Source organism: Bacteroidota bacterium (genome assembly GCA_016213405.1).
In the GTDB taxonomy this organism is placed as follows: domain Bacteria; phylum Bacteroidota; class Bacteroidia; order Palsa-948; family Palsa-948; genus Palsa-948.
In genome coordinates this window covers 57,672-105,596 of sequence record JACRAM010000068.1, presented here as the reverse complement: position 1 = coordinate 105,596, position 47,925 = coordinate 57,672, and the positions used below count along the sequence as shown (strand labels likewise).

Sequence of the window (47,925 nt, the reverse complement as noted above, 5' to 3'; positions counted from 1 at the left end):
TTTCTTTCATAATTCATTTTATGCCACAAAAACACAAAGACACAAAATTTCACAAAAGAATTTTTAGTGTTTCTTTCGTGTTTTAGTGATTTAGTGGCAGATATTTTTTTCTTATTTGAATTATGAAAGATGTCTAATAAAGTCCCAAGCATCAAGCCCCAAGAAAACAGCCATTGCATTTTCTTCGGCTGTTCCTTGGAATTTAGGACTTGGGACTTTTTTTATGGTGACAGCCGTTCCGTTTTCCACTTCCCGTTTTTTTGTTTTGTGAAAGAAACCCTATCGTGCAAACGGCTTTCTCTGCCATACCAGAATTCGAAATAAGAAGGAACAAACCGGAACCCTCCCCAATGTTTCGGACGGGAAACTTTTTTTTCTTCAAATAGTTTTGTGTATTCATCCACCCATGCTTCCAGCGTTTCGCGATTGGGAATGGGTTTGCTTTGCGGAGATGCCCATGCGCCTATCTGGCTTTCGCGCGGGCGTGCATCAAAGTAGTTGTCCGATTCCTTAGCCGGTAGTTTTTCCACATGCCCCAGCATTTTCACCTGCCGGAGTAACCGTGGCCAGAAAAAAAGCAGGCAGGCATTTTTATTCTTTGCAAGCTCATTTCCTTTCCGGCTGTTATAATTCGTGAAAAACCAGAATCCTTTTTTGTCAGAGCCGCGCAGATAAACCGTTCGGGCGTTCGGTTGTTTTCCTGAAGCGGTGACCAACGTCATTGCGCTGGCATCTTCTCCCGAAATCTTATAAGATTCTCCATACCATTTTTCAAATTGCAGAAACGGGTTCTTTTCAACGGTTGAGATATCCAGAATCGGTTTTGTTGAATCTTCGCTCATCGCTTGCTGTGGAATGTTTTTTGCTTAGGCAAATGTATTACTTTATACTTTTGTCAATCCTTGAAAAACGAAATGATACGAAAAATACGAAATAAGAAATTATGCTGTTTGGTTTTTATTTGTCATTTGTCATTTGTCATTTGTCATTTGTCATTTGCACAGCCCACCGTTTTCAAAGCCGACCCTGATGGCGCCAAAGATTTTTTTGACAAGCATAATTATTCCGCTGCCATAAAAGTGTATACGCTTCTGCTGAAAAAAGAACCGAACAATGTAGAGTACAATCAGAAAATCGCCCAGAGTTATCTTCTCTCCAACTCCATCAAGGCAAAAGCAATTCCGCATCTTGAATTTATCATCAAGCAGGAAAAGTATCCCGATGATGTGTGGCTCGATTTAGGAAATGCCTATCACTCCGCCAACCGTTTTGATGATGCCATAAAAGCGTACAATAAGTTCAAGGAAAAAACAAAAGATAAAACTCAGATTGAAAATGTGAACCGCCTGATTGAACAATGCCATAACGGATCAGAACTGGTGAAACACCCGTTGAATGTTACGTTTGAAAACCTGGGCAAGGCGGTGAACAGCGAGTTTCCTGATTTCTATCCTATCATTACCCCCGATGAATCTCTTTTGTATTTTACTACACGCAGAAAAAGCCCCACCGCTCAAATGCCCGAGTTCGATGGCTTGTATCCTTCCGATATTTTTTCTGTGGAAATAAAAGCAGGCAAAGCGGGAAAGGCGCAGAGCATCGGCAATGTGGTGAACACAAATCTGGACGAGCAAGTGGTGGATGTTTCGGATGATGGAACCATTATGCTTTTTTATATTGACCATATTGATGTGTTTGGCGATATCTGGATTTCGCGCAGACTGAATAATAAAATGCCTTGGCTTAAACCTGAACGGCTTCCCGAAAGCATCAATGCAGGAATGGAAACTTCGGCTTCCATCTGGAAAAATCAACTCACCGAAGAAGAAGTTCTTCTCGTTGCAAGCAGCCGCCCCGGAACATCAGACAATCCCAATTATGGCGAAACCGATATTTATGTTTCCCGAAAACTTCCTAACGGGCAATGGAGCGAACCGAAAAATCTTGGTTCAAACATCAACACAAAATACAAAGAAGAGTTCCCCCAATTTTCTGAAGATGGCAAAACGCTTTACTTCGCTTCGCAGGGGCATTCAAGCATGGGCGGTTTTGATATTTTCAAATCGGTTTGGGATGAAGAAGGGCAGTCATGGTCTCCGCCCAAAAACATGGGCTACCCCATCAATACTTCCGATGATGATTTGAGCATTAGTTTTACTTCCGGTGGAAGAATTGCCTACCTCTCCACCATGCGCGAAGGCGGGCAGGGAGATTTGGATATTTTCAGAGTGATACTTCAGGATGTGGAAGCTAAAGAAACCATTTACAAAGGATACATTACCAGTGCCGATACGCTGAGCAAAATCAGCCGCGCTAAAATTGAAATTGTTGACCGCACAAACAATGAGCTTCACGGAGTTTATATTCCCGATCCGAGCAACTGTTATTACATCATGTCACTCACGCCCGGAAAATGGACCATGAAAGTGGAAGCAGACGGATACACACCTTATACTGAAGACATAAATATCTTTGACGAAGTATTGAAATTCAGCCCCGAAGTAACAAAGAATATAAAACTGAAGAAAAATTGATGAATAATTTCGGAGAAATTATAGACCTTAATCCTGTCAATATAGCTCATCCGACTAACAGTACAACTCGTCCGATTAGTCGGATAACTTGTGCGACTAACAGTACAACTCGTCCGATTAGTCGGATAACTTGTGCGACTAACAATACAACTCGTCCGATTAGTCGGATAACTTGTGCGACTAACAGTACAACTCGTCCGATTAGTCGGATAACTTGTGCGACTAACAGTACAACTCGTCCGACTAACAATATATCTGAAAAATACGCAATAACAGCATATTTTTCTTCCTCTCACCTTCAATCACTAATATTTATATCGAATTAATAACATGAACAGAGTTCTCATCACCGGAGCAGCAGGTTTCCTCGGCTCACACCTTTGCGATAGATATATAAAGGAAGGATTTCACGTTATCGGCATGGATAATTTCATCACGGGCGATAAAAAAAATATTCAACACCTGTTCCGAATCCCCCCTTCGGGGGGTGGGGGGGCTTCTTTCCAATTCATTGAACACGATGTAACCAAACACATTTCCATTGAAGGAGATTTAAAATACATTCTGCATTTCGCTTCGCCCGCTTCACCCATTGATTATCTGAAGATACCGATTCAAACATTGAAAGTAAGTTCGCTCGGAACACATAATCTGCTCGGACTTGCAAAAAATAAAAACGCCCGCATCCTCATCGCCTCCACTTCTGAAGTGTATGGCGACCCGCTCGTGCATCCGCAGGCAGAAGATTATTGGGGCAACGTAAATCCCATCGGTCCCCGCGGATGTTACGATGAAGCAAAACGTTTTGCCGAAGCAATCACAATGGCTTATCACACGTATCACAAATTAGAAACACGCATCGTCAGAATTTTCAACACCTACGGTCCGCGCATGAGGTTGAATGATGGAAGAGTTCTTCCCGCTTTCATCGGGCAGGCATTGCGCGGAGAAGATTTAACCGTGTTTGGAGATGGAAGCCAGACACGATCATTTTGTTATGTAGATGATTTGGTGGAAGGAATTTACCGTTTGCTCCTGTGCGATTATTCTCTTCCTGTGAACATCGGTAACCCGAATGAGATTACCATAAAAGAATTCGGAGAAGAAATAATCAAACTCACCGGCACAAAACAAAAAATGATTTACAAACCGCTTCCGCAGGATGACCCGAAGCAACGGCAGCCCGACATTTCTCTGGCGAAAAAATTATTAGGATGGGAACCGAAAGTTTCTCGAAGCAAAGGATTGAAAATCACTTTTGACTATTTCAAATCGCTTTCGTCAGAAGATTTAAGAAAAGTGGAGCACAAGAGTTTTGAGAGCTATGTAAAGTAAACTGGAATGTTGGAAGGATGAAAGGTTGGAGGGCTGATGGTTTACCCCGTTGGATAATTTTAATCCTACGAGGTTAAGGGTTGATGGCTGTTTCCCATTCTTCTCCCGAAGGGACTCCTTCGGAGCATTCTTCCAATCTTTCATCTTTCCAATTAATAGAGATGAAACATTTTAACATTACCGTTTCAGAATAGCATAGTTCTACCTATTCATGTTGCGACCCCGAAGGGGTCGTATATGAATAGAATAGCATAATTCTATCTATCCATCTTGCGACTCCTAAGGAGTCGAACAATAAGTCGGAAACATTTTTAATGACACATTTTAATATCACCGTTTCAGGAAAAGTGCAAAGGGTTTTTTACCGCCAGTCAACTATTGAAATAGCAATTAAACTCGGCATAAAGGGGTTTGTAAAAAACGAACCTGATGGAAATGTTTATATCGAAGCAGAAGGAACAGAACAGCAACTGAATAAATTAGTTCAGTGGTGCAGGAAAGGTCCGCCACAAGCGGTTGTTGCAGATGTGAAATTTTCCGCAGGAGAAATAAAAAACTTTTCCTCGTTTGAAATTACACAATAGAGTCAAAAATGCACAGTTTTTAAGAATAAGATAATAAGGTTTAAAAATTAGTTGTTCAATATTTCTACTAAGGTTAAATGCCCTTCTTTGAAAACCTTAGTAGAAAAATCAAATTGAACGACAACACAAAACCTTATTACCTTATTTTATTTAGTTCATTTTGTTATACAGCGCACGATAGCATTTGCGTTTTGTTTCTCATGGAAGATATTATCTTTGCCTCTCTTATCAATCATATATATTAATCTGTGCTAATCAGTGTAATCTGTGGCTGAATATTTCTCACATCCTTCTGCCATCATTGACGGTGGCTGCAAAATCGGAAAGGGAACCAAAATCTGGCACTTCTCTCACATCATGCCCAACTGCGTGATTGGCGAGCACTGTAATATAGGGCAGAATGTGGTAGTTTCTCCTGAAGTTATTCTTGGCAATAATGTGAAAGTGCAGAATAATGTTTCCATTTACACAGGCGTTACATGCGATGACGATGTTTTCCTTGGACCATCTATGGTGTTTACGAACATTACCAATCCGCGCAGCGCAGTGGTGAGAAAAAATCAATACGCAAAAACACATGTAGGAAAAGGCGCGAGCATTGGAGCAAACGCCACAATTGTCTGCGGAAATAATATCGGAGAATTTGCTTTCATCGGTGCCGGATCAGTTGTTACAAAAGATATTCCCTCGTATTCATTGTGGGTTGGAAATCCTGCAAAGCAAATCGGGTGGATGAGCGAATACGGGCATCGTTTGAACTTTAAGAAAGGAGTAGCAATTTGTCAAGAGTCGAAAGAAAAATATAGACTAGTAAAAGGATTAGTAAAAAAGTTGTAGAAAGGTTTGTTGTTTGTCGTTTGTTGTTCAAACCACAAGCCACAAACCACAAACCACAAACGGTTATGATAAAATTCGCAGTAATCGGGCAAGGACATATTGGAAAACGACATGCAGAAATGCTTCGGAGAAATCCTGAAACAGAACTCGTGGCAGTGTGTGATATTCTTCCGAAAGAAAAACTCGGGCTGAATGATTTGAAAGAAAAATTTTATTCTTCCATTGACGAATTATTGAAATGTCATCCTGAAGTTGAAGTGATAAATATTTGTACGCCCAGCGGATTGCACGCAGAACATTCTCTGAAAGCGCTTGATGTAAATAAGCATGTAGTTCTTGAAAAACCAATGGCGCTCCACCGGCAGGATTGTGAGCAGATAATTTCAAAAGCATTGCAAAAGCACAAACAGGTTTTCTGCGTGATGCAAAACCGATATTCTCCTCCGAGCATTTGGCTGAAAGAAATTGTGGAGAAGAAAATAATCGGAGATACGTACATGGTGCAGTTAAATTGCTACTGGAACCGCGATGAGCGGTATTACAAAAAAGATTCATGGAAGGGAACGCAGCATCTCGATGGCGGAACTTTGTTCACGCAGTTTTCTCATTGGATAGATTTGCTCTACTGGCTTTTTGGAGACATCACCGACATACAGGCAAAGTTTTCCGATTTCAATCATGCATCGCTCACCGAATTTGAAGACAGCGGCTTTGTGAATTTTCGTTTTATGAATGGAGGATTGGGTTCTATCAACTATTCTACTTCGGTGTGGGATAAAAATTTAGAAAGCAGTATTACAGTTGTCGGCAGTAAAGGAAGCGTGAAAGTTGGCGGACAATACATGGACAAAGTAGAAGTCTGCCACATAAAAGATTACACGCTGCCGAAATTAGAAGAAACTGCTCCGGCAAATGACTATGGCGGTTATAAAGGCTCGGCAAACAATCATCATTTCTTAATTGAGAATGTTGTTGAAACGCTGAAAGGGAAAAATACAATTACGACAAACGCATTGGAAGGAATGAAAGTAGTTGACATGATTGAAAGAATATATTCTTTTCGCAAACCAAACAGGAAAAGTTAAATCGTTTGTAGTTTGTGGTTTGTTGTTGGGGAGTTATTATGGCTACAATTAAACAATTCGAAGATTTGGAATGCTGGAAATTAGCCAGACAGTTATCTGATTTAATTTTTACACTGACTGAAAAGGGAGCATTTGTCAAAGATTTTGGATTTAAGAATCAAATAAAAGATGCAAGTGGTTCCGTAATGGATAATATCGCTGAGGGTTTTGGAAGGGGAGGGAATAGAGAATTTGTAATCTTTTTGGGATATGCAATTGGTTCTGCAAATGAAGTACAGTCACAACTTTACAGAGCATTAGATTGGAAATATATTTCACAAGTTGAGTTTAAAGAAAATTACGAACTTGCTGAAACAATTATTGCTAAGTCTGGCAGTCTTATTAATTACCTTAATAATTCTCAGCATAAAGGTGAAAAATTCAAACGAGAGAAATAACCACAAACAATTAACTACAAACTACAAACGTTTTCATGTATCAGGAATTAAAAAATAAAAAAGCAACGCTTGCAGTTATCGGCCTCGGTTACGTTGGATTGCCGATTGCACTTGCTTTCGCGAAAAAAATAAAAGTCATCGGTTTTGACATCAACCAGAAGCGCGTTGACCTGATGAAGAAGGGAATTGACCCGAGTAATGAACTCACGAAAAAAGATTTTGATGGATGTGATATTGAATTTACTGCGTCACTAGATGTTTTAAAGAAAGCAAGATTTTTCATCGTTGCTGTTCCCACTCCTATTGACGAGCACAACCTTCCGGATTTAAAACCATTGCTTGGCGCATCAACCTCTGTAGGAAAAGTTTTGAAGAATGGAGATTATGTGGTGTACGAATCAACTGTTTATCCCGGCTGCACCGAGGAAGATTGTATTCCGGTTCTGGAACAATATTCAAAATTAAAATTCAAAAAAGATTTTAAAGTTGGCTATTCACCTGAACGAATTAATCCCGGAGATAAAGAGCATACGATTACTAAAATCCTGAAAGTTGTTTCAGGGTGTGATGAAGAATCGTTGGAAAATATTTCTAAAGTTTATGAAATAATTGTAGAACCCGGAACGCATAAAGCCCCATCTATAAAAGTTGCTGAAGCTGCAAAAATAATTGAGAATACCCAGCGCGATGTGAACATTTCTCTGATGAATGAACTTTCTATCATTTTCAACAAAATGGGAATCAATACATTTGATGTATTGGAAGCAGCGGGAACAAAATGGAATTTTCTAAAATTTTCTCCCGGACTTGTTGGCGGGCACTGTATCGGTGTTGACCCGTATTATCTTACGCACAAAGCTGAATCGCTGGGTTATCATGCGCGCGTGATTAATTCAGGAAGATATGTGAATGACTCGATGGGATTTTATGTGGCAAAAAATCTTGTAAAGAAAATAATTGCTGAAGGAATAAATATTTCTAAATCTAAGGTGCTGGTGATGGGTGCAACTTTTAAAGAAGATGTGAGCGACATCCGTAATTCGAAAGTGGCAGATATTGTGAAGGAACTAATTTCCTTCGGTGTAACAGTTGATGTGATTGACCCGCACGCTGATTCAGATGAGTTAAAACACGAATACGGTTTTGGTTTGAGTAAGCTTGGAAAAAATTATGATGGAGTAATCATTGCGGTAAATCACCAGGGCTACAAAAAACTGGATGAAAAATATTTTCAATCCATTCTTTCTCCAAAAGGAGTTCTCGTTGATGTAAAAGGAATGTATAGGGAAAAAATCAAGAACATTAATTACTGGTCGCTTTAAGAAATGGCGAAAACAATTCTCATAACAGGCGGTGCAGGATTTATCGGAAGTCATGTGGTGCGCTTGTTCGTAAACAAATACTCCGATTACAAAATAGTGAATCTTGACAAGCTCACTTACGCTGGCAATCTTGCTAATCTGAAAGACATTGAGAAAAAAATAAATTATGAATTTGTTAAAGGAGATATCTGTGATGCGGATTTGATTCATAAACTTTTCGAGAAGAATAATTTCGATAACGTAATTCATCTTGCTGCAGAAAGTCATGTGGACAGAAGCATTTCCAACCCGATGGAGTTTGTGAAAACAAATGTTATCGGAACGGTTACGCTCCTCAACGCTGCAAAACACAGTTGGAAAGAAACTAAATCAAAACTTTTTTACCATGTTTCTACGGATGAAGTTTATGGTTCGCTTGGTGAAACAGGTTTGTTCACTGAAGAAACAAGTTATGATCCGCACAGTCCTTATTCCGCAAGCAAGGCAAGCTCCGACCATTTTGTGAGAGCGTATCATGACACGTTTGGATTGCCTGTTGTAATTTCCAATTGCTCGAACAATTACGGCTCGTATCATTTCCCAGAAAAATTAATTCCGTTGGCGATATATAATATTAAGAACAACAAACCTGTTCCTGTTTACGGAAAAGGCGAAAACATTCGCGACTGGCTTTTTGTGGAAGACCATGCTCGCGCGATTGATATTATTTTTCATAAAGGAAAACAGGGAGAGACTTACAACATTGGTGGAAACAACGAATGGAAAAATATTGATTTGATAATTCTGCTTTGCAAAATCATGGATAAAAAACTGAATCGCAATTCTGGCGGATCAGCAAAGCTGATAACATTTGTGAAAGACCGTGCTGGTCATGATTTACGCTACGCAATTGATTCATCAAAACTTCAGAAAGAACTCGGATGGAAACCTTCGCTTCAGTTTGAAGAAGGATTGGAAAAAACTGTTGACTGGTATCTTGCCAATGCAGAATGGCTGAAGAATGTAACGAGCGGAGATTATCAGAAATATTATGAGCAGCAATATGTCAAAAGATGACATTTATGTCATTCTGAGTCCCGCAAGTCATGCTGAACTTGTTTCAGCATCTGCGGGATAAACTCTGCGATGAATCTCCTTGAATAATGTACGAACAAAAATTCCATACGACCGATTTATCCAAACATTCTTTCCTTGTTACGGGTGGCGCTGGTTTTATCGGCAGCAATATTGTAGAGTATCTATTAAAATATAATGCGAAGAAGGTTGTAGTGCTCGATAATCTCTCAACAGGTTTTGAAGAAAATCTTAAACCTTGTTTTCGGCATTCTAATTTTAAATTCATCAATGGTGACATTTGTGATTTGAACGTTTGCAAAACTGCTTGTGAGAATATTGATTTTGTTTTTCATCAGGCAGCGCTAGGTTCTGTTCCGCGTTCGATTGAAAATCCGATTGCAACACATAACGCAAACGCCAGTGGATTTCTTTCGGTGCTTGTGGCGGCTAAAAACGCAAGTGTAAAACGTGTGGTGTTTGCCAGTTCGTCTTCAGTGTATGGCGACAACACGGATTCTCCTAAGAAAGAAGAAAAAATCGGGAAACCTTTATCTCCTTATGCCGTGAGCAAACTGGTAAATGAATTTTATGCAGACATATTTGCGCGTACTTATAATATGGAAATAATCGGTCTGCGCTACTTTAATATTTTTGGACCGAAACAAAATCCAAAAGGAGAATACGCGGCTGCAATTCCTCTTTTCATTGATGGCTTACTGAATAACAAATCCGTTTTCATTAATGGCGATGGAAATCAATCGCGTGATTTCACTTTTGTGGAAAATGCCGTGCAAGGAAATATTAGAGCCATGTTTTGTGAAAACAAAGAAGCCATCGGCAAGGTTTTTAACATTGCGTTTGGAGAAAAAATATCAGTAAATGACTTATTTCATTCTTTAAAGAAAATTACAGGAGCTTCTCTTAATCCCATTTATCGCGAGGAAAGAAAAGGAGATGTGAAAAATTCGCTTGCTGATATTTCAAAAGCCCGAAATATTCTTGACTATAAACCCACAACAAGTGTAGATGAGGGATTAACTATAACAGTTGACTGGTTTGACAAATATTTCCGAAAATGAGTTTTCTTTCAAATATGTTTGGCAAAAACTCCAGATCAAACGTGTCTGTGGATTTATCTGTGCTGAAGTGTGATGTCCATTCTCATTTTATTCCTGGTATTGATGATGGTGCACAAACGATGGAAGATTCTATTTCGCTGATTAAATCATTTCATGATTTGGGGTATAAAAAGGTAATCACTACTCCGCATATTCTTGCTGACGGATATCCTAATACATCTGAAATTATTTTAAGAGGATTAGAGAAAGTTAGAGTTGCGTTGAAGACGGAAGGAATTCCTATTCAAATTGAAGCTGCTGCAGAATACTATATTGATTTTGATTTCGGCAGAAAAATAGAGCAGGAAAAACTTCTCACCTTTGGAAAATCTGCTCCGAATAAAACTTCGGGGAATTATTTATTGTTTGAGATTTCATTCCTGAATCCACCGGATAATCTTGAGCAAATAATTTTCAAATTACTGACGAGTGGATACAAGCCGGTGCTTGCGCATCCTGAACGATATAATTTCTGGCACCACAAGTTTGAAAAATACGAGCAATTAAAAGAGAAAGGACTTTTGTTTCAATTGAATATTAATTCGCTCACAGGTTATTATTCCTACGAAACAAAAAAAGTGGCAGAGCATCTGATTGAAAAAAATATGATTGATTTTTTAGGAAGCGATTGTCATCATTCCGGGCACGTCAACCTAATAAAGACAGAAGCAGTTTATCAGAAATCTTTGCATAAGTTGATTGAGAGCGGGAAGCTTTTGAATAGCACACTCTAATTTTGTTTCTTAAAATTAAATGTATATCCAATACTTATTCCAGCCCATGGCAAAACATGACCCAATGAACCAAAAGGTTCGAAAAAATGGAATGACCCTGTTTGATTGAATTGGCTTTCATTTTTAAATTTAGCACTTCCATAGTATGCAACAATATTTATTATCGGAGAGAAAGCTACTTTGAAAAATATTCCTCCTTGTAATCTTTGATAGCGATAGCCAATTTTTGGAGAAGCAAATAAAATATAATCTGTCCCGCGACCTATTGTTGAATTGGAAATATATGGGCTGGTATAGTAAGTGTTTGGATTGACCTTATATCTATTTGAAAATATAGTTAGCCCAATGCCTAATTCTAAGTGACTATTTTTCTTTGCAAACAAAAAATTATATGAAACAGGAGTAAATAAAATAAAATCATATCTAGATGGAAATAATTCTAAACCAAAAGAAACAGAATTTTTTACTTTTTTGTTTACACGAAAAATCCGATCATAATTAAGTGAGTAAATACCAGCTTGCCCACCTAGCTCAGCATAAATAGTATTTCTTTTTGGTATAGTATCAAGCGCCTTTAATGCCTTTAAGGAATCCCGGGTTTTTCTTATTTCTTCATATTCCATTCCGCCACGGATCGTATCAACTAATTTGATCATCGGCTTTATATGTCTTTAGGATGATAAATATATAGAGTTGAAAAATTTGTCTTGGTTGTATTGTTTTCTACACTATCTATTTTCTGCCCGTAAAAAATAATAGAAAAAATAAAGATCAATGAAAAGGCGATAGGCATCTGGATATAATTCTTCATCCAGCAAATTTACTTTGTTTTTTAAAGGCAAATGGAACTTACTTCACATCAAACGCCAAGAGTTTCTCTCCTTCCAGAAATGCTTCCAGTTTATCGCCAATATTAACTGCGCCAACACCAACGGGAGTTCCCGTGAAAATTAAGTCACCAATTTTAAGAGTGATGAATTGAGATATGAAAGAAATTATTTTATCAAAAGGAAAAAGCAAATCGCTTGTATTTCCTTTCTGTACTGTTTTGCCATTTATAGTAAGATGAAAATTCAGATTGTTTAACGGGGAAAGTTTTTCTTTTGAAATAAACCTTCCGACTGGTGCAGAACCATCAAACCCTTTTGCTTTTTCCCAGGGTAGGCCTTTTGTCTTCTGAATTTTTTGTATATCGCGCGCAGTGAAATCAATTCCTACAGTTAATTCATCGTAATATTTATGCGCGAATTCTTTCGCAATGTTTTTTCCCACTTTACTTATCTTCAAAACAATTTCCACTTCGTGATGAATGTTATTTGAGAAATCAGGAATGTAAAAGGGTTTATTGTCGAGGAGAAGAGCAGTATCTGGTTTGAGAAAAAAAACGGGTTCGTCTGGAATAGCAGAATTAAGTTCTTTGATATGCTCCAGATAATTTTGCCCAATGCAGATAATTTTCATAAATCAACGAAAAACGAATTTATACGAAAGTACGAAATGAAAAATGTTAGATGTTAATTGGGTATTTTTATCTATCGACTCGTTGCAATTATTGACTGTTTGTTTTCGTATTTTTCGTACTATTTCGTTTTTCGAAGATTTCCGTGATTACTTTTTTAGTGTGAAGAGAAAATTCTCCGTTCATCATCCATGAATAATAGGAAGGTTCGGTTCTGAAAACATCTTCAGCAGATTTACCGTTATGTTTTCCAAAATTAAAAACAATGGTTCCTTTTTCGTTGTAGACAAATCTTCCTGCAAAATCAACCCTGCGTGAACGCGAAGTAAAATTGTGAAGGAACGCGACATCGTTTTTCAGATCGGAATATTTTTCCAATTGCGCTTCAAGGATTTGTGCGGTGGCATTAATATCGGCTTCCGCGCTGTGAGCGTTCTCCAGTGATTTGCTGCAGTAAAATTTGTAAGCAGCTGAAAGAGTTCTTTCTTCCTTCTTATGAAAAATGCCCTGCACATCCACCATTTTTCTTTCTTTCATGTCAAAATCAATTCCCGCTCTGAGAAATTCTTCCATCAAAAGAGGAATGTCAAAATAATTGCAGTTGTAACCTGCTAAATCAGAATCGCCAAAGAAATCAGAAAGTTCTTTCGCACAATCTTTGAATGTAGGTGCATCTGCCACATCCATATCGCTTATGCCGTGAATCTTTGTCACTTCTTTCGGAATCGGAATAGTTGGATTGATAAGAATAGTTTTACTTTCTTTTTTCCCTCCATCTGGCGGAAATATTTTCAGGATAGAAATTTCTACAATTCTATCTGATGCTATGTTCAACCCGGTAGTTTCAACGTCAAAAAAAGCAAGAGAGCGGGTTAGATTCAGTTTTGCCATAGGAAATTATCTTCCGATGCTCGAATAAATAAATCCAAGTTGTTTCATTTGTTCATTGCTGTAAAGATTTCTTCCGTCAAAAATTATTTTTCCTTGCATCAGCTTTTTCATTTCTTCAAAATCAGGAGTGCGGAAGACAGCCCACTCAGTGCAAATCAGTAACGCATCAGCGCCTTTCAAAACTTCATAATGGTTTTTTCCGAAACTGATTTTATTATCATAAACTTTTTTTACATTATTCATTGCCTCCGGGTCATAGACAGAAATTTTTGCTCCAGCCGAAAGCAATTCTTCAATGAGATAGAGTGCTGGGGCTTCGCGGATATCATCGGTATCGGGTTTAAAGGCAATCCCCCACAGAGCAATCTTTTTTCCTTTTAAGTTGTTCTTAAAATATTTTTTAATTCTTTCCAGAAATAATTCGCGCTGGCTCTTGTTCACTTCCATTACAGATTTCAGAATTTTGAAATCATATTTATTGTCTTCAGCTGATTTCGCCAGTGCTAACACATCTTTTGGAAAGCAACTTCCTCCATAGCCGATGCCTGCAAACAAAAATCGTTTTCCTATTCTATCGTCTGAGCCGATTCCCATTCTCACTTTGTCCACATCTGCGCCTACTTTTTCGCAAAGGTTGGCAATCTCATTCATAAAAGAAATTTTTGTAGCGAGAAATGAGTTGGCGGCATATTTTGTGAGTTCGGAAGATTTTTCGTCCATGAATAAAATCGGATTTCCTTGTCTTACAAATGGCTTATACAAATCTTCCATCACTTTTTTAGCGCGTTCGGAAGAGGTGCCGACAACCACGCGGTCGGGCTTCATAAAATCATCTACTGCAAATCCTTCGCGCAGAAATTCAGGATTACTCACCACATCAAAATCAGTTTTGTCCGAATGGACTCCTTCGGAGCAATTCTTTGCAATTGCTTTGCGGACAAGTTCAGCAGTGCCGACAGGCACAGTGCTTTTATTTACCACAACTTTATACTCTTTAATGAGTTTGCCAAGTTGATTCGCAACATCAAGCACATGCGTTAAATCCGCAGAACCGTTTTCATCAGGCGGGGTAGGAAGTGCAAGAAAAATTACAAGTGATTTCTCTATTGCATCTTTCAGATTTGTAGTGAAAGAAAGGCGGTTTGATTTTATGTTCCGCTGAAATATTCCTTCAAGATGCGGTTCGTAAATGGGAATATTCCCACATTGCAGGCGTTTTACTTTTTCTTTGTCAATGTCAACGCAAATCACATTGTTGCCTGTTTCGGCAAAACAAGTTCCTGTAACAAGCCCAACGTATCCTGTTCCAACTACTGCTATATTCATTTTGTAAATTCTAAAACCGAATCGGTGATATGTTTCAAAGTTTCTTCTTCAAGTTCAGAATGCATTGGCAGAGAAATTACCGAAGCGCAAAGTTTATCTGTAACAGTATATTTTCTTCCATCATTTATTTTATGATAGTAAGCGGGTTGAGAATGGAGAGGAACAGGGTAGTAAATCATGGCAGGAATTTCTTTTGATGCAAGGTGTTCTTTTAATTTATTTCGGTCAACTCCGTTCAATGTCAATGTGTACTGATGAAAAACATGCGAAGAATTTTTTGAGCGGGCAGGAGTTTTTATTTTTGAATTTCCTGCAAATGCTTTATCATAATAAGTTGCTGCTTTGTTTCGCGCTGCAGCATACTTGTCAAGATATTTTAATTTAACTTTCAGAACAGCTGCCTGAATGGAATCCAGGCGGGAATTCACGCCAAGAATTTCATAGTGATATTGAACGCTCTGCCCATGGTTAACAATCATTCTGCATTTCTTCGCGAGTTCATCATCGTTCGTGCAAAGTGCGCCACCATCACCGTATCCGCCCAGATTTTTTGAAGGGAAGAAAGAAGTGGTGCCGATGTTTCCGATGGTGCCTGCTTTCTTTTTCGTTCCGTTAGAAAAAATATAATCTGCGCCAATTGCCTGCGCAGTGTCTTCAATCACATAGAGATTGTGCTTTTTTGCAAGCAATTGAATTGCTTCCATGTCCGCACACTGACCGAAGAGATGCACGGGAATAATTGCTTTTGTTTTTGAAGTGATTGCTTTCTCGATTTCTTTTACATCTATATTAAATGTATCGGCATCTACATCAACAAGAACGGGAACCAGCCCTAGAAAAGCAATCGCTTCAACGGTAGCGGCAAAAGTGAAGTTGGATGTGATAACTTCATCTTCTCGTTTCAATCCGAGCGCCATGAGCGCAATCTGAAGCGCATCTGTTCCGTTGGCGCATGGAATCACGTGCCTAACACTCAAATATTTTTCTAAGTCAGTCTGAAATTCTTTTACGGCTGGTCCGTTAATGAAGCGGGCAGTTTGAATCACTTCGTTTATGGCAGCATCCACTTCTTCCTTGATGTTTTCATACTGGCTGACTAAGTCAACCATTTCTATTTTTCTGCTTACTTTTACCCCCACTGATTACACAGATTAAATGATGATTACACCGATTTGTTTTAAGTTGCGAATGTACAAATTACGAATGAAACAGAATTGGAAAATATATTCTGTATTTTGTATTCTGTATTCTGTATTCTCAGTTTCTGCTCAGAACGTAAAAGATTCTTCCTTATTTTTTCCGATGGTGAAATTTTCATATTCGTTTCAACTTCCAGGGGGAGATTTGGCAAAACGATTCGGATATAATTCCAATGTAGGTTTGAATTTTTCCATCAAGACAAAAAGGAATTTGATTTTTGGTGCGAGCGGAAGTTTTTTATTCGGTGACCAGATTAAGGAGAATGGAATCCTTGACAGTTTGAAAACCTCCAGCGGATTCATCATCAACCAAAATGGCAATCCTTCTGTTGTAAGGTTATTTGAAAGAGGATTCACCGTTTCTCTTCATGTCGGAAAACTTTTTCCGATTCTTTCCCCTAACAAAAATTCAGGTATCATCATTTATGCTGGACCCGTCTTTCTCCGCCATAAAATAAAAATGGATGACATCGGGCATCAGTCGCCACAATTGGTTGATCCTTATCCGAAAGGATACGACCGCCTCACTGCGGGTTTAGGCGCGCATGAATTTATCGGCTACATGTATGTGGGCAACAAGCGCATGTTAAATTTCTTTGGCGGATTTGAATTCACGCAGGCATTCACGAAAAGCCAGCGCAGTTATGATTATGATTTGATGAAAGCGGATACTGACAAGCGAATAGATTTACTGAATGGAATCCGTATCGGATGGATTCTTCCGCTGTACAAAAAAACTCCTCAGGAATTTTATTACCACTAACGAGTGATTTTCTTCTATCAGATATTCATTCAGCTTTTTTCTTTTTTAGTTAAAGTTGCCTCGTTGTTCAATCGCAAAGCAAGATTATTTGTAAGCGGAAGAAAAAATGTTTTTTGGAAACTGAATGCTGCTCTTAGTTCGTCCCTCGTCCCTCGTCCCCCGTCCCTCGTATGGTTTCACTGTTCTTCCCTCGGTGAATTTGAACAGGCACGCTCTTTAATTGATAGAATCAAGAATCAAGAATCAAGAATCAAGATATTGATTACGTTTTTTTCTCCTTCGGGATATGAGATTAGAAAGAATTATGAAGGAGCAGATTTTATTTTCTATTTACCGATTGATACTAAATCTAATGCGAGAAGATTTCTTGACATGGTAAATCCATCGCAAGTGTTTTTTGTCAAGTATGACTTCTGGTATAATTACCTTCATGAACTGAAAGAAAGAAACATTCCGGCTTATCTTGTTTCTGCGAATTTCCGCCAGGAACAGTTCATCGGCATGTATGGAAAGTATCTGCGAAAGGTCTTGTCGTTCTTCAATCATATTTTTGTACAGAATGATTTTTCACAGAAACTGCTTTCAGAACAAAAGATTTTAAACGTGTCCGTGAGCGGTGATTTGCGCTACGACAGAGTTTCTCAAACTGTTTCTACTGTAAAGAAGAATCAGATGGTAGAAATGTTTAAAGGAGATAACAAAGTAGTTGTCTGCGGAAGCACGTGGGAGAAGGATGAAGAAATTGTTTCAAGTATAAAGTATCAAGCCTCACTACCCAATACTTACTACCCAATACTGAAATTAATTATCGCTCCGCATGAAATAAATGAAGCCCGCATCCAATCAACAATAAAACAATTCAGCAATAAAACAATTCTGAGGTTTTCCGAAATCAGCAAAGAACCCGTTTCAACAGCGTTGGATAAATTGAAGGACGCAAAAGTTCTTATCATTGATAACATCGGCATGCTTTCCTCTCTCTATCAATATGCTGACATCGCTTACATTGGCGGTGGATTTGGAAGCGGTATTCATAACATTCTGGAAGCTGTTGCCTTTGGCGCTCCTGTCATCTTCGGACCCAACCATCATAAATTTCCTGAGGCAAAAGAAATTATTGAACAGGGCGGAGGATTCAGCATTGTGGATACAAATGATTTTCAGAAAGTGATGAACTTGTTTCTCTCGGATGAAAAAATTCTCATGATGGCTTCCATGGTCTGCAAAAACTTTGTAATGCAGAGAAAAGGAGCGGTGGAGAGAATTATCAGCGCTTTACATCTCGAAAACTAAAATCTTTTTTATATTTACCCTGTTGAATAAAACTCAATATGCAATTGGGTTTAGGTGTCATTTTAATTTTCTAACATGAAAATATCTATTCGCCAAAGGACGAATTCCGTTTTTCTCGGGACTGTTCTTTTCTTCTCATTAATCTCTTGCGCCCTCTTCGCGCAAAAAAACCCTGTGGTGATGAACCACCAGTATTGCACTACTGCAAGAGTGGTTTGCAACATCACTGACCAGCCCAGCGAAGGTTCTCTTTGCAATTCAGGTTGCAGCGGAAATAATAATCTGGTGAACGGAAGTAATTCCTGTTTTACTGGCGGGCTCACACGCTGGGGATTTTACATCTTCACTGTTCAGCAGGCGGGAACGCTCACATTCACTATCAACCCCGCTTCTCCTGGTTTTTTCGATTGCGGTGATTACAATTTCGCACTCTTCGATGTAACGAACGGATGCGGAAGTATCGGAAATGCTTTACGCTGTTCTATGGCTGATGATGGATGCACTGGCAGCAATACAGGATTGAATATGTCTGCCACTGACACTACAGAAGGAACAGGCGGTGACGGCTGGTGTAAATATCTTAACGCACAATGCGGGCGTACATATCTTCTCTGCCTGGATATTCCTGGCAATGATGGAAACGGATTCGGACTTTCATTTGGCGGTACTTGTACATTTGGAGTTCCGGTAGCTTTTACCGCAACTCCTGATACAGTTTGTGCCGGGCAGCCGGTAAACTTTGCGCTTAATTGTTATTCGCCCAACGCATTCATCACCTATTCATGGAACTTCGGACCCAATGCAACTCCATCAACTTTCACGGGACCCACTCCTCCCGCAGTTACTTTTTCCACCACCGGCACTCAGAATATTACCATCACCGGAAACACAGTTGGAGGAAACGCATGCTCCAGCACTGCTTCACAAACAGTTTTTGTTACAGCTGGCGCGCCTACTTCATCATTCACAGCTGATACGGTTGCCTGTTTGGGAACTAATACCACCGTCACATACACGGGCAACGCTTCTTCGAGCGCATCTTACACCTGGAATTTCGGAAGCGGAAATGTTATTAGCGGTTCAGGACAAGGACCTTATGTAATTTCTTATGCTTCGCCCGGAACTTATACCATGTCTCTTGATGTTACGGAATGTGCAACTCCTTCGGGCATAACAACCATGACCGTTACTGTTTTTGCTCCACCCACTGCTAATGCGGGAAACGATGTAAGTATTTGTATTGGTAACAGTACTTCTCTTTCTGGAAGCGGAGGAATAAATTACGGATGGGGACCTTCCGGAGCAGGATTGAGTTGCACGCTTTGTCAGAATCCTGTTGCTTCTCCAACTACGACTATGACTTATACACTTGCCGTGATGGATGCGAACGGATGCACGAATACAGATATTGTAAATGTCACCGTTAATCCTTTGCCCGCAGCAAACGCTGGAACAGATGTAAGCATGTGTATCGGAAGTTCTGCTTCTCTCAGCGCATCTGGTGGAAACACATATGTGTGGTCTCCTGCCACGAATTTATCTAACGTCAACATTGCAAATCCAACTGCAAATCCAACCGCATCCATTACGTATACAGTTACAGTGACCGATGCAAATGGATGCAGTAATACAGATGCAATTTTGATAACAGTAAATCCTTTGCCAACTGCAAATGCCGGAGCAGATGCTACAATATGCGCGGGTACTTCGACTACACTTAGTGCATCGGGAGGAAATAATTATCTGTGGACGCCCGCTACAAATTTATCCAGCGCAAATATTTCAAATCCTGTTGCGAATCCAACTTCTAATAGTACATATACGGTTACTGTTACGGATGCCAACGGATGCAGCAACACCGATGCGATGAATATTTTTGTGAATCCAGTTCCCGTTGCGAATGCCGGACCGAATGCAAGTATTTGTTTCGGATTCAGCACATCATTGAACGCTTCAGGAGGAAGTTCTTATTCATGGGTTCCTTCAACTGGATTATCCAATCCGAATATTTCAAATCCTGTGGCGAATCCAACATCAACCACCACCTACACCATAATTGTATCCAACGGAAATTGCGCGAGCGTAAGTTCAATGAGTGTTACCGTGAATCCGACTCCTGTTGCGACTATTTCTTTGCAGACAAATGTTTCATGTTTTGGCGGCAGTAATGGTAATGCAACTGTTACTGTTTCTGTCGGAACAAATCCGATTACGTATTTATGGACTCCGTCTTCTCAGGCAACACAAACAGCAACCGGACTTTCGCAAGGAAATTATTCCGTGTCAATCACCGATGCAAACGGATGCACCACTTCTCAAACTGTTATCATCACACAGCCCACCGCACTTACTACTTCTGTTTCCTCCACAAATGTTTCATGCAATGGAGGCAGCAATGGAACAGCGGCAGTATCAGCGGCAGGTGGCAGTCCGAACTACACTTATTTCTGGGTGCCGGGAAATTATAATACTTCTTCCGTTTCGGGATTAAGTGCACAACCCTATACGGTTCTTGTTACCGATGCCAACGGATGCACCATGGCAGCAAACATTGTAATCACTCAGCCGTCAGCATTATTCTCGAATCTTACTTCACAGCCTGCCGGTTGCGGAATGACGAATGGAATTGCAAATTCATCTGTGAGCGGAGGAACTTTACCGTATACTTATCTCTGGAGCAACGGACAGACAACTGCTAATGCTTCAGGACTCGCACAAGGAAATTATTCTGTTACGATAACGGATGCCAATAGTTGTTCAATGAGCGATACGGTGAATGTAAATCAAGATCCGCCACCTAATGCTGCAATTAGCGGGAATACAAATTTGTGCGTTGGAGAAAGCACAGTGCTCATTGCTTCTGGAGGAGGAACTTATTTGTGGAACACCTTTCAAAATACTGCATCCATTAGCATAACTCCGACTTCTTCCAATGGTTATTCTGTGATTGTAACGAGCGGCAATTGCACGGACACTGCAAATGTGAATGTGATTGTAAACCCGCTTCCCACCGCAAACGCAGGAGCGGATGTTACCATTCCTATTGGTTCGGGCGCTCCGTTGAATTCTTCCGGTGGCATTTCTTACAACTGGTTTCCTCCGGGAGGATTAAGCTGCCTCAACTGCCAGGATCCCACTGCCAGCCCCTTGATAACCACCGATTACATTGTTATTGTTACCGATGCAAACGGATGCACCGATACGGATACAATAAATGTTTTTGTTGACGCAACCTGCCAGGCGCTTTACCTGCCCAACGCATTTTCACCAAACGGTGACGGGGAAGATGATGAATGGCGCATTTACATAAACAACCTCGCCTGCGTTAAAGATTTAAAAATTTCTATCTGGGATAGGTGGGGAGAAAAAGTTTTTGAATCCACTAACACCGACTTCAAGTGGGATGGCTCTTATACACGCGGATTATTAAAAGGAGAAGAAGGCAGCGCAGTGTTTGTTTACCGCATGAAAGCCGAAATGATTTCAGGTACTAAGATTGACAGAAGGGGGAATGTTTCGGTAGTTCGATGAGATACAGATTCTCTCAAAGCGGAGCGATGTGAAAGTTTTACCATTAATGTTTTAGTGACGAAAATGCGTAAGTCCTAAAAATAAAGGAAGGGGCAAAGTATAATCGGAACTTAAAAAATATCAGGCAGCTTTTTTTCGCTGAGCAATGGGCTTGCCATTTTTATACGCTCCTAGAATAACCACTAATTTGGTTTTTCGGTATTCCGCCACTGCGTCAAGCATTTCGGCATTGGTACTTTTCCAGATTTTTACTCCTGTACCCGGGTCGGTTGCCCTGTTGCGAACTTCAAAATAAAACCCATCTTTTAAAACGGCCGGCTTCGTGGGGGGTCTTCCCCTGTTTCCACGCATTGCACCGCCCCGAATGTTATTTAATTTCATTTCTCTTTTTGATTTTGGTAAACTCTGTTGAATGTTTTTGTTAATTCTTCGGGGTAAAGGTAATTAAATAGAGATACGAGGAATGGAAAAGCTTTCTGTCATGAGAACTAGTACGAAATATCTGAAAAGCAAATTAAAAGAAACTCTGTTAAGGATAAGAACTAGTTACATCGTCTTAATCTCCGCCACTAAAGCTGTAAGCGCTTTTTTGGCATCACCAAAAAACATGGAGGACTTTGGGTTGTAGAAAATTTCATTGTCAATACCCGCATATCCCGCGTTCATCGAACGTTTGTTAATGATGATGTTCTTTGCTTTCTCAGCTTCCAGAATGGGCATTCCGTAAATAGGAGAGGCAGGATTATTTTTTGCGGCAGGGTTCACCACATCGTTAGCTCCCACAATCAGCACCACATCGGTTTGTTCAAATTCGGAATTTATTTCTTCCATCTCCACAAGTTTTGCGTAATCAACATTTGATTCGGCAAGAAGCACATTCATGTGTCCGGGCATTCTACCGGCAACGGGATGGATGGCATATTTTACTTCAACGCCTCTTTCTTCCAAAAGCAATTCCAATTCATGAATCACATGCTGCGCCTGCGCAACTGCCAATCCGTAGCCGGGAACGATCACCACTTTCTTTGAATAGTTCATCATCACTGCCACATCTGTTACCGAAGCTTCTTTCACAGTTCCTCCGGTTGTTGTCGCTCCGGCAGCTGCGGCTTTGCTTCCTTCTCCGAACGCGCCAAAGATTACATTGGTGAGAGAACGGTTCATGGCTTTGCACATTAATATGGTCAGCAATGTTCCGGCAGAGCCAACCAGAATTCCTCCTGTAAGCATGATTTTATTATCGTACAAAAATCCTCCGAATCCTGCCGCCATTCCGGTAAAAGAGTTCAAAAGAGAAATCACCACAGGCATGTCAGCGCCACCGATAGGAAAAGTGAACATGACTCCGTAAAAAAGCGCGGCAGCAAAGAGAAGATAGACGAGCATTATGCTTCCGCCAGTGTAAATATTGTAGGCTCCGAGCGCCAGTACTCCCAGCATGATCACATTGTTGAGAGCATTATAAGAAGGAAGACGGATAGGTTTTGCCATGGTGCCATTCAGTTTGAGAAAAGCAACCATACTTCCTGAAAAAGAGACCGAGCCGATAATGAGTGCCGCAATGATGGCGAGCATGAATCCTGTTTCGGCAGGCGCTCCTGTTTCAATATGATGATTGTATTCGATGAGAGAGATCAATGCAGCGCAGGCGCCTCCCATTCCGTTGAAGAGGGAAACAAGTTCCGGCATTTTTGTCATCAGCACTTTTTTCGCGGTCACCCATCCGATAACAAAGCCGATGGCGATGGATAAGAAAATCAATCCGTACACAATGGGTTTTACGTCTCCTTCATGCAGAACAATGGTTCCGACAATGGCAAGTGTCATTCCGCAGGCACCGAGCAGATTACCGTTACGCGCAGTTTTTGGGTTGCTCATCATTTTTAGTCCCATGATGAAAGTCACTGAACCGATGAGGTAGATTATTCCGAGAATTGAACTGTACATAAATTAAATATTTGGAGCCCCTCCTAAATCCTCCCCATCGGGGAGGACTTATTTTTCCACCTTTCTCCCTCCCCAATGGGGAGGGTGGGGTGGGGCTCTTTGTTTTTATTTTTTCTTTTTAAACATTTCCAACATTCTGTCTGTCACCACAAACCCTCCGACCACATTCAGTGTTCCGAGAAACACCGCGAGAAATCCGAGAGCGAGCGCCAGATAATTTTCAGGATCCACATTCAGCATTACGAAGATGGCTCCTACAATCACTACTCCGTGAATGGCATTTGCTCCGCTCATCAGCGGTGTGTGCAAAACGGTCGGCACATTTCCGATTACTTCCACCCCAACGAAGATGGAAAGGATGACGAAGTAAAATGTCATCTGATTTTCGGAGATAAAATTTAGAATATTTTCCATAATTTGAATTATTTTGTCTCACCCCTTTTTGTTCCCCTCTCCTCGAGGAGAGGGGTTAGGGGTGAGGCATGTATTATGCGTTTACTGGTTTACTTACACTTGGATGTACCGCCACTCCTTTGTGCACGATTAAACTTCCTTTTGTGATATCTTCTTCCATCTCCCATTTGAATTTGTCTTTATCGGCAAGGTGGAGTAGAAGTGTTTCAATATTTTTTGCGTAAAGGTCGCTTGCGTTCAGCGGAAGAAGCGATGGGATATTTCCTTCGCCAATAATGGTGACTCCGTGCTTCACTACTGTTTTGTTGAGTTCGCTTCCCACCACATTTCCTCCGGATTCAACAGCCATGTCAAGAATCACAGAACCGAATTTCATGCTCTTCACCATTTCTTCTGTAACGAGAAGAGGAGCTTTCCTTCCGGGAATAAGTGCGGTGGTGATTACGATGTCGGCTTCTTTCACATGTTTGCCAACTAATTCCTGCTGCTTCTTCAGAAATTCATCCGACACTCCTTTTACATATCCGCCTTCCATTTTAATAGAATCATCTCCTTTCACTTCAATAAATTTCCCGCCAAGAGATTGTACTTGCTCTTTTGTTTCTGGGCGTATATCAGATACTTCTACTACAGCTCCTAAACGTTTTGCTGTTGCAATTGCCTGCAGTCCTGCAACTCCCGCTCCAAAGATTACAACTTTAGAGGGACGAATTGTTCCAGCAGCGGTTGTCATCATCGGGAATATTTTTCCTAATGTGTCGGCCGCCATAATCACAGCTTTATATCCGGCCAGATTCGCTTGTGAAGAAAGTGCATCCATTTTTTGAGCGCGCGAAATACGAGGCACCGCATCCATGGAAAAAGCCGAGATGCCGGCTTTAGAACATGCTTCCACCAATTGAGGATTTGTTGCTGCGAACATGAATGAAATCAGAATCGCTTCTTTCTTCATCATAGAAATTTCTTCGGGCAGTGGCGCATTCACTTTCAGCACCACATCGGAATCAGAATAGCATTTGTTTTTGTCAACTATACTTGCCCCGGCAGCGGTGTAAGCATCATCGGCATAAAAGGAATTTAAGCCCGCTCCTGCTTCCACCACAATTTCGAAACCTTTTTTGACGAGCCCTTTCACCACATCGGGAGTGAGCGCCACGCGGTTTTCTTTCAGTTTGGTTTCTTTGGGTACTGAGAATTTCATAGTGCGTTTTTATTTTTCTAAAACAAAAAATCCCAGGCACATGGCAAGGGATTCGGCTTTAGAGACTATTTTCTTGTTGAATTATTTTTCTTCATACATGAATTAAAACTGAGCGAAAGTAAAAATATTAGCCCAATGTGATACATGACTGAAATCATAAATACATTTATTTGTTTTTAACACTGGGGATGTAATTTTCATTCTACGATGTGATATTTTTCTCCGGCTGTATTCAGAGAGTTTCCGTTAAAATGCCACCATTCAGTGGTGATGCCCATGAAGCCGGCTTCTGCCATTACATCACGCAGAAGTTTTCTGTTTTCAAACTGACGCCATGTGAGTTTTCCTTCTTCAATCATTCTTGATTCGGCAATTGGGTGGCCGAGTTCTCCAAAATAATCGTAAGGAGTACCCATGTCCATTTCCCAAGAATCTTCATTCACAATGCTCACATCCACCGCGCAACCAAAGTTGTGAAGCGAACCCACTTCAGGATTTGAAACATATTTGTCTTTTAGTTTTTCGGGCACTTGCAGTTCATCCCACATCATCTGTTGAATTGAAAGGGGGCGCACTCCATCGTAGATAATTAATGAGTAGAACGGAAATTTTTCTTTCAGAATTTTTTGAGCTTTCATAACTTTATCAGCAATGTCTTTTTGTAGGTAACAATTTTTTAATTCTCCGTACATATTCTTGTGCAGAAAATTATCTTCTGTGGAATATTTCAGATTGACTTTAATAGAAGGATCAAGGGTGTTTATATTAACTAGTCCAAAAGCAATTAATTTTTGTTCGAGGAAAGTGTGTTTGATAATGGCTAATGGTTGATGATTGATGGTTGATGGTTCTGAAGAGGTGAATAAGGATGGCAGTACAGAAGCGGAAAAAACGTTATCTCCAAACATTACTTGTTCGAATGTTCTCGGAACGCGTGCAACATCTTTCAGTGGTGTGCGGAAGAGATAGAGCAGGAGTACTTCAACGGAGAGAACTACCAGTGCCAATGCAGAATATCTTCTAAGGAAATTCACTTGCCAAAATTAATCTTTTGGCGCGAACGTAAAACTGTGCAATGGCAGTAAGGATAAAAATTTCTCCGAGCCAGAAAATCCACCAGTCGAAACGAACGGGAACATATAATGAAACTGCTTTCAGCATCGGTCCTTCATACGATTTCATGAAGGTGAAACAATCAATAATGAATGAAACAATAACCACGAAACTTCCGCAAATGAATAAAACCCACTCCTTTGAATTAATTCTTATTGAAGAACTTTTATTGTTGAAATAAATAAGAGAAATGGCCAGAAAAATCATACTTAAAGAAACAATGCATGGGCAAATTACCGGGCTTACCCATGGAAGCGGAATGAGAAAAAGAATATCCCATGTGAAAAGCGATTCAGGCCAGTTGAGAAGAAGTTTAAGAAATACATAATAGAAAATATCCCATATGGCGAAGCAGTAAAGAAACCATGCGAATCGTTGTGTGGAATTTTTTCCCGCAACAATTCCGATTCCGGCAAGCATAATGATGGTTGCCGCTTCTCTTCCAAGTTCTGTAATGGCGATGGCTGAACTCATATTCGCCATAGGGAAATTAAAACCGTTGGGGTAATAAATCGCGCGGAGATACACCACCACTGAGGTTTCAAGATAACCCATTGCAATGCTAAAGAGTGTGAGCCAGAGGAGAGTGCGTTTCATTCTTCGAGTTTCTTTATTTTTCTGTAGATGATATATAAAAGCAGAAATCCGAATACTCCGAATGAACAATCAATCAGTTGCCAGAAGAAAGGAATGCTCCTAATGTTTCCTGCAATAAATGCTAAAGGAAAAACCATCACGCTCGCAATCATTCCGAATTGAATTACCCATATGTTTTTCACCGGGTCGCGGTAAGGACCGATGAAAGCAATGGCAATCACAATGTGAGCGAAAGCCAGCCAATCGGTTCCGTAAGCAATGAACGGGTATTTTTCATAGGTATTAGTTATGCCATCATAAATTTTCATAAACCATTGCCGAATACTATTTTCTTCAGCGAAAGAAAAAATATAATCGCGAACTAAATCTAATTGCCACTTGATAGGAAAAGCAGTGATACCGCTCAATACAAGAAGAATGATGAAAAGAAGAATCAGCATCTTAATTTGCCTGAGTAATTTTACATTCCGCATAGTTTCGCAAAGTTAGTTATGCGATGTTGAACGAAAGAAGTAATAGAAAATTTTACTCAACAACAAGTTTGCCTGATGCTACAGGAATGTTTTCGGCAATGATTCTATAAAAATGTATTCCGCTTGAAAGATTATCGCGGGTAATCAGTAATCGGTCATCAGTAATCGGTAACCGCATCACTTCTCTTCCGAATACATCGTATAATGTAAATTCAGAACCGATCACCGATGACGGATGACCAATAACCTCAATAGTCGCTTTATCAATAAACGGATTCGGATAAACATTCACTTCAACAGAATTATTTTCTTCATCAATTCCCATGTTGCATCCGAAAGAAGTAAGCTGGCTGATTAAACTTGCACGCCTGTTAGTGATAAATGATTTAATGCCTGGAATGTTTCCCATAACATTCATGTTGATGTTGTCTTCAAAATTCTGATTAGAGAATGATTTATTCGGGTCAGCATACACATAAGGCTTGATGATAGGGTACAAACTATCAATTTTAGTATTAAGATAAGCGCTGGAAAAATAATTTGCCACATAATTGCAAATCGTATTCACATAGGTGTTATAGTAAGTTGTGTTCTGAATCATTTTATCAGTAAGCGGACGACCGGGAGGACCGGGAGGATTCGGAATGTATGCCATACTCAAGCTTTCCAGTTGAGCAACAGACATTCCCTGACTGAACTTTCCAAACGCCTCGTTTGCATCCCAGATGATAAAATCAAATTTATCAGTAACAGCATTATGATAGATGTAATAGTTATGACCTGTTCCGATATACGAATCAAGATTCACAAAAATGTTATTTGCAGCCCATGCCTCCATCCAAGCCGAAGTGTTCAGTACAGCTTCCAGTGAATCGTAAAAATTTAAAGAAGGCGTGTTATTGATTTCGTCAATCAGGTGAACAAGGTCAGTCCAGTCGTTGAGAGTTTCATTGGTTTTGAGTTCATACTTTCCATAGTAATTTGATTGAGAAGTTCCGTACCACTGAAGGGTTCCATTTCCATCACCTTTAAAGAGGTTGCCCGCGTTATTTCCATATTCAGTAGTAAGAAAGGTTTTGTTCACTTGCTCCACCAGCACATAAAATCCCCAAAGAACGTTATTTACATACACATTTGTATAGGTGGCGCGGGGCGCTTCAATGCCAACTGTCCGGCAGAAGTCATCAAAAAGTTTTTCGCGCATGAAACTGGGGTCTCCGACAACGTTGTTCAGGTTAATTGTTTTTACTCCGTCATATTTTGTTCCGCTCACAAACTCATTGAAATCAATTTTCCATGGTTTTTTAATCCCGGGTGCGTTAAAGGATGAATTGCCTTTGAACTGAATGCCAACGGAATCTATATACGTTCCGTCAATCTCCACATCGCCCAGCATTTTCTTATCCAGTGGTTTGTAAGCAATCAAGGAATCGTACCAGCCAGTCTGGCTGAAAAATATTTTTATTGTGTGAATCTGAGCAGAGTTGAAAAGAGAATCGCCAGGAGACTGTGCAGAACAAATGAATAATGAGTAATGAGTAATAAATAGGGTGTAGAGGAGAAGCTTTTTCATAATAAGATTTTACTCCATAATAAACTTGCCGGAAGAAACAACCTCGCCCCAACCCTCACCTGAAGGAGAGGGAGTAATAACACGGTAGAAATAAATTCCTTTTGATTCAAGCAGGTTGATGGATTCCTGCCTGCTGTTTATAGTTTGCTTATGAACTTTCTGCCCCAGCGAATTATAGATTTGAATTTGAACCGGAAACTGCAAGCCGTATACCGCAAACTCACCGTTGTTTGGATTTGGATAAATATCAATTTCTGAATTAACATCGTTTCCATTCTCCTCAATTCCCGTTGTACTGCATGAATCCAGTAACGTTACTTGTGTGACAGGTGTGCCATTACTCCAGTTCCCCATAGAGGTAACATTGCTGCCTGCCCCGAATACGTAGCTGCAATTGGTGCCGTAAAAAGTGCAGTTGAACAACGCGATGCAGAATTTCCAGCTCCCGAAATAATCCAGCGCATCAACAGAGTTGGAAATATTGGGGTCTGCAACAAAAAAATAATGATTAGCCGTTAAGGGAGGAGAGCCAAGCGAATCAGAATTTATTTCAAGGTAATTTTTATTGGAACAGGGAATATTGTACAAACTGTCCCATGCCTGTTCTATTTCTTGCAGTGATGCAATGTTATAGGCATCATCTTTTGCGCGCACGATAATTATTTTTGTAGTAGAAGGAAGTCCGGCATAACTATCATAATTTCCTCCACCAACAAAATCGGCAACGGCATCAAAGGCAGGCAGTCCGAGAGATTGATAGTTGTTGGCGATTTCCAGCGACATCATTCCTCCGCGCGAATATCCGGTGGCACCAATCATTACCTTTCCATTCAAATCCCTTTTGGGTTTCACATGAGCACCGTTATCTAATTCCGTAAGCGCAAGATTAATTACACCAGCTGAAACTGTTAGTTGCTGTTGGTAAAGCAGTGTGTTGCCTCCATATTGATACAAAGGATAGATTACAATGTATCCCTTCTTTGCAAAATGATGAAGCAAATACATTTCATTCAGCGGAACCAATGTTGAATCCATATAATTCTGCAATGTGCCGTGAAACACTACGATAACCGGAACAGAGTCAGGGGATGGACTGGCGGGTTCGAAAAGCCAATACATATTGGTAATGTCAGTTCCGTATCGTGAACTGTCGTAAGTAGTATAAGGATAATTAAGACCTCCGGGACCAGTTGCCAGCTGTGCAGGAGGAGTAATCTGCGATAATATTCTGCTTGAGGCAAACGCCATTATCAGAACAGAAAAGAAAATGGAAGTTCTCATTTTATCACTTCTAATTTTATGTTTTGAATGAAGTCATCGGATTTTAATTGCAGAAAATAAATTCCGCAGGGCAGGTTCAAATTCACGCAAAATGTTTCGCGATAATTATCTTTTATAGTTTGAAAAGAAACCTCTTTTCCCAGTAAATCTACAATTTTTAATTCGGCTTTTGCTTGCCTTATAAGAGGAATGTTAACTGTAAAATACCCGCTGGAAGGGTTGGGATATACGGTAAAAGAAGAAATCAAAGGTTCTTCCATTCCTGTTGGAATGCAAAGTTGATTATTCCAAAGCGAATCAAGAAATGAGGTCATGGCAAGAAACACCGCATTGGTTGCAGTTAAATTCGTTATCATAGTGCTATGGTCGTATCCAGTAAACATATGCAGGCGCGAACAATGATTATAATAAATCAGCGAATCGTGAAACGCGGAATCCTGGTCTATCCATAAATTATCAAGGTCTCCGCATAGAATTAAAAACTTTGTGCTGAAATTATTTGCACAATGATTTGTCGGCTGGGCAACATCCCAGTATAAAGATGTATCGCCAAGCATATTTATTATCGGTGACCAGTCGGCAGGATTGGTCATGTCGAAATCAACGGTGGCAGAAGTGAGTATTACACCGTCTACATTCAACCCCGCAGTGTTTGAACATCCGGCAAGCATGCTGTTGATGGGGCGCACTCCAAGATATGCCGCTATCTGTCCTCCTGCTGAATGTCCATAAATTACGATGCGGGATGAATCTCCATTCATCAGCGAAGCATTATTTTTTGTCCATGCGAGCGCACAGGTAATGTCCTCAATATGGGAAGGATAAGTTACTGTGGGAGTCAGGCGGTAGTTGATATTTACCACAGCGTATCCTTCATTATTAAAAAGTTGCGATGCGTTCTGATAGGGCGCTCCGCTTTTATCACCCGTAAACCATCCTCCACCGTGTGCAATAATAATTATCGGAGCAGCAGGAGAAGCGGCAGACCAGTAATCAAGTTTTTGTAAAGGGTCGCTTCCGTATGGAATGTCCGTTTGTGTTTGGGCAAGCGAACTATTGTGAACGAAAATCAGCAGAGCAGAGAGAAGTAAAAGAGTTTTCATTTTATCACTTCTAATTTTTCAGTTTGAATGAAGTTGTCGGATTTTATTTGCAGAAAATAAATTCCGCTTTTAGCTTCGCTCAGGTTTACAGTTTTCAGATTACTGTTTAGAGTTTGCTCATGAACAATCTGACCTAAAGAATTATAAATCTGTAGTTGAACAGGAAACTGCAGACCGTAAACCGTAAACTCTCCATTGTTCGGATTAGGAAAAACATTAATTAAAATATTATTGGAAAGATTTTGAACTTCAGTTGCAACAGTTGTTCTCCAGATTTGTCCGCCTGCCGTATAATTGGGACCACCGAAATACATATTATTTCCAAAACTGATTGTCACAGGATTTTCCCCATCAATATCAGGGTTACCAAAACCATCTGTATTTGATTGCACAAAGAACCAGCCATCGCTTGAACGCCAAATCGGACAACCGTTGGAAGTTGCCGTATCTGTATAAGCGGTAACCCATATATAGCCAAAAGCAGTGTCAATATTGTGAAGCTCTTCAGCAGAATTACCTTTTCCAAAAGCATCTGTTGTAACTGACTGCCAGTTTATTCCATCACCCGTTCTGTACATTTGTCCGCCTAATATTTTATTCGTAGTAGCAGCAAAAAGGGTATCATTAAAAACCTGCAGGCAGGCAATCACAATGTTGGAAGGGACACCAAATCCATATCCGGTTCCTCCTAATAAGTTTTGTGTAAAATTTATTCCATCCGATGATTCCCAAATCTGACCACTGCCATTGCCGCTAAAATAAATTTTGTTGTTCCATACGCACCAATAACTGATAAGATCCACAATATCTGAAGCGGTGGTAGCCACTGTATCAAAATCTATCAGCTTCACCCAGTCAGCAGAATCGGTACTGTTATAGGGAATTCTGAAAACCTCAGCATTGGTGCTTCCGCCATGAGAGCCACCGCCCGCATAAAGGTACGGGATGGTATCAGAAGTGCCTTGAAACACCACCATATTAGGAGAAGGAGTAATTAGTCCCGGGTTTCCAAATCCTTTTTTACTTATGGCTGTCCAGTTTGAGCCATCAGTTGACCGGTATATTCTTGTGCCGGTGTTCGGACTCCCTGTTCCTAACCACATGATTCCACCTCCCAGATTTGTTTTGCCGAAGGAAGGAATATTTTTTACAGCTGAAGGCAAAGCCGGAATAAAGTTTGTTACTTGTGTCCAACTGCCGGTGTTTCCTGTAGTTGAACGCCAGAGTTGTGCTGTTCCAACGGCTTTCTGGGCAGTAGCAGCATACAACTGTCCTTTAAAAACATCAAACTCTACAATGCCGTAATTATTTGGATTGCTGAATCCATCCGTAACAACAGGTGACCAAACGTCTGCTTGCGCGAAGGTCAGATGAGAAATAAAAATCAGTCCGATAAAAAGTGTAAATATTTTCATGAGTATAGTTTTTCTTTTGACTCATATTTGCTCCAATGGTTTAATTTATTTTATCACTTCTAATTTTATTGTTTGAATGAAGTCATCGGATTTGATCCGCATAAAATAAATCCCGCTTTGCGCTTTGTTCAGGTATATTGATTCTTGTTTGCTGTTTACTGTTTGCTCATGAACAATCTGCCCCAGCGAATTATAAATCTGTAGTTGAACCGGAAACTGCAGACCGTAAACCGTAAACTCTCCGTTATTGGGATTTGGATTTACCGTAAACTGTAAACCGGAATCAGCAGACTCATTTATCCCCATAAAACAACCGTTGCTTGCAAGTTCGGTAATCACGCTGGTTCTTCTGTTTTTTATAAACTTCTTCAGACCGGGAATGTTAAATGTTCCGGTAATATCAGTTGATATGTTGGTTTCAAATTGTGAGTTGGAATAAAACTTTTGCGGGTCGGCATAAACGTAGGGTTTAATTACAGTGTACAAACTGTCGATTTTCGGATTAAGAAATGTAGTATCAAAATCATGCGCCACAAAATTGCATACTTCCCATGTATATAGTCCTTTGTAAGTGTTGTCGGCAAGCATTTTAGTTTCGAGCGGGCGGTTTCCCGAAGGGCTAGGAATATAAAAGATGCTTAAGTTTTCCAGTTGAGTGATGCTCATGCCCTGATTGAAGTTGCCGAATGCTTCGTTCACATCCCAGGTAATCCAGTTGAATTTGTTAAAGGTAGAATCATGAAACACATAATAGTTATGCCCCGAACCCTGATAAGAATCCAGATTAGCAAAAAGAATATTCATTGCCCATGCCTTTATGGCAAGAGGCGTGTTCATCACCACTTCCATCGAATCATAAAAACTCAGAGGCAGTGTGTTGTTGAGTTTATCTATGAGATGCACAAGGTCTGTCCAGTCATTCAGCGTTTTATTTGTTTTCAGTTCGTATTTTGTATAGTAAGAAGAAGGCAAAGAGTTAACCCATTGCAAAGTTCCGTTGGGGTCGCCTTTGAAAAGATTTCCGTCATTATCGGCAAACCAGTGCTTGAGAAAAGTTTTGTCGGCTTGTTCCACCAGAGTATAAAATCCCCAGAGCGTATCGTTCACCAGCACATTGGCATAGGTGCAGCGCGGGGCAGGAATGCCGTTGCGCACGCAAAAATCAAGCGCCACTTTCTCCCGCATGAAGGTAGGGTCTTTAAAACCGTTGTTCAGGTTAAGGGTTTTTTCTCCGTTACATTCCTGCAAGGTGTCATATTCATTAAAGTCAATCTTCCATGATTTCTTTTTGCTGGGGTTGTTGAAAGAAGAGTTGCCTTTGAACTGAACGCCCACTGAATCATACATCACTCCGTCAATCATTACATTTCCCATCATTTTTTTATCCAGTGGCTTGTAGGCATAGAGCGAATCGTACCATTTTGCCTGTGAGAAATAAAACTTAACGGTATGGATCTGCGATGTATTGAAAATGGAATCGCCTGAGGACTGGGAGAAGGCAATGTAAGAGGTAAGAGGGCAGAGGGCAGATGTCAGGAAAAGAGTAAGAAGTTTTTTCATAAGAAGGATTTATTGAAAGATTCCTATTAGATAAGTAATTGAAATCAAGGTTTAAACATACTAAAACTTTTTGTTGAAAAAATAGTTACCTGTTTTTTGAGATAATTCGATTTGATGGCACAATTTTGGATTATTACCGCAACAAACCACTTCAATGAAAAAAATTACTTACCTATTTATGTTTTTGGCTGGCATGGCGCTGGCACAGGAAAAAGCCGTCATTCAACTAAACCCAAAACCTGCACCGCAACAAACACAGCCTACTGCCACGGTTTCCCCCACTGCTCCTGAAATTACCTTCACTGAAACCACTCATGATTTCGGCAATGTGAAAAAGGGTGCGCCTGTAGTTTATAAGTTCAACTATAAAAACACGGGCAAAGAAGCGCTCATCATCTTTGATTGCAAGGCAGGATGCCATTGCACCACGCCCAAATGTTCGAAAGAGCCGCTTAAGCCGGGTAAAACAGGTTTCATAGAAGTTCATTATGACAGCATGCGCGTAGGCAGCTTTGCAAAGGAAGTCATAGTTACTTCCAATGCGAAAAATGCGTATGTAAATCTTGTGATAAAAGGAGTGGTAGTGGGAGAAGCCGAAGGAACAGATGAAAAATCTCCCGTGAAGAATGAAGAGAAGATGAAGGAAACTGAAAACAAACATCAATGACAATTAAAAATATATTTTAACTTTGCCAACCTAAAAAAACAGCACTATGAAAAAAGTAATTCTTTCAGTCGGTTTTCTCTTCTGTATAAGCATGATTTCTTTTGGGCAGGAAGCGCCAAAAACTAATCTTGCTCCTAAACAGGAAGTGTCAAAAGCTCCTGCAGAAACTCCTCCGGTTGTGAAACCTGCAAATCCCAATGCGCCTGAAATCACTTTTGAGGAAACATCTCATGACTTTGCTACTCTTCAGAAAGGGGATGAGTGTTCGTATGAGTTTAAATTCAAGAACACTGGCAAAGAGCCCTTGATTCTTGCAAACTGTCAGGCATCGTGCGGATGTACAACGCCTACTTGCCCAAAAGAACCCATTGCACCCGGTGCAAGTTCAATGGTTAAAGTAAAATATGACAGCAATCGTGTTGGTGTTTTCACTAAAACAGTTACGGTAACTTCTAATGCAAAAAATTCTCCTGTTACTCTTTCTATCAAAGGAAAAATTGAAGGACCTGCACAGGAAGAAGCTTTCCCCGGAAAGAGCAACGGAGGAATGGGGCAGTAATAAATTACAAATTACAAACAAGCAAACAAAATCTCACTATGAAAAAGACAATCCTTGCATTTGCGGTAATAGGTTTTACTGCATTTGTTTCCAACGCGCAAACACCTGCACCACAACCTGTGGTAACCACAACTGTCGCACCTGTTCAGGATAATCCTAACGCACCCGAAGCGGTTTATGAAAAAGAAGTGCTTGACTACGGCACTATTGAATATGATGCTGATGGCACCCGTGAATTCGTATTCAAGAACACAGGTAAAGAGCCGTTGATTATTTACAGCGCTACCGGTTCATGCGGATGCACAGTTCCCACTGCTCCTAAAGATCCTATCTTGCCTGGAAAAACCGGAGTTATTAAAGTTCATTACGATACAAAGCGTGTAGGAAATTTCGAGAAAACAGTTACTGTTTCTTCCAATGGAAAAACGCCTTCTAAAACCTTGAAGATTCATGGAATAGTAAAGCCGGCTCCGACTCCTGTTGGAACCACCACCACTGTTGCTCCTACTCCAACTCCAAAATAGTAAGCTAAAGGTATTTGTGAAGAAATTATTTCTAACTATCCCGTGCATGCTCTTAATGTGCGGGATATTTTTTTTCTCTTTTCTTTCCGCTCAGGAAAAAAGGCAGGGTGCTTTCCTGAATGTGAAAGACCCGAAATATAATTTTGGATTTGTAAAACAGGGAACGGTTGTCAAGATTGAATACTTTTTTGAGAATTCCGGAACAGATACGCTTCATTTTTCCAATGTTGAAGTCACCTGCGGATGCACAGTAGCTGATTTTCCGCATTACCCCATCAAACCGGGAGATTCAGGAGTCATACTGATTACTTTCAATACAAAAGAAAAATTCGACAGGCAGGACAGAACCGTACAGGTAATTTCCAACGCATCTAATTCGCCAACAAAACTTCGTTTCAAAGGAGTGATTCTTGAAAATAAATCTGATAAAGAAAAGAAAAAGTGATAAATTTGCTCCTGTATTAATTTGTCATTCGTCATTTGTAAATCGTAATTTACAATATGCCTAAAGTTTCTCACAAAGCCCATCATATGCCTCCTTCGCCCATTCGGAAATTAGTTCCGTATGCAGAGCAGGCAAAAAAAGCCGGAAGAAAAGTGTATCACCTCAACATCGGTCAGCCGGATATTGAAACCCCTGAAACCATGTTGAACGCGATTCATAATTTTTCTCCTAAAGTGGTGGAGTATTCTCATAGTGCCGGAATAGAAAGCTACCGCAGAAAACTTGCTGAGTATTACAAAAAGCACAATATCAATATTGATTATACAGATATAATTGTCACAACCGGAGGTTCTGAGGCGATTGAAATTGCGATGATGACTTGCCTGAACGAAGGCGATGAAATAATTATTCCCGAACCTTTTTACGCGAACTATAATGGATTTTCTACGCAAGCGGGAGTGGTGGTGAAACCCGTTCGTTCTTATATTGAAAGCGGATTTGCCCTTCCGTCTATCACTAAGTTTGAAAAAGTGATTACGAGAAAGACAAAAGCAATTATGATTTGCAATCCGAACAACCCCACCGGATATTTGTATTCTCGGGCAGAACTGGAAGCCCTCGGTGAATTGGTGAAGAAGCACGATTTGTTTCTGTTTGCCGATGAAGTGTACCGTGAGTTTTGCTATGGAACTGAAAAACATTTTTCTGTGATGGAGTTAAAAGGAATCAGCAGCAATGTGATTCTTCTTGATTCGGTTTCGAAAAGGTATTCTGCTTGCGGGGCGAGAATTGGAGCGCTCATTTCGAAGAACAAAGAGGTGATGGCAGGAGCGTTGAAGTTTGCGCAGGCAAGATTAAGCCCGCCAACATTCGGGCAAGTTGCTGCGGAAGCTGCTATTGATACGCCTCAATCTTATTTCGACAATGTGAAAAAAGAATATGTGGCGCGCAGAGATTTTGTTGTTGACACGCTGAATAAAATGGATGGTGTTTTCTGCCCGAAACCGGAAGGAGCTTTTTACTGCATTGCGCGTTTGCCTGTGAATGATTCGGATGCTTTTTGTCAATGGTTGTTGGAAAAATTTGAATACAAAAACCCCGATGATAAAAACGGGGCAGGTCAGACAGTCATGCTTGCCCCCGCAACCGGATTTTATTTTACTCCCGAAGCCGGAAAAGATGAAGTGCGGATTGCCTACGTTCTCAAGATTGAAGATTTGAAGAACGCCATGATTTGTCTGGATGAAGCACTCAAAGTTTATCCTGGAAGAAAAATTGCCGAATCGGTAAACTTGCCTGCCGAGGCAGGAGAAAAAGCACTTTAATGAACCCCGTAGGACTTTGGTTCTTGTCCAACGGGGTGAAGCTCATGATATACGGGCTTCTCATTTTTATTTTTCTCTTTCTCTCTTGTGGAAATGTTTCCGTTCGGAATTCTGTTCAGGAAATTTCCTCTTCGGAAATTCAAACGAATAAATCTTTAATAAATCCTTCTGGTAAAACTCTCGAAGCGAGATTCCTACTGCCTGAAGGATTTCAAAGAACAAAGAAAGATTCAAATTCATTCGGTAAGTATCTGAGAAAACTTCCGCTCAAGCCCGATGGAAGCAAAGTGAAACTATTTAATGGCGAAGAAAAGAATGCAGAAGGCGTTTACGATGCGGTGGTTGATTTGCCTATAGGAAACAAAGATTTGCACCAATGCGCTGACGCGGTGATGAGATTAAGAACGGAATATTTATACGCTCAAAAGCAATACGATAAAATCCATTTCAACTTCACCAATGGTTTCCGCTGTGATTATTCAGAATGGATGAAAGGAAAAAGAATTGCTATAAACGGAAACAAAGTTTCATGGAAACAATCTGCACAGCCCTCAAATACGTATAAAGATTTCTGGAGTTATATGGAAATGGTTTTTTCCTATGCAGGCTCATTGTCTTTATCGCAGGAATTAAATTCAGTTCTGGTTGAAGATTTACAGATTGGAGACGTCTTTATTCATGGCGGAAGCCCCGGTCATGCAATAATTGTGGTAGATGTGGCAATGAATCCAAAAACAAATCAGAAAATATTCATGCTTGCTCAAAGCTACATGCCCGCGCAGGAAACACAAATCCTGAAAAATCCGAATGATGAAAAATTAAGCCCTTGGTATTCTGCTGACTTTGGAGAAACGCTTAACACGCCTGAATGGACATTTACTAAAAATGATTTGAAAAGATTTCAGGAATAATTATCTGCTTACGTTTATTGCTTCCCTCACACTTCCATATTTCAAAAGCAATTCTTTTGCGGCAGAGTAGGGGAGTTTAAGTTCGCGCATAATCATTTTTGTTCCTCGGTCAACCAGTTTGTTGTTGGAGAGTTGCATATCCACCATTTTATTTCCGCGCACGCGCCCGAGTTTTATCATAACAGTAGAAGAAATCATATTGAGGACAAGTTTCTGTGCTGTGCCTGATTTCATGCGTGTGCTTCCGGTTACAAATTCTGGTCCAACCACAACAACTATCGGATGCTTTGCGGTTTTCGCTACAGGACTTCCAGGATTACAAGTAATACATCCTGTAGTAATTCCGTTCTTGTTGCATTTTTCCAGCGCGCCAACCACATACGGAGTTGTGCCCGATGCTGCAATTCCTATCACCACATCTTTTTTAGAAATCTTATTTGCTTTCAGGTCTTTCCATCCTTGTTCGGAAGAATCTTCGGCAAACTCAACAGCTTTGCGTATGGCTTTATCTCCTCCTGCAATCAATCCAATTACCATTCCCTGCGGAACTCCATACGTTGGCGGACATTCAGAAGCATCCACAATTCCTAGACGTCCGCTTGTGCCGGCTCCTATGTAAAATAATCTCCCGCCTTTTAGCATTTTACTGACAATCACGTTCACTAACTTTTCAATCTTCGGAATTTCTTTTGCAACAGCATACGCAACTTTTTTATCTTCTTTATTAATATTCAGCAGAAGATTTTTCACACTCATCTTTTCAAGATGGTCATAACGGGAATCTGATTCAGTGATTTTAGTAATCATATGGCAAATATCGTGAATCCCTGAAAACAAAAAGACCCCGCATTTGCGAAGTCTTAAATATGAAATTGTTTGATAATACTTATTCCTTCTTCCAGCCGGAAAAAATAAATCAGTTCAATAAGAATTTAGATTTAATAATTTCTTTGCCCCTTTCAATGGCGCCTTCATTTTCCGGAATAAGATGATGATGACGCGCAGGCAAAGATTTTTCAAGTCCTTTGCGCATATATTCAGGTTCAATCAGAGGTTTTAATTTTAAGAATGCTCCGAGAACAAGCATATTAAAAACTTTTGCAGAACCCATTTTTGAAGATTCTTCCGCGGCTTCCACCGTATAAATATTAATATCCGTTCTTACAGGGTGACGCGTAATTCCATTCGGATCATAAATTAATACTCCGCCTTTTTTTACCGAGTTTTCAAATTTATCCATGGATTGCTGATTCAGAATAATGGCAGTGTCAAACCGGTTCAGAATCGGAGAACTGATACGCTCATCGCTGATTATTACAGTAACGTTTGCAGTGCCACCGCGCATTTCCGGACCGTAAGAAGGAAACCAACTCACTTCTTTATTTTGCATCATGCCCGAGTAGGCAAGAATTTTCCCCATTGACAAAACTCCCTGTCCGCCAAATCCTGCTATGATAATTTCTTCTGTCATATCTTTATTTTTTTTTACCACTAATTTCACGAATTAACACAAAGATTATTAGTGCTAATTAGTGCAATTCGTGGCTTTTTTATTTCGGTACTTTTATATCGCCAAGTGGATAGAATGGAAACATGTTCGCTTCCATCCAGTCATTCGCTTCCTGCGGATTCATTTTCCAACCTGAGTTGCAATTAGAAACTATTTCAACAAACGTTAAACCTTTATTTAATTTTTGATATTGAATGGCTCGTTCAATTGCTTTTTTTGCCTTGCGGACATTTGCAGGTGTGTGAACAGATTGACGCGAAACAAAATAAGTCCCGGGAAGCTGCGCGATAAGTTCAGTAATTTTTAATGGATGTCCCATTGTTTCAACATCACGACCAAAAGGTGAAGTGGCAGTTTTCATATTGGGGAGAGTAGTGGGAGCCATCTGCCCTCCGGTCATTCCATAAATTCCGTTGTTCACAAAAAATATGGTTATGTTTTCTCCACGGTTGCACGCATGAATTGTTTCTCCTGTTCCAATGGCAGCCAAATCTCCATCGCCTTGGTAAGTAAAAACAAATTTGTTCGGCATTAATCTTTTTATTCCGGTTGCAACAGCGGGCGCTCTTCCGTGTGCGGCTTGTTGCATATCAATATCCAGAAAATCATAGGCAAGAACCGAACAACCAACAGGAGCAACTCCAATCGTATCGGCTTGCAATTTCATTTCCTCCACAACTTCCATAATCAAACGGTGAGCGGTGCCATGTCCGCAACCGGGACAATAAGATAATGGTGCGTCAGTCAGCAGTGCTGTTCTGCAGTAAACCATATTTTCCGGCTGGCAAATCTCCTGGTCAGACAGTGTGTCTTGCATAATTTTTTTCTTTTATAAAATTTTCTTCAAGTACATTTAGTACTTCATCGGGTGCCGGCATAATTCCACCGAGGCGACCATAATGTTCAACAGGAACTGCTCCTGCAACAGAAAGCCGCACATCTTCTACCATTTGTCCCGCGCTCATTTCAACCGATAACATTCCTTTTACCTGTTTGGACAATTTTGCTAATTCGATTGTTGGGAATGGGAAAAGAGTAATCGGTCGCAACAAACCAACTTTAATTCCTTTTTCTCTTCCCAGTAAAACTGCTTTCTGGCAAATACGCGCGCTTGAACCGTAGGCAACAAATAAATATTCAGCATCCTCACACATTATTTTTTCGAAACGGACTTCAGTTTGTTCTATCTTCTTAAACTTTGCCTGAAACTTGCGGTTCATTATTTCCTGTTTCACAGGATTCAAATCCAATGAAGTAATAATATTCCGTTCTCTGTCCGGAGTTTTTCCGGTGGTTGTCCACGGATATTTTTTAATGATTTCTTCATCTGTCATGCGCGGAATCTGTTCTTCCAATTCTACTTTTTCCATCATTTGTCCTATAGCGCCATCCGACAACACCATCACCTGAATGCGATGTTTAAACGCAAGTTCAAATCCCAGTTTTGCAAAATCAAACATCTCCTGAACAGAAGCGGGCGCCAGCACAATCATTTTATAATCTCCATGACCTCCACCTTTCACCGCCTGAAAATAATCTGACTGCGAAGGTTGAATGGTTCCCAATCCAGGTCCTCCGCGAACCACATTCATGAGTAAGCACGGAAGTTCTGTTCCTGCCATGAAAGAAATTCCTTCCTGCATTAAGCTTATTCCGGGACTTGAAGAAGTAGTCGTAACTCTTTTTCCGCAGGCAGCGCCACCATACACCATGTGGATGGAAGCAATCTCACTTTCGGCTTGCAACACAATCATGCCCGTTCTTTCTTTTGTTTTTTGTGCCGATAAATATTCCAGCACTTCCGATTGTGGAGTAATCGGATAACCAAAATAACCATCACACCCTGCTCGTATTAAACCTTCGGCAAACGCTTCGTTGCCTTTCATCAATCTGATATCTTTCATACTACTTTATTAAGATTACACAGATTTAGAAAAAAGACAAGATTACACCGATTGTTATTTTTTTGTTTCATCGGTGTAATCGTTATTAAAATCGGTGTAATCATTTTTGCATAAGTTCTTTTGGTGAATCATTTATCTTTACTCTGAAAACCGTAATGGCTCCATCGGGGCAAACCAACGCGCAATTAATACAGCCCGTGCAATCATCATTGTTACTCGTTGCAAAGTGATATCCTTTCCCGTTTAAAACTTTTGACATCGCAATCACATCTTCCTTGCAGGCAGGAAGACATAACTCACATCCCTTGCATCGTTCGGTGTCCACCACAATTTTGCCTTTTACTTTTGCCATATAATTTTTTCTTGGTGTAAAAAGACATATAAAATAATATATAATTTATGACGAGAATCATAAAATCAAATCTTCACCCGAACACCATTACTATTAAATTTTTTTGGGCGTTCCCTCCGAAGCGGAGGTCGGGCTATCCGCTTCAATCTCTGACCAAAGCGTCAGAGGATTTTAGCTACTATCCCTAACGCAAACAGTCAAGGGGGAAGATGGGTCGATGGGCTTCTAAATCTTCGGAAACTTCTCGGGATTACTTTCGTGCATCAGATCATAGATGGTTTCAAAAACATCTTCCGCATTCGGCTTTGAAAAATAATCCCCATCCGAGCCGTAAGCAGGGCGATGTTCTTTTGCCGAAATAGTTTTTGGTTCTGAATCCAGAAAATTATATCCGCCTTGCTCTTCCAGAACTTTCTGCATCATGTAGGCAGTGGAACCACCGGGCACATCTTCATCCATGAAAACAATCCGGTTTGTTTTTTTCAACGAAGCAACAAGCGAGTGGCGAATGTCAAAAGGAATCAGCGTTCGCACATCAATCAGTTCAACAGAAATACCTTTTTTATCAAGATGAGAAATTGCTTCCATTGCGATACGGCAATTGGGTCCGTACGTAACGAGCGTTACATCGGTTCCTTCTTTCATAATTTCCGGAACTCCGAGAGGAATTTTAAACTCTCCAAAGTTTGTCGGAACTTTTTCTTTCAACCTGTAAGAATTCAATGGCTCAATAATAAACCCCGGTTCATCCGAAGCCAGAAGCGTATTAAAAAATCCTGCTGCCGTGGTCATGTTCCTCGGAACACAGATATAAATTCCGCGCAGCGCATTTATGACCATTCCCATCGGTGAACCGCTGTGCCATATTCCTTCCAGCCGATGCCCTCGCGTGCGGATGATGACCGGAGCTTTTTGTCCGCCTTTGGTTCTGTATTGTAAAGTGGCAAGGTCATCGCTTAAAATTTGCAGCGCGTAAATAAAATAATCAAGGTATTGAATATCCGCTATGGGACGAAGCCCCCGCAACGCCATTCCGATTGCTTGCCCGACAATAGTACACTCGCGGATTCCCGTGTCAAATACTCTGTGCTCGCCAAATTTTTTCTGAAGCCCTTCAAGTCCCTGGTTGACACCTCCTATTTTTCCTGAGTCCTCGCCAAAAATATGCACCGCAGGATATTTTACAAGTATCGCGTCAAAGTTATCGCGAAGTATTTCCTTACCGTCAATGAGTTTTGTATCAGAAGAATATTCAACAGCAACAGGCAAAACTTTCAACGCAGAAAATTTTGATTCGCTGTAAAGAGAAGAAGAATATCTTTCAAGGTTCAGCGGTATCTGCTCTTTCATCCATGCGGAAATTTTCTTTCTCTCATCGCTATTCTCTCCTGCTGTAAGCCACAGCGCTTTTCTTGCGGTGGAGATTACTTCTCTCCGTGTAGGGTCAATAGTTGATTTGAGTTCTTTCTTTAGTTCATCCACACCATGTAATTCATCCAAGAATGAAAGAACAACATTCATTTCATCCCTGATAGGAATATTAAATGCTTTCCATGCGTTGCTCTTTGCTTCGCGCGCGCGGAGTTTTGCATCAGATTCAATTTTGTCGAGTTCTTCAGCCGAAGCAATGGCAGAGTTCAGAATCCACTCGCGCATTTTTTTTATCGGATCAAAATCAATTTCCCATTGCAGACGTTCTTTGGATTTATAACGTTCGTGGGAGCCGGAAGAGGAATGTCCCTGCGGCTGAGTCATTTCATCTACGTGAACGAGAACAGAAACATGTTCTTCGCGTGCTACCTTAACGGCTTTCTCATACGTTTCGCAGAGGTGAGGAAAATCCCATCCTCTCGTTTTCATAATTTCGTATCCTAAATTTTTTTCATCGCGCTGAAATCCTTTCAATACTTCTGAAATATCTTCTTTGGTGGTCTGATATTTTTTCGGAACAGAAATTCCGTGTCCGTCATCCCACACCGAAACAATCATTGGTACTTGTAAAACCCCACCGGCATTAATTGTTTCCCAGAACATTCCTTCGGATGTGCTTGCATCGCCAATGGTTCCAAAGGCAACTTCATTTCCGTTATCAGAAAACAGTTTGAACTCTTCGCCCTGAAGATTGGGATTGTTGCGATAAAATTTAGAAGCAAGCGCCAGTCCCAGCAACCTCGGCATCTGACTTCCCGTAGGAGAAACATCAGAAGAAGAATTTTTAATCTTCATCAAATCTTTCCATGTGCCGTCAGGATTCAGCGAACGTGTAGCGTAATGCCCCCCCATCTGTCTTCCCGCGCTCATAGGATCAGCTTCTACATCGGCATGCGCATACAAACCCGCAAACCATTGTTCAAGCGTAATGTTGTTGGTCGCGAGCATGAAGGTCTGGTCGCGGTAATAGCCCGAACGGAAATCTCCTTCGCGAAAAACTTTCGCCATGGCGATCTGCGCCACCTCTTTTCCATCGCCAAAAATTCCAAACTTGGCTTTGCCTGTGAGCACTTCTTTTCTGCCAAGTAAACTCGTTTCACGGCTTTCGCAGCAAATGCGGTAATCGTTCAGGATTGTTTTTTTAAAATCCTCGAAAGATATTTTCTTTTCTGTATTGGTCGTAGATTCGTTTTTTGACATATGTTACAAATATAAAAGTGTTTGTGGTACAGATAACGAATCGTTGCAGATTTCCAGAATTACGAATAGATACAAATTTGAAATCATTCGTAGTTTCGTAAATCAGTATTCATCTGTTATCTGTACCAAGTAGGTTATTATCTTCGCGCACTTATGGGAAAATGGATATTGAAAGCAATTGTGCAAAAGGGGATTTCATTTCTTCCTTATAGCCATAACATTAATTTCCTTTTTCAGAAATACGTTACGCGCGGTGTTTATTTGTCGGATGAATATTTTGAAGACAGATTGAATCACTGCCGTGAACATTATAAAAACTTCAGAAAATATAACTCCACAAAAGATTTTTCTCATCTTGAAATCGGCACAGGATGGTATCCTGTGGTTCCCGCAGGAATGTTTTTGTACGGTGCATCGAGCATTACAACCGTGGATTTAACACGCCTCAGTAATCCTGCATTCACCCTTGCCACACTTCGAAAATTTTCTGAATATCAGAACAACGGTAAGCTTGAAAAATTTCTCCCTGATATTTCGCATGATCGGTTGAAGATTGTTTTGTCAGAAGCAGCAAATCCTTCCAAAGATTTTTTTGATTTGCTGGAAAAACATAACATTGTTTATATGGTGATGGACGCGCGGAAACTTCACCTTGCTGACGCAAGCATTGATTTGGTTACTTCCAATAACACGTTTGAACATATTTATCCCGGCATACTTGAAGGTATTCTTGAAAAAATGAAACTCCTTTGCAAAAAAGGCGGAGTAATGAGCCATGCCATTGACCTCAGCGACCACTTCGCTCATATGGATGATACCATCACTCTTTACAACTTTCTTAAATTTTCTGACAGCGCCTGGAAGTGGATTGACAACAGCGTTCAGCCGATGAATCGGATGAGGATTTATGAATACAGAAATTTATACAAGAAACATTCCATTCCTATCACAGAAGAAATCAACCGCGAATTTAATCTGGCGGATTACAACAAAGTAAAAGTGGATGAAAAATTTCTCACGTATTCAGCGAAGGAAAATGCGGTGAGTCACAGTTCGTTGGTGAGTGTGATGTAAAGTCCTTCCTAAAAGAAGGCTTGAACTACGCTGCCGCAGAGCAGATAGTAAAAAAAATAAAAAATATTTATAACAGACCATTAATAATCACGGACAATTAACAAGTTGTTTTCCTGCTAACAGTGTATGCGGCTAGGAAGAATGATGCCTTTTACCCATTCTATTTTCTTGTCAAAGCAATTTTTTGTACTGGTTGATATACCAATGGTATTTGTTCGACAGCTACATCGCTTTTATCGAGACCGAATGCTTTTTCATCACTTTGGCCAAATTGCTTTAACAGAAAATATCCATTGAGGAGCAGCCCGTCTTTGAGTGTAAATTCATTTTCTACTGATAGAAACTTTTCTATTACTACAAACTTCAAATCGGGTTCAGGATTATATTTCGTGGAGCCGTCAGGACGGATGTGAAGGTTCAGTTCTTTATTGGCAACCAATTCGCGGATTATCTTTTTAAAATATAATTCGGTGCGTGGTTGAATGCGAAAGCCAACATTGATATTTATTTTTATGATTTTATCATCCACTAATTCGGAAACTTCGTATTCAAGCGTGTGCGGAGCATCGGTGCGGTGAATGTGAACGAACCAATAGACATCCGCCCGTTTGGGTTTTTTGGAAAAAATAGATTTAATGATTTTTTCTTCTATCTGTTCCCTGTAATTTGCTTTTGTAAGATAAATGAGGTGGGTTGCGAATTTTGGAATGTTATCGTCTTCGCTTAATTCTTTTATCAATGAAGTATATTTTCCCAGTTCAACAAATTTTACAAAGCTGTTATTGATCTTTCTCGCGTAGAACCAAACATACATCACGGAAAAGTTCATCACTCCGAAGAAAAGGAATACCCATCCCTCTTTTATTTTCGCAAGATTCGCAATGAAAAATGAGATTTCAATGCTTCCGAAAACGAGAAGAATTGCTATTACAAAAATGATTTTCCATTTCCTGTTATAAATCAAGAAATGACTCAAAAGGAAAGTGGTCATCATCATAGCAATAGTGATGAAAAAACCATACACTGCTTCCATGTGTGTGGAAGATTGAAAATATACCACAACGAAAATACATCCTCCCCAAAGCAGCATGTTAACGCTGGGAATATAGATCTGTCCTTTTAATTCCGTGGGTTGGCGCACGGATACTCTCGGCCAGAAATTTAAACTCATGGCTTCGCTGATTAATGTAAATGAACCTGTGATCAATGCCTGCGAGGCAATAATGGTGGCGGATGTTGCAATAATAATTCCCGGAATAAGAAACCAATGTGGCATCATTTCATAAAAAGGATTTCTTCCGTTAAGTGTCGTCTCAGATTGATGCATAAGCCATGATGCCTGCCCGATATAATTTGCCATCAGGCAGATTTTTACAAATACCCAACTGATACGAATATTTTTTCTTCCGCAATGTCCCAGATCGGAATACAATGCCTCGGCTCCTGTTGTGGCAAGGAATACAGCCCCAAGCACCCAAAATCCCTTTGGATATTTTACTAATAGTTCATATCCATAATATGGATTTAGGGCTTTTAACACGGATGGAAAATGAATAATCTGGCTTGCGCCCATAATAAACAGCATGCTAAACCAAACAACCATTATGGGTCCAAAAATGCTTCCCACTTTATGTGTGCCGAAACGCTGAAAGAAAAATAAAAGTGAAAGAATGACAATGACAATCGGCACAGTGGGAATGCCGGGAATAATTATATCTAATCCTTCTATGGCAGATGAAACAGAAATTGGAGGAGTAATAACTCCATCTGCAAGTAAAGTTGTTGCGCCCAGTATGGTTGGAATCACTAAATATTTGCCGTAGCGGTGAACAAGGGCATACA

47 protein-coding genes (1 of these 47 cut by a window edge) are annotated in these 47,925 nt (G+C 40.3%); 21 read left to right on the top strand and 26 right to left on the bottom strand.

All coding sequences use genetic code 11. The features are described 5' to 3' along the window. Positions 1 to 221: 221 nt before the first annotated feature. Positions 222 to 842 (bottom strand): pyridoxamine 5'-phosphate oxidase, encoded by a 621-nt coding sequence (pdxH, locus tag HY841_08345; GenBank protein MBI4930757.1) that lies wholly within the window; start codon positions 840 to 842, stop codon positions 222 to 224. A gap of 72 nt (positions 843 to 914) precedes the next feature. On the opposite strand from pdxH, the gene HY841_08340 reads away from it, so the two are divergent. The 10 genes from HY841_08340 to HY841_08295 all read left to right on the top strand — a co-directional run bounded on the left by HY841_08340 (position 915) and on the right by HY841_08295 (position 11,042). Beyond that, positions 915 to 2,534: a PD40 domain-containing protein gene (locus HY841_08340; GenBank protein MBI4930756.1), complete on the top strand. Its 1,620-nt coding sequence runs from the start codon at positions 915 to 917 to the stop codon at positions 2,532 to 2,534. A gap of 330 nt (positions 2,535 to 2,864) precedes the next feature. Beyond that, positions 2,865 to 3,869 carry an SDR family oxidoreductase gene (locus HY841_08335; protein ID MBI4930755.1) on the top strand — a complete coding sequence of 335 codons (1,005 nt, stop codon included), beginning with the start codon at positions 2,865 to 2,867 and terminating at the stop codon, positions 3,867 to 3,869. Positions 3,870 to 4,183: 314 nt separating this feature from the next. Then, positions 4,184 to 4,453 carry an acylphosphatase gene (locus HY841_08330; protein MBI4930754.1) on the top strand — a complete coding sequence of 90 codons (270 nt, stop codon included), beginning with the start codon at positions 4,184 to 4,186 and terminating at the stop codon, positions 4,451 to 4,453. A 267-nt stretch (positions 4,454 to 4,720) separates the two neighbouring features. Next, a complete protein-coding gene (locus HY841_08325; GenBank protein MBI4930753.1) occupies positions 4,721 to 5,290 on the top strand; it encodes an N-acetyltransferase in 570 nt (189 codons plus the stop codon). 65 nt (positions 5,291 to 5,355) lie between these two features. After that, positions 5,356 to 6,375: a Gfo/Idh/MocA family oxidoreductase gene (locus HY841_08320; GenBank protein MBI4930752.1), complete on the top strand. Its 1,020-nt coding sequence runs from the start codon at positions 5,356 to 5,358 to the stop codon at positions 6,373 to 6,375. Between the two features lie 38 nt (positions 6,376 to 6,413). Continuing rightward, complete coding sequence (locus HY841_08315) at positions 6,414 to 6,812, top strand: four helix bundle protein (GenBank protein MBI4930751.1); 399 nt, start codon at positions 6,414 to 6,416, stop codon at positions 6,810 to 6,812. Between the two features lie 35 nt (positions 6,813 to 6,847). Then, a complete protein-coding gene (locus tag HY841_08310) occupies positions 6,848 to 8,134 on the top strand; it encodes a nucleotide sugar dehydrogenase (GenBank protein MBI4930750.1) in 1,287 nt (428 codons plus the stop codon). 3 nt (positions 8,135 to 8,137) lie between these two features. Further along, positions 8,138 to 9,190, top strand: coding sequence for a dTDP-glucose 4,6-dehydratase (gene rfbB / locus HY841_08305; GenBank protein MBI4930749.1), 1,053 nt, complete (start codon positions 8,138 to 8,140; stop codon positions 9,188 to 9,190). An 86-nt stretch (positions 9,191 to 9,276) separates the two neighbouring features. Beyond that, entirely contained in the window at positions 9,277 to 10,269 is a 993-nt protein-coding gene (locus HY841_08300) for an SDR family oxidoreductase (GenBank protein ID MBI4930748.1), read from the top strand. 14 nt (positions 10,270 to 10,283) lie between these two features. Then, positions 10,284 to 11,042 (top strand): hypothetical protein, encoded by a 759-nt coding sequence (locus HY841_08295; protein MBI4930747.1) that lies wholly within the window; start codon positions 10,284 to 10,286, stop codon positions 11,040 to 11,042. On the opposite strand, the gene HY841_08290 is transcribed toward HY841_08295, so the two are convergent. From HY841_08290 to HY841_08265, 6 genes are all read right to left on the bottom strand, one after another. Beyond that, positions 11,039 to 11,698, bottom strand: a complete 660-nt coding sequence (locus HY841_08290; protein ID MBI4930746.1) for a hypothetical protein — start codon at positions 11,696 to 11,698, stop codon at positions 11,039 to 11,041. The genes HY841_08295 and HY841_08290 overlap by 4 nt on opposite strands. A 5-nt stretch (positions 11,699 to 11,703) precedes the next feature. Beyond that, a complete protein-coding gene (locus HY841_08285) occupies positions 11,704 to 11,853 on the bottom strand; it encodes a hypothetical protein (protein ID MBI4930745.1) in 150 nt (49 codons plus the stop codon). A 38-nt stretch (positions 11,854 to 11,891) separates the two neighbouring features. Further along, entirely contained in the window at positions 11,892 to 12,503 is a 612-nt protein-coding gene (locus HY841_08280) for a fumarylacetoacetate hydrolase family protein (GenBank protein MBI4930744.1), read from the bottom strand. A gap of 88 nt (positions 12,504 to 12,591) precedes the next feature. After that, positions 12,592 to 13,392: a 3'-5' exonuclease gene (locus tag HY841_08275; protein MBI4930743.1), complete on the bottom strand. Its 801-nt coding sequence runs from the start codon at positions 13,390 to 13,392 to the stop codon at positions 12,592 to 12,594. Between the two features lie 6 nt (positions 13,393 to 13,398). Then, a complete protein-coding gene (locus tag HY841_08270) occupies positions 13,399 to 14,718 on the bottom strand; it encodes a UDP-glucose/GDP-mannose dehydrogenase family protein (GenBank protein ID MBI4930742.1) in 1,320 nt (439 codons plus the stop codon). Then, complete coding sequence (locus tag HY841_08265) at positions 14,715 to 15,827, bottom strand: DegT/DnrJ/EryC1/StrS family aminotransferase (protein MBI4930741.1); 1,113 nt, start codon at positions 15,825 to 15,827, stop codon at positions 14,715 to 14,717. The genes HY841_08270 and HY841_08265 overlap by 4 nt, the downstream gene beginning before the upstream one ends. 94 nt (positions 15,828 to 15,921) lie before the next feature. On the opposite strand from HY841_08265, the gene HY841_08260 reads away from it, so the two are divergent. The 3 genes from HY841_08260 to HY841_08250 all read left to right on the top strand — a co-directional run bounded on the left by HY841_08260 (position 15,922) and on the right by HY841_08250 (position 21,504). Next, a complete protein-coding gene (locus tag HY841_08260; GenBank protein MBI4930740.1) occupies positions 15,922 to 16,680 on the top strand; it encodes a hypothetical protein in 759 nt (252 codons plus the stop codon). Between the two features lie 3 nt (positions 16,681 to 16,683). Continuing rightward, complete coding sequence (locus tag HY841_08255) at positions 16,684 to 17,973, top strand: 3-deoxy-D-manno-octulosonic acid transferase (GenBank protein MBI4930739.1); 1,290 nt, start codon at positions 16,684 to 16,686, stop codon at positions 17,971 to 17,973. Between the two features lie 180 nt (positions 17,974 to 18,153). Further along, complete coding sequence (locus HY841_08250; GenBank protein MBI4930738.1) at positions 18,154 to 21,504, top strand: gliding motility-associated C-terminal domain-containing protein; 3,351 nt, start codon at positions 18,154 to 18,156, stop codon at positions 21,502 to 21,504. Between the two features lie 120 nt (positions 21,505 to 21,624). Here HY841_08250 and HY841_08245 read toward each other — a convergent pair whose 3' ends face one another. The 12 genes from HY841_08245 to HY841_08190 all read right to left on the bottom strand — a co-directional run bounded on the left by HY841_08245 (position 21,625) and on the right by HY841_08190 (position 34,181). After that, the gene (locus tag HY841_08245; protein MBI4930737.1) at positions 21,625 to 21,855 is read right to left on the bottom strand and encodes a hypothetical protein; all 231 of its coding nucleotides are present in this window, start codon (positions 21,853 to 21,855) and stop codon (positions 21,625 to 21,627) included. Positions 21,856 to 22,050: 195 nt separating this feature from the next. Next, complete coding sequence (locus HY841_08240) at positions 22,051 to 23,451, bottom strand: NAD(P)(+) transhydrogenase (Re/Si-specific) subunit beta (GenBank protein ID MBI4930736.1); 1,401 nt, start codon at positions 23,449 to 23,451, stop codon at positions 22,051 to 22,053. 105 nt (positions 23,452 to 23,556) lie between these two features. Next, positions 23,557 to 23,865 (bottom strand): NAD(P) transhydrogenase subunit alpha, encoded by a 309-nt coding sequence (locus HY841_08235; GenBank protein MBI4930735.1) that lies wholly within the window; start codon positions 23,863 to 23,865, stop codon positions 23,557 to 23,559. 73 nt (positions 23,866 to 23,938) lie between these two features. Further along, positions 23,939 to 25,066: a Re/Si-specific NAD(P)(+) transhydrogenase subunit alpha gene (locus tag HY841_08230; protein MBI4930734.1), complete on the bottom strand. Its 1,128-nt coding sequence runs from the start codon at positions 25,064 to 25,066 to the stop codon at positions 23,939 to 23,941. 197 nt (positions 25,067 to 25,263) lie between these two features. Further along, positions 25,264 to 26,100: a M15 family metallopeptidase gene (locus HY841_08225; protein MBI4930733.1), complete on the bottom strand. Its 837-nt coding sequence runs from the start codon at positions 26,098 to 26,100 to the stop codon at positions 25,264 to 25,266. Then, positions 26,087 to 26,734, bottom strand: coding sequence for a hypothetical protein (locus tag HY841_08220; GenBank protein ID MBI4930732.1), 648 nt, complete (start codon positions 26,732 to 26,734; stop codon positions 26,087 to 26,089). Before HY841_08220 ends, HY841_08225 begins: the two co-directional genes overlap by 14 nt. 38 nt (positions 26,735 to 26,772) lie before the next feature. Further along, a complete protein-coding gene (locus HY841_08215; protein ID MBI4930731.1) occupies positions 26,773 to 27,249 on the bottom strand; it encodes a hypothetical protein in 477 nt (158 codons plus the stop codon). A 52-nt stretch (positions 27,250 to 27,301) separates the two neighbouring features. Then, positions 27,302 to 28,822, bottom strand: coding sequence for a CotH kinase family protein (locus HY841_08210; GenBank protein ID MBI4930730.1), 1,521 nt, complete (start codon positions 28,820 to 28,822; stop codon positions 27,302 to 27,304). Positions 28,823 to 28,831: 9 nt separating this feature from the next. After that, positions 28,832 to 30,103, bottom strand: coding sequence for a T9SS type A sorting domain-containing protein (locus tag HY841_08205; protein ID MBI4930729.1), 1,272 nt, complete (start codon positions 30,101 to 30,103; stop codon positions 28,832 to 28,834). After that, the gene (locus HY841_08200; GenBank protein MBI4930728.1) at positions 30,100 to 31,206 is read right to left on the bottom strand and encodes an alpha/beta hydrolase fold domain-containing protein; all 1,107 of its coding nucleotides are present in this window, start codon (positions 31,204 to 31,206) and stop codon (positions 30,100 to 30,102) included. The genes HY841_08205 and HY841_08200 overlap by 4 nt, the downstream gene beginning before the upstream one ends. Continuing rightward, positions 31,203 to 32,621 carry a T9SS type A sorting domain-containing protein gene (locus tag HY841_08195; GenBank protein ID MBI4930727.1) on the bottom strand — a complete coding sequence of 473 codons (1,419 nt, stop codon included), beginning with the start codon at positions 32,619 to 32,621 and terminating at the stop codon, positions 31,203 to 31,205. Before HY841_08195 ends, HY841_08200 begins: the two co-directional genes overlap by 4 nt. Before the next feature lie 45 nt (positions 32,622 to 32,666). Beyond that, positions 32,667 to 34,181: a CotH kinase family protein gene (locus tag HY841_08190; GenBank protein ID MBI4930726.1), complete on the bottom strand. Its 1,515-nt coding sequence runs from the start codon at positions 34,179 to 34,181 to the stop codon at positions 32,667 to 32,669. A 154-nt stretch (positions 34,182 to 34,335) separates the two neighbouring features. On the opposite strand from HY841_08190, the gene HY841_08185 reads away from it, so the two are divergent. The 6 genes from HY841_08185 (at position 34,336) to HY841_08160 (ending at position 38,612) form a co-directional block, all read left to right on the top strand. Beyond that, on the top strand, positions 34,336 to 34,848 hold the full coding sequence (locus HY841_08185; GenBank protein ID MBI4930725.1) for a DUF1573 domain-containing protein: 513 nt from the start codon (positions 34,336 to 34,338) through the stop codon (positions 34,846 to 34,848). 91 nt (positions 34,849 to 34,939) lie between these two features. Continuing rightward, positions 34,940 to 35,407 (top strand): DUF1573 domain-containing protein, encoded by a 468-nt coding sequence (locus HY841_08180; GenBank protein MBI4930724.1) that lies wholly within the window; start codon positions 34,940 to 34,942, stop codon positions 35,405 to 35,407. 38 nt (positions 35,408 to 35,445) lie between these two features. Next, positions 35,446 to 35,931, top strand: coding sequence for a DUF1573 domain-containing protein (locus tag HY841_08175; protein ID MBI4930723.1), 486 nt, complete (start codon positions 35,446 to 35,448; stop codon positions 35,929 to 35,931). A gap of 55 nt (positions 35,932 to 35,986) precedes the next feature. Then, complete coding sequence (locus HY841_08170) at positions 35,987 to 36,376, top strand: DUF1573 domain-containing protein (GenBank protein MBI4930722.1); 390 nt, start codon at positions 35,987 to 35,989, stop codon at positions 36,374 to 36,376. A 56-nt stretch (positions 36,377 to 36,432) separates the two neighbouring features. After that, on the top strand, positions 36,433 to 37,701 hold the full coding sequence (locus HY841_08165) for a pyridoxal phosphate-dependent aminotransferase (GenBank protein MBI4930721.1): 1,269 nt from the start codon (positions 36,433 to 36,435) through the stop codon (positions 37,699 to 37,701). A 44-nt stretch (positions 37,702 to 37,745) separates the two neighbouring features. Next, the gene (locus HY841_08160) at positions 37,746 to 38,612 is read left to right on the top strand and encodes a DUF4846 domain-containing protein (protein ID MBI4930720.1); all 867 of its coding nucleotides are present in this window, start codon (positions 37,746 to 37,748) and stop codon (positions 38,610 to 38,612) included. Here HY841_08160 and murQ read toward each other — a convergent pair whose 3' ends face one another. From murQ to HY841_08135, 5 genes are all read right to left on the bottom strand, one after another. Beyond that, positions 38,613 to 39,419: an N-acetylmuramic acid 6-phosphate etherase gene (murQ, locus tag HY841_08155; GenBank protein ID MBI4930719.1), complete on the bottom strand. Its 807-nt coding sequence runs from the start codon at positions 39,417 to 39,419 to the stop codon at positions 38,613 to 38,615. A gap of 109 nt (positions 39,420 to 39,528) precedes the next feature. Further along, a complete protein-coding gene (locus HY841_08150) occupies positions 39,529 to 40,083 on the bottom strand; it encodes a 2-oxoacid:acceptor oxidoreductase family protein (GenBank protein MBI4930718.1) in 555 nt (184 codons plus the stop codon). Between the two features lie 79 nt (positions 40,084 to 40,162). Then, positions 40,163 to 40,927, bottom strand: coding sequence for a 2-oxoglutarate oxidoreductase (locus HY841_08145; GenBank protein MBI4930717.1), 765 nt, complete (start codon positions 40,925 to 40,927; stop codon positions 40,163 to 40,165). Then, positions 40,920 to 42,026 carry a 3-methyl-2-oxobutanoate dehydrogenase subunit VorB gene (locus HY841_08140; GenBank protein MBI4930716.1) on the bottom strand — a complete coding sequence of 369 codons (1,107 nt, stop codon included), beginning with the start codon at positions 42,024 to 42,026 and terminating at the stop codon, positions 40,920 to 40,922. Before HY841_08140 ends, HY841_08145 begins: the two co-directional genes overlap by 8 nt. A 100-nt stretch (positions 42,027 to 42,126) precedes the next feature. After that, complete coding sequence (locus HY841_08135) at positions 42,127 to 42,378, bottom strand: ferredoxin family protein (GenBank protein MBI4930715.1); 252 nt, start codon at positions 42,376 to 42,378, stop codon at positions 42,127 to 42,129. Between the two features lie 47 nt (positions 42,379 to 42,425). Between HY841_08135 and HY841_08130 the strand changes: the two genes are divergently transcribed. Next, positions 42,426 to 42,566, top strand: coding sequence for a hypothetical protein (locus tag HY841_08130; protein ID MBI4930714.1), 141 nt, complete (start codon positions 42,426 to 42,428; stop codon positions 42,564 to 42,566). A 37-nt stretch (positions 42,567 to 42,603) separates the two neighbouring features. Here HY841_08130 and HY841_08125 read toward each other — a convergent pair whose 3' ends face one another. Next, entirely contained in the window at positions 42,604 to 45,009 is a 2,406-nt protein-coding gene (locus HY841_08125; GenBank protein MBI4930713.1) for a transketolase, read from the bottom strand. Positions 45,010 to 45,162: 153 nt separating this feature from the next. Between HY841_08125 and HY841_08120 the strand changes: the two genes are divergently transcribed. Further along, the gene (locus HY841_08120) at positions 45,163 to 46,083 is read left to right on the top strand and encodes a class I SAM-dependent methyltransferase (protein MBI4930712.1); all 921 of its coding nucleotides are present in this window, start codon (positions 45,163 to 45,165) and stop codon (positions 46,081 to 46,083) included. Between the two features lie 160 nt (positions 46,084 to 46,243). On the opposite strand, the gene HY841_08115 is transcribed toward HY841_08120, so the two are convergent. Next, positions 46,244 to 47,925, bottom strand: partial view of a KUP/HAK/KT family potassium transporter gene (locus tag HY841_08115; protein ID MBI4930711.1) — the 3' portion only. The gene runs 256 nt beyond the window's last position; the window shows 1,682 of its 1,938 coding nt (coding positions 257–1,938); the start codon falls outside the window, past its right edge; it ends in the stop codon at positions 46,244 to 46,246.

Excerpts from the sequence above, each read along its gene's own strand:
- pdxH (MBI4930757.1), bottom strand. The coding sequence starts at position 842 with ATGAGCGAAGATTCAACAAAACCGATTCTGGATATCTCAACCGTTGAA.
- HY841_08340 (MBI4930756.1), top strand. The coding sequence starts at position 915 with ATGATACGAAAAATACGAAATAAGAAATTATGCTGTTTGGTTTTTATT.
- HY841_08335 (MBI4930755.1), top strand. The coding sequence starts at position 2,865 with ATGAACAGAGTTCTCATCACCGGAGCAGCAGGTTTCCTCGGCTCACAC.
- HY841_08330 (MBI4930754.1), top strand. The coding sequence starts at position 4,184 with ATGACACATTTTAATATCACCGTTTCAGGAAAAGTGCAAAGGGTTTTT.
- HY841_08320 (MBI4930752.1), top strand. The coding sequence starts at position 5,356 with ATGATAAAATTCGCAGTAATCGGGCAAGGACATATTGGAAAACGACAT.
- HY841_08315 (MBI4930751.1), top strand. The coding sequence starts at position 6,414 with ATGGCTACAATTAAACAATTCGAAGATTTGGAATGCTGGAAATTAGCC.
- HY841_08310 (MBI4930750.1), top strand. The coding sequence starts at position 6,848 with ATGTATCAGGAATTAAAAAATAAAAAAGCAACGCTTGCAGTTATCGGC.
- rfbB (MBI4930749.1), top strand. The coding sequence starts at position 8,138 with ATGGCGAAAACAATTCTCATAACAGGCGGTGCAGGATTTATCGGAAGT.
- HY841_08300 (MBI4930748.1), top strand. The coding sequence starts at position 9,277 with ATGTACGAACAAAAATTCCATACGACCGATTTATCCAAACATTCTTTC.
- HY841_08295 (MBI4930747.1), top strand. The coding sequence starts at position 10,284 with ATGTTTGGCAAAAACTCCAGATCAAACGTGTCTGTGGATTTATCTGTG.
- HY841_08290 (MBI4930746.1), bottom strand. The coding sequence starts at position 11,698 with ATGATCAAATTAGTTGATACGATCCGTGGCGGAATGGAATATGAAGAA.
- HY841_08285 (MBI4930745.1), bottom strand. The coding sequence starts at position 11,853 with ATGAAGAATTATATCCAGATGCCTATCGCCTTTTCATTGATCTTTATT.
- HY841_08280 (MBI4930744.1), bottom strand. The coding sequence starts at position 12,503 with ATGAAAATTATCTGCATTGGGCAAAATTATCTGGAGCATATCAAAGAA.
- HY841_08275 (MBI4930743.1), bottom strand. The coding sequence starts at position 13,392 with ATGGCAAAACTGAATCTAACCCGCTCTCTTGCTTTTTTTGACGTTGAA.
- HY841_08270 (MBI4930742.1), bottom strand. The coding sequence starts at position 14,718 with ATGAATATAGCAGTAGTTGGAACAGGATACGTTGGGCTTGTTACAGGA.
- HY841_08265 (MBI4930741.1), bottom strand. The coding sequence starts at position 15,827 with ATGGTTGACTTAGTCAGCCAGTATGAAAACATCAAGGAAGAAGTGGAT.
- HY841_08260 (MBI4930740.1), top strand. The coding sequence starts at position 15,922 with ATGAAACAGAATTGGAAAATATATTCTGTATTTTGTATTCTGTATTCT.
- HY841_08250 (MBI4930738.1), top strand. The coding sequence starts at position 18,154 with ATGAACCACCAGTATTGCACTACTGCAAGAGTGGTTTGCAACATCACT.
- HY841_08245 (MBI4930737.1), bottom strand. The coding sequence starts at position 21,855 with ATGCGTGGAAACAGGGGAAGACCCCCCACGAAGCCGGCCGTTTTAAAA.
- HY841_08240 (MBI4930736.1), bottom strand. The coding sequence starts at position 23,451 with ATGTACAGTTCAATTCTCGGAATAATCTACCTCATCGGTTCAGTGACT.
- HY841_08235 (MBI4930735.1), bottom strand. The coding sequence starts at position 23,865 with ATGGAAAATATTCTAAATTTTATCTCCGAAAATCAGATGACATTTTAC.
- HY841_08230 (MBI4930734.1), bottom strand. The coding sequence starts at position 25,066 with ATGAAATTCTCAGTACCCAAAGAAACCAAACTGAAAGAAAACCGCGTG.
- HY841_08220 (MBI4930732.1), bottom strand. The coding sequence starts at position 26,734 with ATGGGTTATCTTGAAACCTCAGTGGTGGTGTATCTCCGCGCGATTTAT.
- HY841_08215 (MBI4930731.1), bottom strand. The coding sequence starts at position 27,249 with ATGCGGAATGTAAAATTACTCAGGCAAATTAAGATGCTGATTCTTCTT.
- HY841_08210 (MBI4930730.1), bottom strand. The coding sequence starts at position 28,822 with ATGAAAAAGCTTCTCCTCTACACCCTATTTATTACTCATTACTCATTA.
- HY841_08205 (MBI4930729.1), bottom strand. The coding sequence starts at position 30,103 with ATGAGAACTTCCATTTTCTTTTCTGTTCTGATAATGGCGTTTGCCTCA.
- HY841_08200 (MBI4930728.1), bottom strand. The coding sequence starts at position 31,206 with ATGAAAACTCTTTTACTTCTCTCTGCTCTGCTGATTTTCGTTCACAAT.
- HY841_08195 (MBI4930727.1), bottom strand. The coding sequence starts at position 32,621 with ATGAAAATATTTACACTTTTTATCGGACTGATTTTTATTTCTCATCTG.
- HY841_08190 (MBI4930726.1), bottom strand. The coding sequence starts at position 34,181 with ATGAAAAAACTTCTTACTCTTTTCCTGACATCTGCCCTCTGCCCTCTT.
- HY841_08185 (MBI4930725.1), top strand. The coding sequence starts at position 34,336 with ATGAAAAAAATTACTTACCTATTTATGTTTTTGGCTGGCATGGCGCTG.
- HY841_08180 (MBI4930724.1), top strand. The coding sequence starts at position 34,940 with ATGATTTCTTTTGGGCAGGAAGCGCCAAAAACTAATCTTGCTCCTAAA.
- HY841_08175 (MBI4930723.1), top strand. The coding sequence starts at position 35,446 with ATGAAAAAGACAATCCTTGCATTTGCGGTAATAGGTTTTACTGCATTT.
- HY841_08170 (MBI4930722.1), top strand. The coding sequence starts at position 35,987 with ATGTGCGGGATATTTTTTTTCTCTTTTCTTTCCGCTCAGGAAAAAAGG.
- HY841_08165 (MBI4930721.1), top strand. The coding sequence starts at position 36,433 with ATGCCTAAAGTTTCTCACAAAGCCCATCATATGCCTCCTTCGCCCATT.
- HY841_08160 (MBI4930720.1), top strand. The coding sequence starts at position 37,746 with ATGATATACGGGCTTCTCATTTTTATTTTTCTCTTTCTCTCTTGTGGA.
- murQ (MBI4930719.1), bottom strand. The coding sequence starts at position 39,419 with ATGATTACTAAAATCACTGAATCAGATTCCCGTTATGACCATCTTGAA.
- HY841_08150 (MBI4930718.1), bottom strand. The coding sequence starts at position 40,083 with ATGACAGAAGAAATTATCATAGCAGGATTTGGCGGACAGGGAGTTTTG.
- HY841_08140 (MBI4930716.1), bottom strand. The coding sequence starts at position 42,026 with ATGAAAGATATCAGATTGATGAAAGGCAACGAAGCGTTTGCCGAAGGT.
- HY841_08135 (MBI4930715.1), bottom strand. The coding sequence starts at position 42,378 with ATGGCAAAAGTAAAAGGCAAAATTGTGGTGGACACCGAACGATGCAAG.
- HY841_08130 (MBI4930714.1), top strand. The coding sequence starts at position 42,426 with ATGACGAGAATCATAAAATCAAATCTTCACCCGAACACCATTACTATT.
- HY841_08125 (MBI4930713.1), bottom strand. The coding sequence starts at position 45,009 with ATGTCAAAAAACGAATCTACGACCAATACAGAAAAGAAAATATCTTTC.
- HY841_08120 (MBI4930712.1), top strand. The coding sequence starts at position 45,163 with ATGGGAAAATGGATATTGAAAGCAATTGTGCAAAAGGGGATTTCATTT.